The sequence below is a fragment of the Cupriavidus lacunae genome, from assembly GCF_003353055.1.
Classification (GTDB): Bacteria; Pseudomonadota; Gammaproteobacteria; order Burkholderiales; family Burkholderiaceae; genus Cupriavidus; species Cupriavidus lacunae.
Genome location: NZ_QKWJ01000039.1, coordinates 1 through 56610 on the forward strand (window position 1 = coordinate 1; position 56610 = coordinate 56610).

50 protein-coding genes and 2 pseudogenes (1 of these 52 only partly in view) are annotated in these 56610 nt (G+C 67.6%); 22 read left to right on the plus strand and 30 right to left on the minus strand.

The window, feature by feature from the left end; genetic code table 11:
• Positions 1-111 precede the first annotated feature (111 nt).
• A pseudogene (locus DN412_RS25300) lies at positions 112-723 on the minus strand (helix-turn-helix transcriptional regulator); the annotation flags it as partial.
• Between the two features lie 383 nt (positions 724-1106).
• Here DN412_RS25300 and DN412_RS25305 point away from each other — a divergent pair.
• The 7 genes from DN412_RS25305 (at position 1107) to DN412_RS25335 (ending at position 8937) form a co-directional block, all read left to right on the plus strand.
• The gene (locus tag DN412_RS25305; RefSeq protein WP_115214092.1) at positions 1107-2303 is read left to right on the plus strand and encodes a phosphoglycerate kinase; all 1197 of its coding nucleotides are present in this window, start codon (positions 1107-1109) and stop codon (positions 2301-2303) included.
• Positions 2304-2396: 93 nt separating this feature from the next.
• Positions 2397-3833, plus strand: coding sequence for a pyruvate kinase (pyk, locus tag DN412_RS25310; protein WP_115214093.1), 1437 nt, complete (start codon positions 2397-2399; stop codon positions 3831-3833).
• A 55-nt stretch (positions 3834-3888) separates the two neighbouring features.
• The gene (gene fba, locus DN412_RS25315) at positions 3889-4953 is read left to right on the plus strand and encodes a class II fructose-bisphosphate aldolase (protein ID WP_078195366.1); all 1065 of its coding nucleotides are present in this window, start codon (positions 3889-3891) and stop codon (positions 4951-4953) included.
• A 103-nt stretch (positions 4954-5056) separates the two neighbouring features.
• Positions 5057-5965: a phosphoribosylaminoimidazolesuccinocarboxamide synthase gene (locus tag DN412_RS25320; protein WP_115214094.1), complete on the plus strand. Its 909-nt coding sequence runs from the start codon at positions 5057-5059 to the stop codon at positions 5963-5965.
• Positions 5966-6140: 175 nt separating this feature from the next.
• A complete protein-coding gene (purE, locus tag DN412_RS25325; protein WP_115214095.1) occupies positions 6141-6638 on the plus strand; it encodes a 5-(carboxyamino)imidazole ribonucleotide mutase in 498 nt (165 codons plus the stop codon).
• Between the two features lie 42 nt (positions 6639-6680).
• Positions 6681-7925 (plus strand): 5-(carboxyamino)imidazole ribonucleotide synthase, encoded by a 1245-nt coding sequence (locus DN412_RS25330; protein WP_115214096.1) that lies wholly within the window; start codon positions 6681-6683, stop codon positions 7923-7925.
• Positions 7926-7947: 22 nt separating this feature from the next.
• Entirely contained in the window at positions 7948-8937 is a 990-nt protein-coding gene (locus DN412_RS25335; RefSeq protein ID WP_115214097.1) for an L-threonylcarbamoyladenylate synthase, read from the plus strand.
• An 818-nt stretch (positions 8938-9755) separates the two neighbouring features.
• Here DN412_RS25335 and DN412_RS25340 read toward each other — a convergent pair.
• From DN412_RS25340 to DN412_RS25370, 7 genes are all read right to left on the minus strand, one after another.
• Positions 9756-10082 (minus strand): AzlD domain-containing protein, encoded by a 327-nt coding sequence (locus tag DN412_RS25340; RefSeq protein WP_115214098.1) that lies wholly within the window; start codon positions 10080-10082, stop codon positions 9756-9758.
• Positions 10079-10906, minus strand: coding sequence for an AzlC family ABC transporter permease (locus DN412_RS25345; RefSeq protein ID WP_115214099.1), 828 nt, complete (start codon positions 10904-10906; stop codon positions 10079-10081). Before DN412_RS25345 ends, DN412_RS25340 begins: the two co-directional genes overlap by 4 nt.
• A 209-nt stretch (positions 10907-11115) precedes the next feature.
• On the minus strand, positions 11116-12720 hold the full coding sequence (gene dacB, locus DN412_RS25350) for a D-alanyl-D-alanine carboxypeptidase/D-alanyl-D-alanine endopeptidase (RefSeq protein WP_115214100.1): 1605 nt from the start codon (positions 12718-12720) through the stop codon (positions 11116-11118).
• 48 nt (positions 12721-12768) lie between these two features.
• Positions 12769-13344, minus strand: coding sequence for a MarR family winged helix-turn-helix transcriptional regulator (locus tag DN412_RS25355; RefSeq protein WP_115214101.1), 576 nt, complete (start codon positions 13342-13344; stop codon positions 12769-12771).
• Positions 13341-14492: an ABC transporter substrate-binding protein gene (locus tag DN412_RS25360; protein ID WP_115214102.1), complete on the minus strand. Its 1152-nt coding sequence runs from the start codon at positions 14490-14492 to the stop codon at positions 13341-13343. Before DN412_RS25360 ends, DN412_RS25355 begins: the two co-directional genes overlap by 4 nt.
• A gap of 39 nt (positions 14493-14531) precedes the next feature.
• Positions 14532-15785: a flavin-dependent oxidoreductase gene (locus DN412_RS25365; RefSeq protein WP_115214103.1), complete on the minus strand. Its 1254-nt coding sequence runs from the start codon at positions 15783-15785 to the stop codon at positions 14532-14534.
• Positions 15786-15936: 151 nt separating this feature from the next.
• The gene (locus tag DN412_RS25370) at positions 15937-16389 is read right to left on the minus strand and encodes a PACE efflux transporter (protein ID WP_115214104.1); all 453 of its coding nucleotides are present in this window, start codon (positions 16387-16389) and stop codon (positions 15937-15939) included.
• Between the two features lie 109 nt (positions 16390-16498).
• Here DN412_RS25370 and DN412_RS25375 point away from each other — a divergent pair, with 109 nt between their 5' ends.
• Complete coding sequence (locus DN412_RS25375) at positions 16499-17404, plus strand: LysR family transcriptional regulator (RefSeq protein WP_078195378.1); 906 nt, start codon at positions 16499-16501, stop codon at positions 17402-17404.
• On the opposite strand, the gene DN412_RS25380 is transcribed toward DN412_RS25375, so the two are convergent.
• Genes DN412_RS25380 through DN412_RS25395 form a run of 4 tightly spaced genes read right to left on the minus strand, consistent with a single transcriptional unit; the run spans position 17391 to position 26844 of the window.
• Positions 17391-18893 carry an efflux transporter outer membrane subunit gene (locus DN412_RS25380; protein WP_244222780.1) on the minus strand — a complete coding sequence of 501 codons (1503 nt, stop codon included), beginning with the start codon at positions 18891-18893 and terminating at the stop codon, positions 17391-17393. The genes DN412_RS25375 and DN412_RS25380 overlap by 14 nt on opposite strands.
• Before the next feature lie 17 nt (positions 18894-18910).
• Positions 18911-22210, minus strand: a complete 3300-nt coding sequence (locus tag DN412_RS25385; protein WP_115214105.1) for an efflux RND transporter permease subunit — start codon at positions 22208-22210, stop codon at positions 18911-18913.
• Positions 22207-25368, minus strand: coding sequence for an MdtB/MuxB family multidrug efflux RND transporter permease subunit (locus DN412_RS25390; RefSeq protein WP_115214106.1), 3162 nt, complete (start codon positions 25366-25368; stop codon positions 22207-22209). The genes DN412_RS25385 and DN412_RS25390 overlap by 4 nt, the downstream gene beginning before the upstream one ends.
• Positions 25369-25377: 9 nt before the next feature.
• Entirely contained in the window at positions 25378-26844 is a 1467-nt protein-coding gene (locus DN412_RS25395; RefSeq protein WP_115214107.1) for an MdtA/MuxA family multidrug efflux RND transporter periplasmic adaptor subunit, read from the minus strand.
• A gap of 340 nt (positions 26845-27184) precedes the next feature.
• Between DN412_RS25395 and DN412_RS25400 the strand changes: the two genes are divergently transcribed.
• Complete coding sequence (locus tag DN412_RS25400) at positions 27185-27928, plus strand: response regulator (RefSeq protein ID WP_078198465.1); 744 nt, start codon at positions 27185-27187, stop codon at positions 27926-27928.
• Positions 27929-27980: 52 nt separating this feature from the next.
• Complete coding sequence (locus DN412_RS25405; protein ID WP_115214108.1) at positions 27981-29252, plus strand: ATP-binding protein; 1272 nt, start codon at positions 27981-27983, stop codon at positions 29250-29252.
• 27 nt (positions 29253-29279) lie between these two features.
• Here DN412_RS25405 and plsY read toward each other — a convergent pair whose 3' ends face one another.
• From plsY to DN412_RS25435, 6 genes are all read right to left on the minus strand, one after another.
• Positions 29280-29888 carry a glycerol-3-phosphate 1-O-acyltransferase PlsY gene (gene plsY, locus DN412_RS25410; RefSeq protein WP_078195384.1) on the minus strand — a complete coding sequence of 203 codons (609 nt, stop codon included), beginning with the start codon at positions 29886-29888 and terminating at the stop codon, positions 29280-29282.
• 111 nt (positions 29889-29999) lie between these two features.
• Positions 30000-30491: an aminoacyl-tRNA deacylase gene (locus DN412_RS25415; protein ID WP_115214109.1), complete on the minus strand. Its 492-nt coding sequence runs from the start codon at positions 30489-30491 to the stop codon at positions 30000-30002.
• Positions 30492-30514: 23 nt separating this feature from the next.
• A complete protein-coding gene (gene xerD / locus DN412_RS25420) occupies positions 30515-31453 on the minus strand; it encodes a site-specific tyrosine recombinase XerD (protein ID WP_115214110.1) in 939 nt (312 codons plus the stop codon).
• Entirely contained in the window at positions 31450-31929 is a 480-nt protein-coding gene (locus tag DN412_RS25425; RefSeq protein ID WP_078195387.1) for a methylated-DNA--[protein]-cysteine S-methyltransferase, read from the minus strand. Before DN412_RS25425 ends, xerD begins: the two co-directional genes overlap by 4 nt.
• 107 nt (positions 31930-32036) lie before the next feature.
• On the minus strand, positions 32037-33005 hold the full coding sequence (locus tag DN412_RS25430; protein ID WP_115214111.1) for a tripartite tricarboxylate transporter substrate binding protein BugE: 969 nt from the start codon (positions 33003-33005) through the stop codon (positions 32037-32039).
• Between the two features lie 103 nt (positions 33006-33108).
• Entirely contained in the window at positions 33109-33792 is a 684-nt protein-coding gene (locus DN412_RS25435) for a chalcone isomerase family protein (RefSeq protein WP_244222781.1), read from the minus strand.
• Positions 33793-33947: 155 nt separating this feature from the next.
• On the opposite strand from DN412_RS25435, the gene DN412_RS25440 reads away from it, so the two are divergent.
• Positions 33948-34841, plus strand: coding sequence for an AEC family transporter (locus tag DN412_RS25440; RefSeq protein WP_078195389.1), 894 nt, complete (start codon positions 33948-33950; stop codon positions 34839-34841).
• 12 nt (positions 34842-34853) lie between these two features.
• Here the strand turns inward: DN412_RS25440 and queG are convergent, their stop codons facing one another.
• A complete protein-coding gene (queG, locus tag DN412_RS25445) occupies positions 34854-36074 on the minus strand; it encodes a tRNA epoxyqueuosine(34) reductase QueG (RefSeq protein ID WP_115214112.1) in 1221 nt (406 codons plus the stop codon).
• Positions 36075-36090: 16 nt separating this feature from the next.
• Here queG and tsaE point away from each other — a divergent pair, with 16 nt between their 5' ends.
• Both tsaE and DN412_RS25455 read left to right on the plus strand, forming a co-directional pair.
• The gene (gene tsaE / locus DN412_RS25450; protein ID WP_115214113.1) at positions 36091-36603 is read left to right on the plus strand and encodes a tRNA (adenosine(37)-N6)-threonylcarbamoyltransferase complex ATPase subunit type 1 TsaE; all 513 of its coding nucleotides are present in this window, start codon (positions 36091-36093) and stop codon (positions 36601-36603) included.
• Entirely contained in the window at positions 36597-38099 is a 1503-nt protein-coding gene (locus DN412_RS25455; protein ID WP_115214114.1) for an N-acetylmuramoyl-L-alanine amidase, read from the plus strand. The genes tsaE and DN412_RS25455 overlap by 7 nt, the downstream gene beginning before the upstream one ends.
• A gap of 58 nt (positions 38100-38157) precedes the next feature.
• Here the strand turns inward: DN412_RS25455 and DN412_RS25460 are convergent, their stop codons facing one another.
• Positions 38158-39183, minus strand: coding sequence for a bile acid:sodium symporter family protein (locus DN412_RS25460; RefSeq protein ID WP_115214115.1), 1026 nt, complete (start codon positions 39181-39183; stop codon positions 38158-38160).
• 103 nt (positions 39184-39286) lie between these two features.
• Between DN412_RS25460 and DN412_RS25465 the strand changes: the two genes are divergently transcribed.
• A complete protein-coding gene (locus tag DN412_RS25465) occupies positions 39287-40204 on the plus strand; it encodes a LysR family transcriptional regulator (RefSeq protein ID WP_115214116.1) in 918 nt (305 codons plus the stop codon).
• A 15-nt stretch (positions 40205-40219) separates the two neighbouring features.
• Here the strand turns inward: DN412_RS25465 and DN412_RS25470 are convergent, their stop codons facing one another.
• The gene (locus DN412_RS25470) at positions 40220-40999 is read right to left on the minus strand and encodes a class I SAM-dependent methyltransferase (protein WP_115214117.1); all 780 of its coding nucleotides are present in this window, start codon (positions 40997-40999) and stop codon (positions 40220-40222) included.
• Between the two features lie 152 nt (positions 41000-41151).
• Here DN412_RS25470 and DN412_RS25475 point away from each other — a divergent pair, with 152 nt between their 5' ends.
• Positions 41152-41964: an MmyB family transcriptional regulator gene (locus tag DN412_RS25475; protein WP_208647657.1), complete on the plus strand. Its 813-nt coding sequence runs from the start codon at positions 41152-41154 to the stop codon at positions 41962-41964.
• Between the two features lie 18 nt (positions 41965-41982).
• On the opposite strand, the gene DN412_RS25480 is transcribed toward DN412_RS25475, so the two are convergent.
• The 7 genes from DN412_RS25480 to DN412_RS25510 form a co-directional block, all read right to left on the minus strand.
• Positions 41983-42741 carry a 3-hydroxyacyl-CoA dehydrogenase gene (locus DN412_RS25480; RefSeq protein ID WP_115214118.1) on the minus strand — a complete coding sequence of 253 codons (759 nt, stop codon included), beginning with the start codon at positions 42739-42741 and terminating at the stop codon, positions 41983-41985.
• Between the two features lie 956 nt (positions 42742-43697).
• Positions 43698-44363 (minus strand): adenylate kinase, encoded by a 666-nt coding sequence (adk, locus tag DN412_RS25485; RefSeq protein ID WP_115214119.1) that lies wholly within the window; start codon positions 44361-44363, stop codon positions 43698-43700.
• A 371-nt stretch (positions 44364-44734) separates the two neighbouring features.
• Positions 44735-45544 carry a 3-deoxy-manno-octulosonate cytidylyltransferase gene (gene kdsB, locus DN412_RS25490; protein WP_115214120.1) on the minus strand — a complete coding sequence of 270 codons (810 nt, stop codon included), beginning with the start codon at positions 45542-45544 and terminating at the stop codon, positions 44735-44737.
• Between the two features lie 9 nt (positions 45545-45553).
• Entirely contained in the window at positions 45554-45769 is a 216-nt protein-coding gene (locus tag DN412_RS25495; RefSeq protein ID WP_115214121.1) for a Trm112 family protein, read from the minus strand.
• The gene (lpxK, locus tag DN412_RS25500; RefSeq protein ID WP_115214122.1) at positions 45750-46853 is read right to left on the minus strand and encodes a tetraacyldisaccharide 4'-kinase; all 1104 of its coding nucleotides are present in this window, start codon (positions 46851-46853) and stop codon (positions 45750-45752) included. Before lpxK ends, DN412_RS25495 begins: the two co-directional genes overlap by 20 nt.
• A 156-nt stretch (positions 46854-47009) precedes the next feature.
• Positions 47010-47441, minus strand: coding sequence for an ExbD/TolR family protein (locus tag DN412_RS25505; RefSeq protein WP_115214123.1), 432 nt, complete (start codon positions 47439-47441; stop codon positions 47010-47012).
• A gap of 22 nt (positions 47442-47463) precedes the next feature.
• On the minus strand, positions 47464-48084 hold the full coding sequence (locus DN412_RS25510; RefSeq protein ID WP_078198468.1) for a MotA/TolQ/ExbB proton channel family protein: 621 nt from the start codon (positions 48082-48084) through the stop codon (positions 47464-47466).
• 1073 nt (positions 48085-49157) lie between these two features.
• On the opposite strand from DN412_RS25510, the gene xseA reads away from it, so the two are divergent.
• From xseA to DN412_RS46235, 4 genes and pseudogenes are all read left to right on the plus strand, one after another.
• Positions 49158-50543 carry an exodeoxyribonuclease VII large subunit gene (gene xseA, locus DN412_RS25515; protein ID WP_208647658.1) on the plus strand — a complete coding sequence of 462 codons (1386 nt, stop codon included), beginning with the start codon at positions 49158-49160 and terminating at the stop codon, positions 50541-50543.
• Positions 50544-50731: 188 nt separating this feature from the next.
• On the plus strand, positions 50732-51313 hold the full coding sequence (gene sodB, locus DN412_RS25520) for a superoxide dismutase [Fe] (protein WP_115214125.1): 582 nt from the start codon (positions 50732-50734) through the stop codon (positions 51311-51313).
• Between the two features lie 287 nt (positions 51314-51600).
• Complete coding sequence (locus DN412_RS25525; protein WP_244222782.1) at positions 51601-52977, plus strand: alginate export family protein; 1377 nt, start codon at positions 51601-51603, stop codon at positions 52975-52977.
• Positions 52978-53027: 50 nt separating this feature from the next.
• Positions 53028-53123, plus strand: a pseudogene (locus tag DN412_RS46235) (dioxygenase family protein); the annotation flags it as partial.
• Positions 53124-53228: 105 nt separating this feature from the next.
• Here the strand turns inward: DN412_RS46235 and DN412_RS25535 are convergent.
• Complete coding sequence (locus DN412_RS25535; RefSeq protein ID WP_115214137.1) at positions 53229-53879, minus strand: recombinase family protein; 651 nt, start codon at positions 53877-53879, stop codon at positions 53229-53231.
• A gap of 343 nt (positions 53880-54222) precedes the next feature.
• On the opposite strand from DN412_RS25535, the gene DN412_RS25540 reads away from it, so the two are divergent.
• Positions 54223-54690 (plus strand): hemerythrin domain-containing protein, encoded by a 468-nt coding sequence (locus tag DN412_RS25540; protein WP_115214127.1) that lies wholly within the window; start codon positions 54223-54225, stop codon positions 54688-54690.
• Positions 54691-54824: 134 nt separating this feature from the next.
• Positions 54825-55154 carry a ferredoxin FdxA gene (gene fdxA, locus DN412_RS25545; protein WP_115214128.1) on the plus strand — a complete coding sequence of 110 codons (330 nt, stop codon included), beginning with the start codon at positions 54825-54827 and terminating at the stop codon, positions 55152-55154.
• Here fdxA and DN412_RS25550 read toward each other — a convergent pair.
• Positions 55151-56251 (minus strand): substrate-binding domain-containing protein, encoded by a 1101-nt coding sequence (locus DN412_RS25550; RefSeq protein WP_115214129.1) that lies wholly within the window; start codon positions 56249-56251, stop codon positions 55151-55153. The two genes, fdxA and DN412_RS25550, sit on opposite strands and share 4 nt — an antisense overlap.
• A gap of 149 nt (positions 56252-56400) precedes the next feature.
• On the opposite strand from DN412_RS25550, the gene DN412_RS25555 reads away from it, so the two are divergent.
• Positions 56401-56610: the 5' end (the start) of a formate dehydrogenase subunit gamma gene (locus DN412_RS25555; RefSeq protein WP_115214130.1), read on the plus strand. Its footprint extends 321 nt past the window's final position; the window shows 210 of its 531 coding nt (coding positions 1-210); the start codon lies at positions 56401-56403; its stop codon lies off the right edge, out of view.

Here is a 56610-nt window from a genome sequence, read left to right on the forward strand (position 1 = left end):
CAGCGCAGCATCGCCGCGCTACGGCGCCGCGCGACTGCCCTTGGCTTCCAGATCCATCCCGTGGGGACAGCTTCATGATAATGGCCCCCTCACGGTAGTCGTCTTCAATTCGTTTCTCTGGAGCACCTGGCGCTGCGGCGAGAACACCAGCAGGGCGAAGTTGAGCCGCTCCACCAGCTGCGTCGACAGCCGCGCCAGCACCGTCAGCCCCAGAGTGCGGTCGCGCATCGCCATGGCGCTGCGCATATGCGGGATGACCCAGTCCATGCCGCTGGTGTCGGCGGTCGAGAACAGCGGCTGCGTGCGCGCGCGCTGCATCGAAAAATAGACTTCGTAGTGCGGCTGGCGCTCGACCAGGCAGGCCACGTAGGAGCGCAGGTCGTAGCGGTGGAAGAAATCGCGGTAGAACGGGTGGCGGGCCATGGTGCCTTCGCCCAGTTCGCGCGCGTCGATATACCAGTCGCCCGGCTGCAAGCGCGGCGCGAACCGCTTGGCCGGATCGATGGCCTGGTAATCCGATTCGTACTCGCTGAACAGCTCCGCCACCGGATTGACGATCTCGTTGACGGTGATCTGGTCACGCACCGTGTCCCAGACCATCATCGAGGCATGTGCCGTGCCCGCCAGTTCCGTCAGGGCGCGCAGGCTGTTCTGCCAGGTTCCGGGATCGAGAATGCCCTCGTACAAGCCACGGATCGCTCCGTGCATATCGGCTTCTTTCATCTGACTTACCCCTTGCATTCGCGACAGATAATGCGCGGCGCCGGCCGTGCGTCCGCCCGCACACCGTCATCCTTTATTGTTCTGGCTGCTTGCTATTGGCCGCCCGTTGTCATGGCCGTTTCTGAGACCGGCTCTGGGGTTCCTGCGTGTCTGTTGTAGCAGACGTTACATACATTACCGCACTCGGGGGGTATGCGGGAAATGGGAGCGACCCTTCTTTCGTGGGGGTATGGACTCGTCGGGGCGAGGGCGCGCCGTGTGATTGTGATTTTCAGGGCGCATCACTGGTCCGCCACGGTCCGGAATCGGTAAAGCGTTGATCGTGATCAGGTAAAATGCCTGTTTCCCCGAATTTGCAGCGAAATCTCGCGCCATCCACCGTCATGACCTCTGTCCTGCGTCTTTCCGATCTGATTTCCCAAGGCAAAATCTCCGGCAAGCGGGTGTTCATCCGCGCCGACCTGAACGTGCCACAGGACGACGCCGGCAATATCACCGAGGACACCCGCATCCGCGCTTCCGTGCCCGCCATCGAGGCCTGCCTGGCCGCCGGCGCCGCGGTGATGGTCACGTCCCACCTGGGCCGCCCGACCGAGGGCGAGTTCAAGCCCGAGGACTCGCTGGCGCCGATCGCCACGCGCCTGTCGGAGTTGCTGGGCAAGCCGGTCAGGCTGGTGCAGAACTGGGTCGACGGCGTCGACGTGGCGCCGGGCCAGGTGGTGCTGCTGGAAAACTGCCGCGTGAACAAGGGTGAAAAGAAGAACAGCGACGAACTGGCCCAGAAGATGGCCAAGCTGTGTGACGTCTACGTGAACGACGCCTTCGGCACCGCCCACCGCGCCGAAGCCACCACCCACGGCATCGCCAAGTACGCCCCGATCGCCTGCGCCGGCCCGCTGCTGGCCGCCGAGATCGACGCGCTGGGCAAGGCGCTGGGCCAGCCCGCGCGCCCGCTGGTGGCGATCGTGGCCGGCTCCAAGGTCTCGACCAAGCTGACCATCCTGAAGTCGCTGGCCGACAAGGTCGACAACCTGATCGTCGGCGGCGGCATCGCCAATACCTTCATGCTGGCCGCCGGACTGAAGATCGGCAAGTCGCTGGCCGAAGCCGACCTGGTCGGCGACGCCAAGGCGATCATCGACATCATGGCCGCCCGTGGCGCCTCGGTGCCGATCCCGGTCGACGTGGTGTGCGCCAAGGAATTCAGCGCCAACGCCGCGGCCACGGTCAAGGACGTCAAGGACGTGACCGATGACGAAATGATCCTGGACATCGGTCCAAAGACCGCCGCCATGCTGGCCGAGCAACTGAAGGCCGCAGGCACCATCGTCTGGAACGGCCCGGTCGGCGTGTTCGAATTCGACCAGTTCGGCAATGGCACCAAGGTGCTGGCCCAGGCCATCGCTGAATCGAAGGCATTCTCGATCGCCGGCGGCGGCGACACGCTGGCCGCGATCGCCAAGTACGGCATTGCCGACCGCGTGGGTTATATCTCCACCGGCGGCGGCGCTTTCCTGGAATTCCTGGAGGGCAAGAAGCTGCCCGCATTCGAAGTGCTGGAGCAGCGCGCCGCAGGCTGACGCATCCGTCCCGGGCCTGGCGGTGCCCCAGCGGCCCGCCGGTCCGCGCTAGTGGGCCCCTGGGCCATTGGCCCTGAACCAGGAAATCCGCGCATGACTCGTTCCACCAAGATCGTCGCCACCATCGGCCCCGCCTCCAGCTCGCTGGAAATCCTGACCCGCATGATCGCGGCGGGGGTCGACGTGGTGCGGCTGAACTTTTCGCATGGCACCGCCCAGGACCACCTCGACCGCGCCCGGCTGGTGCGCGAGGCGGCGCAGGCATGCGGGCGCGAAGTCGCCATCATGGCCGACCTGCAGGGGCCCAAGATCCGCGTGGGCAAGTTCGAGCACGGCAAGATCACGCTCAAGCCGGGCGACCCGTTCATCCTCGATTCGAACTGCCAGCTCGGCAACGAGCAGCGCGCCGGCCTGGACTACCAGGACCTGCCGCGCGACGTCGGCCCGGGCGACCTGCTGCTGCTCAACGACGGCCTGATCGTGCTGGTGGTGGAGCGCGTGCTCGGCAGCGAGATCTTCACCACCGTGCGCGTGGGCGGCGAGCTGTCCAACAACAAGGGCATCAACCGCCAGGGCGGCGGGCTGTCGGCGCCGGCGCTGACCGCCAAGGACATGGACGACATCAAGACCGCCATGGCCCTGGGCGCGGACTACGTCGCCGTCAGCTTCCCCAAGAACGCCACCGACATGGAAATGGCGCGCCAGCTGGCCGCCGTGGCCGGCCAGCCGCACGGCCACCGGGCCCGCATGATCGCCAAGATCGAGCGCGCCGAGGCCATCCGTCCGGGCGTGCTGGAAGAAATCCTGCAAGCCTCCGACGGCATCATGGTGGCGCGCGGCGACCTGGCTGTGGAGGTGGGCAACGCAGCCGTGCCGGCGCTGCAGAAGCGCATGATCAAGCTGGCGCGCGAGGCCAACAAGCTGACCATCACCGCCACCCAGATGATGGAGAGCATGATCGTCAATCCGGTGCCCACGCGCGCCGAGGTCTCGGACGTGGCCAACGCCGTGCTGGACGGCACCGACGCGGTGATGCTGTCGGCCGAGACCGCCGCCGGGCGCTACCCGGTGGAGACCGTCGAGGCCATGGCCGCGGTCTGCGTCGAGGCCGAGAAGTCCGAGGTGGTGCAGCTCGACACCGATTTCCTGAACCAGACCTTTTCGCGCATCGACCAGTCGGTGGCGATGGGGGCGCTGTTCACGGCCTATCATTTGCAGGTGAAGGCGATTGCCGCGCTGACCGATTCCGGCGCCACGGCTTTGTGGATGAGCCGCCACCGCATCCATGTGCCGATCTATGCGATGACGCCCAACCTGGCCTCGCAGCGCAAGATGCAGCTGTACCGCAACGTGGTGCCGCTGCCGCTGCAGTCCAGCGCCGACCGCGACACCGCGCTGGAGCAGGCCGAGGAACTGCTGCTGGCGCAGGGCGTGGTGCAGCGCGGCGATTTCATCGTGCTGACCATTGGCGAGCCGATGGGCCAGCCGGGCGGCACCAATACCCTGAAGATCGTCAGGGTGGGCAGCTGAGGACGCCGACAAAAAAATAAGCGGAAGACACCCCATTTTTATTTAGGAGTTAGACATGCCACTCGTTTCGATGCGCCAGCTGCTGGATCACGCTGCCGAGAACAGCTACGGCCTGCCGGCCTTCAACGTCAACAACCTCGAGCAAGTGCAGGCCATCATGCAGGCCGCCGACGAGGTCAACGCCCCGGTGATCATGCAAGCCTCGGCAGGCGCGCGCAAATACGCCGGTGAGCATTTCCTGCGCCACCTGATCGAAGCCGCCGTAGAGGCTTATCCCCATATCCCGGTGGTGATGCACCAGGACCACGGCCAGTCGCCGGCGATCTGCCAGGGCGCGATCGACCTGGGCTTCTCGTCGGTGATGATGGACGGCTCTCTGCGCGAAGACGGCAAGACCCCGGCCGAGTACGAATACAACATCGACGTCACCCGCAAGGTGGTGGCGCTGGCCCACGCCGTCGGCGTGACCGTGGAAGGCGAACTGGGCTGCCTGGGCTCGCTGGAAACCGGTGAAGCCGGCGAAGAAGACGGCATCGGCGCCGTCGGCGTGCTGGATCACTCCATGCTGCTGACCGATCCCGAGCAGGCCGCCGACTTCGTCAAGGCCACCCAGCTGGACGCCCTGGCCATCGCCATCGGCACCTCGCACGGCGCCTACAAGTTCACCCGCAAGCCCACCGGCGACATCCTGGCGATCAGCCGCATCAAGGAAATCCACGCCCGCATCCCCAACACCCACCTGGTGATGCACGGCTCGTCGTCCGTTCCGCAGGAACTGCTGGAAGAGATTCGTCAGTTCGGCGGCGACATGAAGGAAACCTACGGCGTGCCGGTCGAGGAAATCCAGGAAGCGATCAAGTACGGCGTGCGCAAGATCAACATCGACACCGACATCCGCCTGGCCATGACCGGCGCGATCCGCCGCTTCCTTGCCGAGAACCCGGGCAAGTTCGACCCGCGCGAGTACCTGAAGCCGGCCCGCGAAGCCGCCAAGCTGGTGTGCAAGGCGCGCTACATCGCCTTTGGCTGCGAAGGCCAGGCCAGCAAGATCAAGCCGGTCGGCCTGACCGACGTCGCACAGCAGTACAAGTCGGGCAAGCTGGCGCAGGTCGTGCAGTAATGTCCCTTGTCCGCCTTCCGCGCAAGGGGAAGGCGGGTTGCAGTTCCGGCCGCCGCGGCACGCATCCAGCGCCCGGCGGCTTCGCCGTTTTATCGGAACCATCATGTCCAACGCTCTCTACCAGTCCTCCATCAATTCGCTGCCGCTGCTGGGCCACGGCAAGGTGCGCGACAACTATGCCGTCGGCGATGACAAGCTGCTGATCGTCACCACCGACCGCCTGTCGGCGTTCGACGTCATCATGGGCGAGCCGATCCCCGACAAGGGCCGCGTGCTGAACCAGATGGCCAACTTCTGGTTCAAGAAGCTCGCGCACATCGTGCCGAACCACGAGACCGGCATCGCGCCCGAGACCGTGGTAGCGGCCGGGGAAGTGGAGCAGGTCAAGGGCCGCGCCGTGGTGGTCAAGCGCCTGAAGCCGATCCTGGTCGAGGCCGTGGTACGCGGCTACCTTGCCGGCAGTGGCTGGAAGGATTACCAGGCTACCGGCAAGGTGTGCGGCATCGAACTGCCGCCGGGCCTGCAGAACGCGCAGAAGCTGCCCGAGCCGATCTTCACGCCGGCGGCCAAGGCCGAGATGGGCGAGCACGACGAGAACATCTCATTCACCGAGGTCGAGGCCCGCATCGGCATCGCGCTGGCGCGCCAGATGCGCGAGATCTCGATCCGCCTGTACAAGGAAGCGGCCGAGTTCGCGGCCACGCGCGGCATTATCATCGCCGACACCAAGTTCGAGTTCGGCCTGGACGACAACGGCGTGCTGACGCTGATGGACGAGGTGCTGACCGCCGATTCGTCGCGCTTCTGGCCGGCCGATTCGTACCAGGTGGGCACCAACCCGCCGTCGTTCGACAAGCAGTTCGTGCGCGACTGGCTGGAAGCCGTGCGCATCGACGGCAAGCCCTGGCCCAAGACCGCGCCGGCGCCGCAACTGCCCGACGACGTGATCGAGAAGACCGCCGCCAAGTACCGTGAAGCGCTGACGCGCCTGACGGGCGAAGAACTGAATTAAAGTTTCGTTGCCACCGGCTTTCCAAAAGCCAACGGTGTTCTCCCTCTCCCCTCAGCGGGAGAGGGCCGGGGAGAGGGGTGGTTTAGCAAGGTGCCACGCGTCGAGAAGCGCTGGCCCTCTCCCCCGGCCCCTCTCCCGCAAGCGGGAGAGGGGAGCAAACAAGAAGGATCTTGAAGTGAGCAATACTCAAAAGCCGCTGGTCGGCGTAGTGATGGGCAGCAGTTCCGACTGGGACGTGATGCAGCACGCGGTGGCCATGCTGAAGGATTTCGGCGTGCCGTTCGAGGCCCAGGTGGTATCCGCGCACCGCATGGCGGACGATATGTTCCGCTATGCCGAGAGCGCGCGCAGCCGCGGCATCCGCGCCATCATCGCCGGCGCCGGCGGGGCCGCGCACCTGCCCGGCATGATCGCCGCCAAGACCATCGTGCCGGTGTTCGGCGTGCCGGTGCCGTCCAAGTACCTGCGCGGCGAGGATTCGCTGCTGTCGATCGTGCAGATGCCCAAGGGCGTGCCGGTGGCCACCTTCGCCATCGGCGAGGCGGGTGCCGCCAATGCCGCGCTGCACGCGATCGCCACGCTGGCCACCACCGACGAGGCGCTGGCCGCCGCGCTGGAAGCGTTCCGCGCCAGGCAGACCGAAGCCGCGCGCGCGATGACTTTGCCGCTGTAATGCTGCCGCTGTAACCATCCGGACCTCCCACGGAACCGAGCAATGCCTACCGATATCCATCCCTACCTCTCCGAAGCCCACACGCCGGAATCGCGCGCCGAGTTCGGCGTCGACCGCCCCGACGCGCCCATCCTGCCCGGTGCGTGGCTCGGCATGCTGGGCGGCGGCCAGCTTGGCCGCATGTTCACGCATGCGGCGCAGGCGATGGGATATCGCGTGTGCGTGCTCGACCCGGACCAGGACAGCCCGGCGGGCTCGGTGGCGGACAAGCATATCTGTGCGCATTACACCGACGAGGCCGCGCTCGCCGAGATGGGCAAGCTGTGCCAGGCGGTGAGCACCGAGTTCGAGAACGTGCCGTCGCTGTCGCTGGACCGGCTGGAGCAGCTGGGCGCCTTTGTCGCGCCGCGCGGCTACTGCGTGTCGATCGCGCAGAACCGCATCGGCGAGAAGAAGTTCTTTGCCGCGTGCGCCGAGCGCACCGGCGTGTCGCCGGCTCCGCACTGGGTGATCCAGCACGATGCCGATATCGACCAGCTGCCCGACCACGTGCTGCCCGGCATCCTCAAGACCGCGCGCATGGGCTACGACGGCAAGGGCCAGGCGCGCGTGAAGACGCGCGACGATGTGCGCGCCGCGTGGAACGCTATGCAGCACGTGCCATGCGTGCTGGAGCAGATGCTGCCGCTGGCCTATGAGGTGTCGGTGCTGGCCGCGCGTGCCGCGGACGGCTCCACCGCCACCTGGCCGCTGGCCGAGAACGTGCATCGCGACGGCATCCTGTTCTCGACGGAAATGCCGTCGACCAGCGTTTCGCCCGACATTGCCGACTGCGCGCGCGCCGCGGCCGCCGCCATTGCCACCGAGATGGGCTACGTGGGCGTGCTGTGCATCGAGTTCTTCGTGCTGACCGATGGCTCGCTGGTCGCCAACGAGATGGCACCGCGCCCGCACAACTCCGGCCATATCACCATGGACGCGTGCGAAACCAGCCAGTTCGAGCAGCAGGTGCGTGCCATGGCGCGGCTGCCGCTGGGCAGCACGCGCCAGCACTCGGCCGGCAAGATGCTGAATCTGCTGGGCGACGTGTGGTTCGAGTTCGGCCTGGAGCGCACCCCTGCCTGGGACGAAGTGGTGGGGCAGCCCGGCGCCAAGCTGCACCTGTACGGCAAGAGCGATGCGCGCCCGTCGCGCAAGATGGGGCACGTCAACTGCGTCGGCGAACATGCCGAAGCGGCCGACGCCGCCTTTGCCGCCGCCGCGCAGGCGCTGCACATTCCGCTCTGAAGCTATAGCTCCAAGGATCACGATGTCGCAGCGCATGCCCACGGCCGCTGAACTGGACGAAGCCGTCCGCCTGCTCGAGGCCGGGCAACTGGTCGCCTTTCCCACTGAAACCGTCTACGGGCTCGGCGCCGACGCCGAGAACCCCGAGGCGGTCGCCCGCATCTTCGCGCTCAAGGGCCGGCCGTCGAACCATCCGGTGATCGTCCACGTGGTGGACGGCGCCGATATCGGCTACTGGACCGACGAGGTCCCCGAGGCCGCGCGGCAGCTGATCGACGCCTTCTGGCCCGGCCCGCTGACGCTGATTCTCAAGCGCGCCGCGCATATCCACCCGGCCGTTGCCGGCGGCCAGGACAGCATCGGCGTGCGGTGCCCCTCGCACCCGGTGGCGCAGGCGCTGCTGGCGCGCTTCAAGCGCGGCCGCGGCGGCATTGCCGCGCCATCGGCCAACAAATTCGGCCAGGTCAGTCCGACCACCGCGCAGCATGTGCGCGATGAATTCGGCGATGCGGTCTATGTGCTGGAAGGCGATGGCGTGGAGGTGGGGATCGAATCGACCATCGTCGACCTGTCGCGGCTGGACCAGGGCATCGGCCCGGTGCTGCTGCGTCCGGGAGCGATCACCGCGGCGATGATGGCGCAGGTACTGGGTGCGCCGCCGCTGCCGCCCGATGCCGCGGCACCGCGGGCTTCCGGGACGCTCAAGGCCCACTACGCACCGCATACGCCGCTGCTGATGGCCGATGCGCAAGCCGCTTCGGCGCAGTTGGCCTCGCTGCCGGACGATGCACGCGTGGCGTGGGTCGGGCGGGCGCCGCTGGTGGACCAGCGTTGTACCTGGGTGCAGGCGCCGAATGATGCGGTTGCCTATGCGCGGGAGCTGTACCGGCTGCTGCGCAAGCTGGACAAGCAGGGCTATACGCAGTTGATGTTCGAGGTGTTACCGGAGGGGCAGGACTGGGCTGGGGTGCGGGATCGGTTGGAGCGGGCGGCGGCGGCGTTTGGGGGGTGAGGTGGGCTTTCTGCTCGTTGGTCTGGGTAGGTAGGTCGGATTCGATGTTGTCGTAGGATTAAGCGCCTGGTTCCGCCCTGCTGGGCGGGTCACTTTTTGTCCGAGCGACAAAAAGTAACCAAAAAGCGCGTCGCCTCTGGCGGCTGGCCATCCATTTCACGGTGTTGGTGGTTCGAGCGGTGGTGATTTCCGTTCGATGTGGTCGGTGGTTCGAGCCTGCTACGCACCCTGTCCGGTGCCTACGTCGACGGACTATTGGACGAACCCGACTTTAGGCTATTGGCAGCCTGCTAACGAGGTTATCGGTAGGACGCCTTCGGCTGCGCTGCGCGCACTCAGTATCGTAGGTCGGGTGCTCGGGCACGGAGTGCGTTGCTGCGCTCGCACGGGGCTGTCGTATTGCCGGGCAAAAAGCGCAAATCGGGACGTGGTCGTCCGCCTGCCACGTTAGGGCCGGCGCGAAGCGCAGCCGAAGGCGTCCCACCGACGCGGTACTTAGTAGGCTGCCAACCGCCTAAAGTCGGGTTCGTCCAATAGTCCGTCGATGTGGGCACCGGACAGGGTGCGTAGCAGGCCCGAACCACCAGCCACGCCAAACGGCAAGCACCGGCGCCCGAACCACCCCCACCACCAAATTGGTGGCCAGCCGCCTGAGGCGACGCGTTTTTTGGTTACTTTTTGTCGCTCGGACAAAAAGTGACCCGCCCAGCAGGGCGGAACCAGGCGGTCAAACCTACGACAACATCGAACCCGACCTACCTACCCAAGCAAGCCAACGAGCAAGGAGCCCCACCACCTACGCCGACGAAACAGCCCCCTTACCCCCCCAGCAACCTCAGCGCCGTATAAACCGCCATCCCCACCAGAATCATCCCCACCATCTTCCGGGTCAGCACGTAGAACAACGTCGCAGCAATCCCCGCCATCAGCTTGTAGTTGGTAAGCGCCAGCGTGAAATGCCCCTGCCAGGTCATCAGGTCCGGCAGGATGATCGCCGCCAACGCGGCCGCCGGCGCATAGCGCAAAGCCCGCGCGATGCGGTCGGGCACGGTGACATGCTCGCCGGCCATCAGGAACAGCGCGCGCGTGACGATGGTGACGACCGCCATGCCGAGGATGGCGATCCAGATCTCGAGATGGCTCATGCGCGGTCTCCCGGCTGTGCGTCCGATGCGCAAGCGTTGGTGACTTCGGTGGCCTTGGTCTTGCGCCGGCGGATGCCGCGCAGCGCGGCGCGTGCGGCCAGGTCGTCGCTGGCCATGCCGGCCGCGATCGCGCCCACCACCGCGACCACCAGGCTGAGCCGGTACGGCAAGTCAAAGCACAGCAGCGCCAGCACCGCCGACACCACCACCGCCAGCAGCGTCGAGCGCGAGTTGATGGTGGCGATCATCACCGGGATCAGCGCCATGGTGCCGGCCAGCCCCAGTCCCCAGCTGTCCGGGAACAGGCTGGCCAGCACGATGCCGATGATCGACGACACCTGCCACATGCAGAAGTTGGTCAGCGCCATGCCCCAGAAATAGCCTTCCTTGCCGGGCTCGTAGCCGGGGGTGCTGTACTTCTGCAGGAAGTAGACGAAATGCAGGTCGCCGTTGAACGAGCCCAGGATTGTGCGCCGCCACAGCGGCAGGTAGCTGAAGTGCGGCTGCATGCCGGCGCTGAAGATCACGAAGCGCAGGTTGACCACGGCCGCGGTCAGCCAGATCGTCCATAGCGGCAGGCCCGCGGCGAACAGCGGCAGCACCGCCAGCTGCGCCGAGCCGGCATAGACCAGCAGCGACATGCCGATGGCTTCGGGCACGGTCATCACGGATTTGCTCATCGCCACGCCGGTCACCAGGCCCCAGGAGAACACCGCGGGCAGGGAAGGGGCAAAGAAGCGCGCGCCGTCGATAAAGCCGGCGCGTTCGGCGGGTGCGAAGCGATGCCAGAGGCGCAACCACACCGCGGGTTGTCGGGAAGTCATGTCAGCGGAAGAGGGGGCAATGCAGGCCCGGGGCCGAGGGCCGGCCCGGAAGGCTGCCGCCGCAGGACGCGGCCGGCACCCTGGCATTATAGGGTGGGATCGCGCGCTGGTAAGTGGCTGCTTAACAAAATGCGGCCGCAGCGTTGGCGGCAGGCCACGGCGCGGCGCCGTGGCCTGCCGCCAGGTGCTTCAGGGAGCCTTGAGAACCCTCAAGGTGCGCCGCGGTACACCCACTGCAGCAGCGCGTCGTGGGCTTCCTGCGCCTGTGCGGCGTTGGGATGGTTGATCATGCTCACCACCACGTAGCGGCCGCCGTCGGCGGCATCCACATAGCCGGCCAGCGCACGCACATCGGCCAGCGTGCCGGTCTTCAGGTAGCCGTTGCCGGCCGCATTGGCGCGCGTCAGGCGGTTGCGCAGCGTGCCGTCGACGCCCAGCACCGGCAGCGAATCGATCAGCGCGGGGCCGACGTTGCTGGCCGCTGCCTGCTGCAGCAGGCGTGCCATGTCGTAGGCGCTGATACGTTCCGCGCGCGACAGGCCCGAGCCGTTGTCCAGCACCAGGCCGGGCATGTCCAGCCCCTGGCGCGCCAGCCAGCGCTGCACCACGCGGCTCGAGCGCGCCGTGCTGGCCGGGCCGCCGCGGTCGATCTCGGCGCCGATGGTCAGGAACAGCTGGCGTGCCATCACGTTGTTGGAGTACTTGTTGATGTCGCGCACGATATCCGCCAGCGGCAGGCCGTAGTGGCGCGCCAGCAGCACCGCGCCGCGCGGCACCTTGCCGCTGCGCAGCCCGGGCAAGTGGGCAAAGCGCCCGCCGGCGCGCTGCCACTCGGCGACAAAGCCGCCCCAGGTGAATTCCGCGTGCGACAGCGTTGCGATATTGAGCACGTGCTCGCCGCAGTCGCTGGCGTAGGCGCCCGAGAACGAGGCCAGCACGGTGCCGTCGGCTTGCGGCAGCACGGCCGGGTTGGCGCTGCTCTGCCAGTCGCCGCAGCGGCCGTTGGTCAGTGTCAGCCGGTTGTCCAGCTTGAGCTGGGCCAGCTCAGGCGTGACGCTGACCGCCACGGTCCGGGTGGCCGGGTCCGGCGTCAGCGTGAACGACAGCGTCTTGAACGCATAGAGCAGCGCGTCCGGGCCGACGTTGTAGGCACGCTGCGCCTCGCCGTCGATGGTGCCGTTGCCGTCCAGGCCATCGGCAAAGTAGCTGCGGTCCAGCACCAGGTCGCCATTGATGGCGGTGGCGCCCGCGGCGCGCGCCTTGGCCACCAGCTTGGCCATTTCCTCGGGTACCAGCTTGGGATCCCCGTGGCCGCGCAGGTAGACGTTGCCATCGATGGTGCCGTCGAAGCCAGGCTGGGCGTCGGCGTAAAGCGAGGTCTGCCAGCGGTAGTCGGGCCCCAGCAACTGCAGCCCGGCGAAGGTGGTGACCAGCTTCATGGTCGAGGCCGGGTTCATCGGCTGCTGCGCGTTCCAGCTGGCGCGGGCAGTGCCGGCGCCCAGCCTGATCACGTAGAAGCTGGCCGCCGAAGCCGGCACGCCGGCCCGGCGCAACGCCGCGGCCACTGGCGCCGGCACGCCGGCGCTTACCAGCGCCGCATCGGCCGCCGCCTTCGGAGCTTTTGCGGATTTGGCGGCCTTAGCCGCCTTGGCGGGCGGCCTGGCTTGCGCCGGGGTGAGTGCCGGACCGCCGGCCAGCAGCACGGCGGCAAGGATGGGCGAGAGCAGTGGCGACAGGCGGCGCAGCAGGGCGCCGGGTCGCGATGCATGAGGCGATGGGCTAGGCGCGGCGATTGTTCTTGGCATGGCGGCCATGTTAACGCATGGCCGCCGGCAAGCGGATGACAGGTTTCCGGATTACCCTCAGTCCGCGCGCGGCGGCGCCAGCCGTGCCAGCAGCGACTTCAGCGTGGCCTGCTCGGCCTCGGTCAGCGCCGAGCCAGCGTGAGCGTCGTGCGCCACCACCGCCTGCGTGGCGGCTTCCAGCGTGCGGCGCCCGGCCGTGGTCAACACCAGGCTGTAGGCGCGCCGGTCGCCCGGTGCCGGGCGGCGCGCCACCAGGTTCATCTCTTCCAGCGCATCGACCAGCAGCACCGCGCCCGAGCGCGCGATGCCCAGGATCTGCGCCAGCTCGGTCAGCTTCAGGTGCGGGTTGCGCGAGATGATCACCAGCGCCGAGAAGCGCGGCGGCGTGATCTGCCATTGCGCCAGCGAATGGACGAAGTCTTCGTAGATGCGGATCTGCGCGCGGCGGATGGCGTAGCCGATCAGGTTGTCGAGCACGCCATAGTCGACGTTCGGCACATGCGGATCGAAGCCGGCATCGGCACCGCCGCTGGCGGCCGGGTCCGGCGCGAGCGGGTCCCGCGCCTTGCGCCGCGCGGGCGCGGCGGTGGTGCCGGGGGCGGCGGGCGGTGTGCCGGATGCGTCAGGGCTCATTTGAGCAGTTTCCAGTTGCCGTTCTCGATAGTCAGCATAACGCGCCCGCGCTGGTCGAAGCCATAGTGGTCTTGCCCACTGTAATTCAGCACGCCGTGTGAAACCACGATGTCGCGCTCGGTCTCCAGGGCCTGGCGCAGCGCCTGGCGGAAGGCCGGCGTCCCCGGCCTGGCGTGCCTGAGCGCCACCGGCACGATGCGTTCCAGCACCAGCCCGGCATCGTAGGCGTGGGCGCCGAACTGGGTGCGGCTGTCGGCCCCGTATTGCTTTTCATACCGGGTGACGTAGTCGAGCCCCGGCTTGCGCACCGGGTCGCCCGCGGGCAACTGCTCCGGCACGATCACCGGCCCGGCCGGCAGGATCGCGCCATTGACCAGGCGCCCGCCGATGCGGATCAGGTCCTTGGTGGCCGCGCCGTGGGTCTGGTAGATGGTGCCGCCGTAGCCGCGCTCGCGCAGCGCGGTGTGCGGCAGCGCGGCGCCGGTGCCGGCGCCGGCGATCAGGATGGCATCGGGTTTGGCGGCAATCAGCTTGATGGCCAGCGCGGTCACGCTGGTATCGGCGCGGCCGTAGCGCTCGGTGGCGATCAGGCGGATGCCGTTGGCCGTGGCGGCTTCGGTGAAGTCCTTCAGCCAGGTCTCGCCATAGGCGTCGGCAAAGCCGATAAAGCCGATGGTCTTGACGCCGTTGGTCTTGGCGGTGGCAGCCACGGCATTGGCCATCAGCCGCACCGGCTGCGCCAGCCGGAAGGTCCAGGCGCCGCGCCCGGGCTTCAGTTCAATCGGCGAGAACGCCAGCTGCACGGTCTGGGCTTCATCGGCCACCTCGGCAATGGCGATCGATGGCGCCACCGCGGACGAGCCCAGGATGATGTCGACCTTGTCCTCGGAGACAAAGCGGCGCGCCACCTTGGCGCCCTGCGTGGGGTCCGAGGCATCGTCCAGCACGATGTAGCGCACGGCCTCGCCGACGATCTTCTGCGGCAGGTAGGCCAGCGAATTCTTCTGCGGGATGCCCAGCGACGCCGACGGGCCGGTGGTGGACAGGCTGACGCCGACGGTGATGTCGGCGAGCGCGCTGCCGGCGCTGAGGGCGAGGGCCGCGGCCAGTGCAAGGCGGGCCAGCTTGGTGGTGGTCAGGGGCGCCATGGTGTCTCCTCTCCCGATGGTCTTGTTGTAGTTCATGCCTTACCGGCTGCCCTGCATCGACTGCCGGTCGAATCCCGCCAGCTGCTTGTAGCGCAGCGAAATCGCCTCCAGTTCCGCGCGCGGGATCACCTGTTCGATATCGGCAAAGCCCTGCGGCGCGCGCGCCTCGGCCAGCTGCATCACCTGCTCGGGCCCGTTCATGCGGTTGCGCAGCACGATGCCGGCGGTGCGCGGCAGGCGCTCGGCCTCGTATTCGCGCAGCGCGTAGGCGGTGTCGGGCGTGCCCAGCAGGCTGTCGACCAGGTAGCGGGCATCCAGGATGGCCTGCGCGCTGCCGTTCGAGCCGATCGGGTACATCGGGTGCGCGGCGTCGCCCAGCAGCGTGACGCGGTCGAAGGTCCAGCGCGGCAGCGGGTCTTTGTCGACCATCGGGAACTCATAGATGGCGTCGGCGCCATCGATCAGCGCGGGGATGTCGATCCAGTCCCACTGCCAGTCGGCAAAGGCGGCGCGGAACACCGATTTGTCGACCTGCTTGTTCCAGTCGCTGCGCGGCGGGGTATCGGGCACGCTGTCGGGCACGCGCAGCTCGGCAATCCAGTTGACCAGCGAGCGGCCCTGGCGGCGCAGCGGTTCCGAGATGGGATAGGCCACGAACTTCTGGTCCTGGTGCCCGGCCATGAACATCGAGCGGCCGTCCAGGTAGGGCGGCGCCTCGGTGACCGCGCGCCACAGCAGGCGGCGCGAGAAGCGCGGCAGGTCGCCGGTGGGATAGAAGTGGCGGCGCACCGCCGAGTGGATGCCGTCCGCGCCGACCAGCACATCGGCGCTGGCCTCTACCTCGGCATTGTCGCTGCGCCGGCGCAGCGCGAAGCGCGCCTGGCCACGCGCGCCGGTGTCCAGCACGGTCTCGAAGCCATGGCCGGTATGTACGGCACTGGCGCCCAGGCGCTCGACCACGGTGCGGTGCAGCAGCATCTGGAATTCGCCGCGATGGCTCGAGAACTGAGGCCAGTCATAGCCGGCCGCGAGCCCGCGCGGTTCATGCCAGATGCGCTGGCCCAGCTTGTTGTAGTAGGAGAGGGACGAGGTCTCGATGGCGATGTCGGCCAGTGCGTCGCGCAGTCCCAGCTCCGACAGGATGCGCACCGCGTGTGGCAGCAGGTTGATACCCACGCCCAGCGGCCGCAGCGTTTCGCTGGCCTCCCAGACCTCGGCCTCGATGCCGTGGTGGTGGCACAGCAGCGCCAGCGTCAGTCCGCCGATACCGCCACCGGCGATTGCGATCTTCATGGTGTCTCCCCGCGTGCAGGTTGCGCCAGATACGCAAACGCAGGCGCGTTGCATCCGGTCTGATTGTTACGGAGTATAACAATTCGACCAGTCGCGACAAGACGGAAAAGACCCCCGGAGTGATGCCTCCGGGGTCGGGAAAAACCCGCGCTCAGCCGATCGCGGCGCCTTCCGGCTTGGCTTGTGCCTTCAGCGAAGGCACCGGGAAGACAATGTCGTACAGCCAGTTGTACACCAGCGCGTAGACCATGTAGAAGCCGGCCACGGCGATGTCCATGATGAGCGCGTCGACCAGGCTGATGCCCAAGTACCAGGCCACCGACGGCAGGAACACGATCAGCAGGCCCAGTTCGAACAGCACGGCGTGCAGCACGCGCACCGGCACCGACTTGCGCAGCTGGCCGGTGTAACGCAGCATGCCCTTGTCGAACAGCACGTTGTACAGGTAGTTCCAGCCAGTGGCGATCAGCGAGGCGACCGCGCCGATCACGCCCATCTCGTGCAGTTCGTAGCCGAAGGCCCAGCTGGCCAGCGGGGCAAAAATCAACAGGCCGACCACCTCGAAGCCGACGGCATGGCGGATCCGGTCCCAGGTATTGCGCATGATTGCTCCTTGCGGGTAAAACGCGATGGAGCCTAGTCTATCTGCTGGGCAGGGATTGCCAAGTTGGATACTATCGGTCTAACAGATAGACGCATCGATAAAGATCCTTATGAGCCTCTCCATCGAGCAATTGCAGGCTTTCGTCGCGGCGGCCGATACCGGCTCGTTCTCGGCCGCCGCGCGCCGGCTGGGCAAGGCGCAGTCGGTGGTCAGCGCGGCGGTGTCCAACCTAGAGATCGACGCCGGCAACGCGCTGTTCGACCGCTCCGGCCGTTATCCGGTACTGACCCCGGCAGGCGAGCGGCTGCTGGCCGAGGCGCGCGTGATCCTGGAGCGCTGCGAGCATTTCCGCGGGGTGGCCAAGAGCCTGGGCGAGGGCGTGGAGACGCGGCTGGTGCTGGCGGTCGATGAGCTGTATCCCGAAGAGACCCTGGGCATGCTGCTCGAAGAGTTCTCCAGCCGCTTCCCGGCGGTGGAGCTGGAGCTGCTGTTTCCGCTGATGGAGGACGTCAGCCGGCTGGTGCTCGAAGGCGGTGCCGACCTCGGCATCATGTGGCGGCAGGAGGTGCTGCCGCCGGCGCTGGGCTTCCATGCGCTGGGCTGGGTGCCAATGCAGATCCTGTGCGCGCCCGAGCATCCGCTGGCCGGCCAGCGCGTGGACTGGGAGGAACTCAAGCGCTACCGCCAGCTGATGGTCGCGACCCGCACCGACAGCGAAGAGAAGATGCGCCTGCGCGTGGCCGCCGACGTGTGGTGGGTGGAAAGCCAGTGGGTGATCGTGGAACTGGTCAAGCGCGGGCTGGGCTGGGCCTTCGTGCCGTGGCACGTGGTGGCCAATTCGCCGGCCGCGGCGCAGCTGGTGTCGCCGCCGCTGGCGTTCCAGCAGCAGGACTGGCCGGTGGCGATGGAACTGGTCTGGCACAAGCAGCGGCCGCTGGGCAAGGCCGCCACCTGGCTGCGCGAGCGCATCTGCCGGCAGCCGCTGCCGCGCGCGCCGGCGGCTAGCGCTGGCTGATGGGCTGACTGGCGGGCTGACTGGCGGGCTGCTCCATGCCGCCCTGTGCCGATCCGGCCTGCGCGCCGGGCGCGTGCCAGCCGCCACCCAGGGCCTTGATCAGCACCACTGCCGCCGTGTACTGGCGGCCGGTGATCGACAGCGCGGTGCGCTCGGCGGTGTAGGCGCTGGTCTGCGCCGTCAGCACGTCGAGCAGGCCCGCGGTGCCGGCGCGGTAGCGGTTGTTCACCAGCGCCAGCGCCTCGCGCGCCGAGCGCAGCGCGTCGTTCTGCACCACCGCTTCCTGTTCCAGCAGCCGCTGCGCGGCGAGGTTGTCCTCGACTTCCTGGAACGCGCCCAGCACGGTCTGGCGGTAGTTGGCCACGGTCTGGTCGTAGGCGGCCACCGCCTGCGCCTTGGCTGCGCTGCGCAGGCCGCCGTCGAACAGCGTGCCGGCCAGCCCGCCGCCGATCGACCAGATCCGGTCCGGCAGCGACATCCAGCGCGCCAGCGTGCTGGCGGTGAGGCCGCCGCTGGCCGACAGCGACAGGGTCGGGTAGTAGGCCGCCTGCGCCACGCCGATCTGCGCATTGGCCGAGGCCATGCGGCGCTCGGCCGCGCCGATGTCGGGGCGGCGCTCCAGCAACTGCGACGGCACCGCGGCCGGCACGCGCGGCGGCGCGTCGCCGAAGTCGCCGGCTGCCAGCGTCAGGGCCGCCGGCGGCTTGCCGACCAGGACAGCGATGGCGTGCTCCAGTTGCGCGCGCGTGATCTGGATGTCGATCTGCTGCGCCTGCGCGCTCTTGAGCTGCGTTTCGGACTGCAGCACGTCCGAGCGCTGCGCGGTGCCGGCGGCGTACTGGTTCTGCACCAGCTGCAGCGACTTCTGGTAATCCGCCACGGTGCGCTCCAGCAGCGCCTTCTGCGCATCGGCCACGCGCAGCAGGAAGTAGCTCTGCGCCAGCGTCGCCTGCGTCGACAAGAGCGTCGAGGCCAGGTCGGCCTGGCTGGCCTTCGCGCTGGCCTCGCTGCTTTCCACCTGGCGCCGCACGCGGCCCCAGACGTCGATTTCCCAGGTCGCGCCCAGGGTCACGTTCTGCCCGTTGAGCGTATTGCCGCTGGCGCCGCGCGCGCGCGAGGCGCCGGCCTGCGCGTCGACGGTCGGGAAGAAGCCCGCGCGCGCGGCCTGCAGCGATGCCACTGCCTGCCGGTACTGCGCTTCGGCGGCCTTGATGTTCTGGTTCGAGACCTGTACCTGCGACATCAGCGCGTCGAGCTGCGCATCGCCGAACACCGTCCACCAGTCGGCGCGCGCCAGTGCATCCTGCGGCTCGGCGGGCTTCCAGTCGCCGGTCCAGGCGGGGGTGCCGGCATCGGCCTCCTTGAACGATTCGGACACCGGTGCGTCAGGGCGCTTGTAGTCGGGGCCGACGGCGCAGCCGGCCAGCAGCAGCGCGCAGGCCAGCGGCAGCGGGAGGGCGTGGGTCAGGAGGCGGGAAAAAACTTTCATGTCGAGTCTTCGCAAATCTAGACGGCGGCCGGCTGGTCCGGTGTACGGGTACCGCGGCGGCGCTGGCGCCATGCCTTTACCTTCAGGCGCCAGCGGTCCAGCGTCAGGTAGACCACCGGCGTGGTGTACAGGGTCAGCAGCTGGCTTACCGCCAGGCCGCCGACGATCGAGATGCCCAGCGGCGCGCGCAGCTCTGCGCCGTCGCCGTGGCCGATCGCCAGCGGCACCGCGCCCAGCAGCGCGGCCATGGTGGTCATCAGGATCGGCCGGAAGCGCAGCAGGCAGGCGCGATGGATCGCGTCACGCGGCGACAGCCCCTCGCGCCGCTCGGCGTCGATGGCAAAGTCGATCATCATGATCGCGTTCTTCTTGACGATGCCGATCAGCAGGATCACGCCGATCAGCGCAATGATGCTGAACTCGGTCTTCGAGGCCAGCAATGCCAGCAGCGCGCCGACGCCGGCCGAGGGCAGCGTCGACAGGATCGTCAGCGGGTGTACGTAGCTTTCATACAGCACGCCCAGCACGATATAGATCGTGATCAGCGCGGCCAGGATCAGGATCGGCTGGCTCTTGAGCGAATCCTGGAACGCCTTGGCGCCGCCCTGGAAGTTGGCCTGCAGGGTTTCGGGCACGCCGATGCGGGCCATCTCGGCCTTGACGGCATCGGTGGCCTGCGACAGCGAGTAGCCTTCGGCCAGGTTGAACGAGATGGTCGATGCCGCGAACTGGCCCTGGTGGTTCACGCCCAACGGCGTGCTGGTCGGCTCCACCTTCGCGAAGGCCGACAGCGGCACGCGGCGCCCGTTGCCGGTGACCACATAGACGTCCTGCAGCGCGTGCGGCCCCTGCAGGTATTCCGGGCTCAGCTCCATCACCACGCGATACTGGTTGAGCGGGTGGTAGATGGTGGACACCAGCCGCTGGCCGAAGGCGTCGTTGAGCACCGCGTCGATCTGCTGCGCCGTCACGCCAAGCTTGGATGCCGTATCGCGATCGATGATGACCGAGGTCTGCAGCCCCTTGTCGTTGGTGTCGGTATCGACGTCCTCGAGCCCCTTCAGGTTCGATATTGCCGCCCGCACCTTGGGCTCCCACTCGCGCAACACATTCAGGTCATCGGACTGCAACGTGAACTGATACTGCGAACTGCTTTGCCGGCCGCCGATGCGGATGTCCTGCACCGATTGCAGGAACAAGCTTGCACCGGGCTCCTTGGCCAGCTTGATGCGCAGCCGCGCGATGACGGCATCGGCGGTTTCCTCGCGCTCCGTGAGTGGCTTGAGCGTGACGAACATCTGCCCGGTATTGCGTTGCGAGCCGCCGGTGAAGCCGGTCACGTTGACCACGGCCGGATCGGACTGGACGATCTTGATAAAGCTGTCGAGCTTGCCGCGCATGGCCTGGAACGAGGTGGCCTGGTCGGCGCGGATAAAGCCGATCAGCCGTCCGGTGTCCTGCTGCGGGAAGAAGCCCTTGGGCACGATCACGTACAGCCACACATTGAGCGCGATGGTGGCCAGCAGCACCAGCCACACGATGGCGCTGTAGCGCAGCGCTACCCCCAGCGTGCGCGCGTAGCCGTCGTGCATCCACTTGAAGACGCGCTCGCTGGCGCGGAAGAAGCGGCCCTCTTTTTCGGGCTCGATGGGGCGCAGCAGGCGCGCGCACATCATCGGCGTGGTTGTCAGCGATACCACCAGCGAAACCAGGATGGCCACCGACAGCGTGATGGCGAATTCCTGGAACAGGCGCCCGACAATGCCGCCCATCATCAGCAGCGGGATAAACACCGCGATCAGCGACAGGCTCATCGACAGCACCGTAAAGCCCACTTCGCGCGCGCCGCGCAGCGCGGCCGCGAGCGGCTTCATGCCTTCCTCGATATGGCGCGAGATATTCTCCAGCACCACGATGGCGTCATCGACCACGAAGCCGGTGGCAATGGTCAGCGCCATCAACGACAGGTTGTTCAGCGAGAACCCTGCCAGGTACATCACCGAGAACGTGCCGATCAGCGAAACCGGCACCGCCACGCTGGGAATGAGGGTGGCGCGTACATTGCGCAGGAACAGGAACACCACCATGATCACCAGCGCCACCGAGATCATCAGCGTGTGCTCGACTTCACGCAGCGAGGCCCGGATGGTGGGCGTGCGGTCCATCATCACATCCATCGAGATGGTGGCCGGGATCATCTTCTGCAGCTGCGGCAGCATCTCGTTGACGCGGTCGACCGTCTCGATGATGTTGGCGCCCGGCGAGCGGTTGAGCACCAGCAGCACCGATGGCTTGCCGTTGGCGGAGCCGGCGTTGCGGATGTCCTGCACCGAGTCGACCACATTGGCTACGTCCGACAGGCGCACCGGCACGGCAAAGGCGTTGGGGCCACTGGTGGCGCTCTTGCCGCCGGTCGCGCCGCTGGTGATGGTGGTGGTGCCGCTGCTGGTGGTGAGCGTGGTCACCGTCACGCCGTTGACGACCTTGGTGCTGACGCCGCCGCTGGCCGTCGCGCTGGCCGTGCTCGCGATCAGCGCGCCGGCCGAGGCCGACGAGAATGTGCCTGGTGTGGCGTAGCGGATGATCAGCGGCATGTAGTCCTCCGCCTTCATCGCCTGGTCGTTGGCGTAGACCTGCCAGTTATTGGTGTTGTTCTCCAGCGTGCCCAGCGGCCGGTTGGCATTGGTCGCGCTGATGGTGTTGCGCACGTCTTCCAGCGAGACGCCGTACTTGTTGAGCGCGGTGGGGTTCAGTTCCACCCGCACCGCCGGCAGCGAAGCGCCGCCGATGGTGACCTGGCCCACGCCTTCCACCTGCGACAGCTTCTGCGCGAGGATGGTCGAGGCCGCGTCGTAGAGCTGGCCGCGCGTCATGGTCGGCGAGGTCAGCCCGATGATCATGATCGGCGCGTCGGCCGGATTGACCTTGCGGTAGGTCGGATTGCTGGGCAGGCTGGTGGGCAGCGTGGCGCGCGAGGCGTTGATGGCCGCCTGCACATCGCGCGCCGCGCCGTCGATATTGCGCGACAGGTCGAACTGCAGCGTGACGCGCGTCGAGCCCAGCGAGCTGCTGGAGGTGATTTCCGTCACGCCGGCGATCGTGCCCAGCGCCCGTTCCAGCGGCGTGGCCACGGTGGCGGCCATGGTCTCCGGACTGGCGCCGGGCAGCGAGGCCGACACCGAGATGGTCGGGAAGTCCACCTGCGGCAGCGGCGACACCGGCAGCAGGCGCAGCGCGGCCAGGCCCGCCAGCAGGATGCCGATGGTCAGCAGCGCGGTCGCGACCGGCCGGTGGATGAAGGCGGCGGACAGGTTCATCGCGCCCCCGGCCCCTGCGGCAGCGTGGGTGGCGCCGAAGGGGGCTCGTCGCCTGTGCCGCCTTCTTCCGGATCACCGAAGCGGCGCTTGCGCCAGGCCTTCATGCGGTAAGCGATACGGTCGAACGCCAGGTAGATGACCGGCGTGGTGAACAGCGTCAGCACCTGGCTGACCAGCAGGCCGCCCACCATTGTCACGCCCAGCGGGTGGCGCAGCTCGGAGCCGATGCCGGTGCCCAGCATCAGCGGCAGCGCCGCCAGCAGGGCCGCCATGGTGGTCATCAGGATCGGGCGGAAGCGCAGCAGGCAGGCCTGGAAGATCGCATCGCGCGGCGCCATGCCGCCTTCGCGCTCGGCCTCGAGCGCGAAGTCGATCATCATGATGGCGTTCTTCTTGACGATACCGATCAGCAGGATGATGCCGATGATCGCGATAATGCCCAGGTCCTGCCGCGCCACCAGCAGCGCCAGCAGCGCGCCGACGCCGGCCGACGGCAGCGTGGACAGGATGGTCACCGGGTGGATGGTGCTCTCATACAGCACGCCCAGCACGATATACATCGTCACCACCGCCGCCAGGATCAGCCACAGCGTGTTGGACAGCGAGGCGCGGAACGCCAGCGCCGCGCCCTGGAATTCGGTCTGCATCGAGATCGGCAGCCCAAGCTCCTGTTCCACCTTGGTGATCTTGTCTACCGCCGCGCCCAGCGATTCGCCGGGCGCCAGGTTGAACGAGATGGTCGCGGCCGGGAACTGGCCCTGGTGGTTGATCACCAGCGGGCCGGTGCGCTCGGTGATGCGGGCGAACGCGCCCAGCGGCACCTGTCCGCCTGACGACGACGGCAGCCGCAGTTCCGACAGCGACTGCGGGCCGGTGCGGAAGCCGGGCATGGTTTCCAGCACCACGCGGTACTGGCTGGACTGCGTGAAGATGGTGGACACCAGCCGCTGGCCGAAGGCGCTGTAGAGCGCGCTGTCGATCACCGCGGTGGTGATGCCGAAGCGCGCGGCGGCGTCGCGGTCGATCTCCACGTAGGCGCGCAGGCCGTTGTTCTGCTGGTCGCTGGCCACGTCGCGCAGTTCGGGCTCCTGCTTCAGGCGCTCTACCAGCCGGGGCACCCAGGTCGCCAGCGTGACGGGGTCGGGGTCCTCGACGGTGAACTGGTATTGCGTGCGCGAGACGCGGTCTTCAATAGTCAGGTCCTGCACTGGCTGCATGTACAGCGATACGCCGCCGAGCTTTTCCACCGACTGTTGCAGCCGCTGCGTGACCACGCTGATCGAATCGCGCTCGCCCTTGGGCTTGAGGTTGATCAGCATGCGCCCGGTGTTGAGCGTGGTGTTGGTGCCGTCGACGCCGATAAAGGACGAAAGGCTGTCCACCGCCGGGTCTTCCAGCACCACCTTGGCCACGGCTTCCTGCTTGCGGCCCATGGCCGCGAACGAGGTGGTCTGCGACGCCTCGGTGATGCCCTGGATCACGCCGGTGTCCTGCACCGGGAAAAAGCCCTTGGGCACCAGCAGGTAGAGCAGCACGGTCAGCACGAGCGTGGCAACCGCCACGATCAGCGTCGACTTCTGGCGGTCCAGCACCCATTCGAGCGCAACGCCGTAGCGGTGGATCACGTTGTCGAAGAAGTGGCCGGCGGCGCGGTGGAAGCGCGACTGCTCGGCTTCCGGCACGTGCCTGAGCAGGCGCGCGCACATCATCGGCGTAAGCGTCAGCGAGACCACCGCCGAGATCAGGATCGACACCGCCAGCGTGATGGCGAATTCGCGGAACAGGCGCCCGACCACATCGCCCATGAACAGCAGCGGGATCAGCACGGCCACCAGCGAAAACGTCAGCGAGATGATGGTGAAGCCGATCTGCTTCGAGCCCTTGAGCGCGGCTTCCATCGGGGGATCGCCGTCCTCGATGTAGCGCATGATGTTCTCGATCATGACGATGGCGTCGTCCACCACGAAGCCGGTGGCGATGGTCAGCGCCATCAGCGTCAGGTTGTTGATCGAGAATCCCGCCAGGTACATCACGCCGAAGGTGCCGACCAGCGACAGCGGCACCGCCACGCCCGGGATGATGGTGGCGGACACATTGCGCAGGAAGACGAAGATCACCATCACCACCAGCGCGATCGCCAGCAGCAGTTCGAACTCCACGTCATGCACCGACGCGCGGATGGTGGTGGTGCGGTCGGTCAGCAGCTGCACGTGCACCGACGCCGGCAGCGCATTCTGCAGCTGGGGCAGCATCGCCTTGATGCGGTCCACCACCTCGATCACGTTGGCGCCGGGTTGGCGCTGGATGTTCAGCACGATGGCCGGGTCGGTGTTGGCCCATGCCGCCAGGCGGCTGTTCTCGGCGCCGTCGACGATATCGGCCACGTCGGTGATGCGGATGGGCGCGCCGTTCTGGTAGGCGATGATGATCTGCCGGTACTCGTCGGCCGACTTGAGCTGGTCGTTGGCGTCAATGGTGGAGGCGCGCGCCGGCCCGTCGAAGCTGCCCTTGGCACCGTTGACGTTGGCCGCGCCGATGGCGGTGCGCAGGTCGTCGATCGACAGGCCCAGCGCCGCCAGCGCGGTCGGGTTGGCCTGGATGCGCACGGCCGGCCGCTGGCCGCCGCTGATGGTCACCAGGCCTACGCCCTGGATCTGCGAGATCTTCTGCGCCACGCGCGTATCGACCATGTCCTGCAGCTTGGGCAGCGGCATGGTGTCCGAGGTCATGGCAATGGTCATGATCGGCGCGTCGGCCGGATTGACCTTGCTGTAGACCGGCGGCATCGGCAGGTCGGCCGGCAGCAGGTTGCCGCCGGCATTGATGGCGGCCTGCACTTCCTGCTCGGCCACGTCGAGCGAGAGCGTCAGCTCGAACTGCAGCGTGATTACCGACGCGCCGCCCGACGAGGACGACGACATCTGCTTGAGCCCCGGCATCTGGCCGAACTGCCGCTCCAGCGGCGCCGTGATCGACGAGGTCATCACATCGGGGCTCGCGCCCGGATAGAGCGTGGTGACCTGGATGGTCGGGTAGTCCACCTCGGGCAGCGCCGACAGCGGCAGCAGGCGGTAGGCCACCAGCCCGGACAGCAGGATGGCCAGCATCAGCAGCGCCGTGGCGACCGGGCGCTCGATGAAGAGGCGAGAGGGGTTCATGCGCGGTCCTTACTGCGGCTGGCGGCCGGGGCCGTCGGCGCCCGGTGCGCTGGCGGCCGCGTCGCGATGGCGGCGATGCTCGCCGGCCGCGCCGGAAGCACCGGACGCCGCGGCCCCGCTGGCGTCGGCGTGCGCGCCGCTGGCAGCGCCGTCCCGGTTGCGCCGGCCGCGCCCGCGCGGCTGGCTGGCCGGCACCAGCGCGGCGGCGCGCGCGGCCGGATCGACGGCTTCGACGGTCATGCCTTCCTTGAGGCGGTCGGCGCCGTCCACCACCACGCGCTGGCCGGGTTCCAGGCCCTTGAGCACCGCGTTGCGGCTGCCGTCGCCCGGGCCGAGCGTGACCACCTGCACCTTGACCTTGCTGGCATCGTCCACGGTGTAGACAAAGGTGCCCTGCTGGCCGCGCTGGATCGCGGCCACCGGGATCACGGTGGCGTCCCTGAGCGTATCGACGCGCGTGCGCACGTTGACGAACTGGTTGGGGAACAGCATGCCGTCTTCATTGGGGAAGACCGCCTTGAGCTTGACCGTGCCGGTGGTGGTGTCGATCTGGTTGTCGGTGGTCAGCAGCGTGCCTTCGCCCAGCTGGTTGCGCACCTGGCGGTCCCAGGCCTGTACCGGCAGCTTCTCGCCGGCATTGAGCTTCTTCAGCACCGAGGGCAGGTTGTCCTCGGGGATGGTGTACATCACCGCGATGGGCTGGATCTGCGTGATCAGCGCGATGCCGTTGGTGTCGCTGGTATTGACGATATTGCCCGGGTCCACCTGGCGCAGGCCGATGCGGCCCGACACCGGCGCCACGATCCTGGTGTAGCCCAGCTGCAGGCGCGCGTTGGCGACATTGCCCTGGTCGGTCTTGACCACGCCCTCGTACTGGCGCACCAGCGCGTCCTGGGTATCGACCTGCTGCTTGGAGATCGAGTCCTGGCCCAGCAGGGTGCGATAGCGCTGCTGGTCCAGCCTGGCGTTCTGCAGCAGCGCCTGGTCGCGCGCCAGCTGGCCCGCGGCCTGGTCCAGCGCCGCCTGGAACGGGCGCGGGTCGATCTCGGCCAGCACGTCGCCGCCCTTGACCATCTGGCCTTCCTTGAACAGCACACTCAGCAGCGGCCCGGACACCTGCGCGCGCACGGTGACGTTGGACACGGGGGTGACATTGCCCAGGCCGTTGAGCACCACGTCCATATCGCGCCTGGCCACGGTGGCGACCACCACCGGCGAGCGCGGCGCGCCAGCACCACCGGGGCCACCGCGGGCGCCCGGGCCGCTGGCGCCACGCTGCGCGCCGGCTGTCCCGGCCGCCCCGGCCGGCGCCTGGTCACGGTGGGCATGCCAGTACCAGGCGCCCCCGGCGAGCAGCAGCACCAGCACGCCGGCGATCAGCGGGCGCCGGCCGGTGCGGCGCGGCGGGGTGCCCTCGGGCGGACGCGAAGACGGGGTCGGGGAGGGAGTAGGTTGGCCTTGTTCGGGGTTGGACATGTCCGCAATCCTGGGGCCGGCGCGCGCGGCGCGCCGGCAATGTTCGGTCTGGCAAGTGACGATGCATGCAGTATGCCGCAACGCCAGGTGTGCCGGCCACGTCGCGTGGGAGGGCACGCCGCGGGGTGGCCGGCAGGCCGGAAGGCGCCGTGTGGCGCGCAATGCCGCGGCGCCGGTGGCAGGTCATGCCGCAAGGATAATGTGCGGGCCCGGACGCCCGTGTTTCGTGGCCCGGGGCTTTTATTACAGCGGATTACCAGCGCCCCGGGTGTAACCTCCGGAAACAAAACCGCCCGGCCAAACCGGCATGTGTGGCGCCGCGGCTGACTATCATGTGCCTATGCGAACGAACCAGCCTACCCAGATCCTCGTCGTCGACGACGATCCCGAACTTCGCGACCTGCTGCGCGAGTACCTGACCCAGCAGGGCTTTGCGGTCTCGGTGATGCATGACGGCGACGGCCTGCAGGCGCGCCTGGAGCGCGAACGGCCGGCGCTGATCGTGCTGGACCTGATGATGCCCAAGGTCGACGGCCTGACCGCGCTGCGCAACCTGCGCGCCAAGAACGACGATATCCCGGTGATCCTGCTGACCGCACGCAGCGACGAGATCGACCGCATCGTCGGGCTGGAGATCGGCGCCGACGACTACCTCGGCAAGCCGTTCTCGCCGCGCGAGCTGCTGGCGCGCATCAATGCCGTGCTGCGCCGCAAGTTGGCGCGCCCGGCGGCGGCGCCCGAAGACCGCGAGTCGGTCGCCTTCGGCCCGTTCCGCGTCAACTTCCGCCAGCGCATGCTGACCCGCGCCGGCCAGACGCTGTCGATCAGCGATACCGAGTTCGCGCTGCTCAAGCTGCTGCTGATGCATCCGCTGGAAGTGCTGTCGCGCGAGCGCATCGTCGAGCTGATGTACGGCAGCGCCAGCGGCATCAGCGACCGCGGCATCGACGTGCAGATCTGGCGCCTGCGCCGCCTGCTGGATGAGGACGCACAGCGCCCGCGCTATATCCAGACCGTGCGCGGGCGCGGCTACACCTTCGTGCCCGACGAAGCGGAAGAGATTCCCGCGGGGCTCCCCGAATAATGGCTGCGGCGGCCACTAGCCGGCGCCGCTTGCCACCAGATACTGCTTTCCAATGAAGTTGCGACGTATCGATACCCTGTTCGGCCGCATTGCGCTGCTGATTGCGGCCGTGCTGGTGATCAGCCATTTCTCCTGGCTGGCCATCCTGCGCATGGACCGCCGCCAGCAGCAGGTGGACTATTCGGTGGAGCAGATGCTGTTCCAGCTCGACAGCATCGAGCGCGCCCTGGATGCACGCCCGCCGGCCAGGCTGCCCAGCCTGGTGGAGACCGCCAGCACCACCGCTGCCGACGAGCACGCCACCGCGCCCAAGGGCGGGCGCTCGCGCCGGCTGGTGGAGCAGTTCATCAGGAGGCTGCCGCAAGGCACGGAGATCCGCCTGGAAGACGAGACCACGCCGCGCATCTGGATCAAGCTGCCCAGCCGCGCCGACTGGATCGCCATGCCGATCCTGTGGGTCCACAACCCGCCGCCCGACAACCGGCTGGTGCCCGGCGTGATGCTGGTGGTGGGCGTGGCGATCGTCTTCGCCGTGCTGATCGCGTGGCAGATCCAGCGCCCGGTGCGCGACATGGCCAACGCGGCCGAGCAGCTGTCGCGCCAGCACGCCGTGCCGCCGCTGCGCGAGCGCGGCCCGCATGAGCTGCGCCAGCTGATCGAGCGCTTCAACCGCATGGTGGGCGACCTGGCGCGCATCGAGCAGGAGCGCAACACCATGCTGGCCGGCATCGCCCATGACCTGAAGACGCCGCTGGCACGGCTGCGGCTGCGCGCCGAGATGCTGGCCGATCCCAAAGCGGCAGCGGGGGTCACGCGCGACGTGGATTCCATGGCGGCCATCGTCGAACAGTTCCTGAGCTTCGCGCAGACCAGCGAGCCGACCGCGCGGCCGGTGCCGGTGGACCGGCGCGTCAATGAGCTGGCCGCTTCGCTGGCCGAGCAGGAGCGCCAGGTGGTGCTGTCGCTGGGCGCGGGCGAGGGCTTCCGCATGATCGCCACGCAGCTGGACCGCATCGTCGGCAACCTGGTCGACAATGCCTACGCCTACGGCAAGCCGCCGGTGTGCATTGCGACCTCGCGCACGCCGGAGGGCTACCTGCTGGTGGTGGAGGACCAGGGCGCGGGCATTCCCGATGGCGACAAGGATCGCGCCACGCTGCCCTTTGTGCGGCTGGACCCGGCGCGCGGCGGCAATGCGCATTCCGGGCTGGGGCTGGCGATCGTGGACCGGCTGGTGCGGCAGGCCGGGGGGAAGCTGAACCTGGTGAATGCCGATGGTGGCGGGTTCAGGGTGGAGATGCTGTTCGGGGCAGCCGCGGCCTGAGTCGGCATCAGGGCTGCCTCAGGCCCTTCAGACTTTCTTCTTCTCGCCGATCCGGCTTTCCTTCCCGGCGAGCAGCTTGGCAATATTCTGGCGGTGCCGCGCGATCAGCAGCACGCTGATCGCGAAGATCGCTCCCGTCATCACATCCACGCCGTTCATCAGCACATGGAAGAACGGCGCGAAGATCGCCGCCACCAGCGCCGCCAGCGATGAATAGCGGAAGAAGAACGCGATGATCAGCCAGGTGGCCAGCGTGCCCAGGCCCAGGATCGGGTCGATCGCCAGCAGGATGCCGGCCGCGGTGGCCACGCCCTTGCCGCCGGCAAAGCGGTGATACACCGGGAACAGGTGCCCCAGGAAGACCGCCAGCGCCACCATGGCCAGGCCGGTCTCGTTCAGCCCGTAGGCCGGCCCGAAGCGCGCGGCCAGCCACACCGCCAGCCAGCCCTTGAGGGCATCGCCGATCAGCGTCAGGATCGCGGCCTTCTTGTTGCCGGTGCGCAGCACGTTGGTGGCGCCGGGATTGCCGGAGCCATAGGAATGCGGGTCCGGCAGGCCCATCAGCTTGCTGACGACCACAGCGAAGGAAACGGAGCCGATCAGGTAGGCGGCGAGGGCGAAAAGCAGATTGGCCATGTGCAGTGGGGTGTTTTCAGGCTGGCGCGATTGTAGCGCGGCAGGGACCTCGTTACGTCCGTGACTTCCCGGATTGGCATGGAGACTTCACTCGATATGGCTGCCGGCAACTCAGTCAGGCAGCGCGCACTGCACCGGCTGGGCGTCCACCAGCCCCGGCAGCAGCTTCGGGTCCAGGCTAACCAGGTAGCCCCGCCGCCCGCCGTTGATATAGATGCGCGCCAGTTCCAGCACGGTCGCTTCCACATAGACCGGCATGCGCTTGCGCGTGCCAAAGGGCGAGGTGCCGCCCACCATGTAGCCGCTGTGGCGCTGGGCCACGTCGGGCTTGCACGGCTGCACGCTCTTGCGCCCGGTCTGGCGCGCCAGGTTCTTGGTCGAGACCGAGCAGTCGCCGTGCATCAGCACCACCAGCGGCTGGGCGCGCTCGTCCTCCATGATCAGCGTCTTGATGACATCGTGCTCGGGCACACCCAGCTGGCGCGCCGATTCGCCGGTGCCGCCGTGCTCGACGTAGTCATACGGATGCTCGCCGAAGGCGACGCCGTGCTTGCGCAGATATTGCGTGGCGGGGGTTTCCGAAACGTGCTTGGTCTTGCTCATGACAGTGGAGGGTGCCCGCCCGCTCAGCCGCGCGGATGATGCTGCTGGTGCAGCTCGCGCAGGCGTTCGCGGGCGACGTGCGTATAGATCTGGGTGGTGGAGATATCGGCGTGGCCCAGCAGCAGCTGCACCACGCGCAGGTCGGCACCGTGGTTCAGCAGGTGCGTGGCAAAGGCGTGCCGCAGCGTGTGCGGCGACAGCGGCGCATGCACGCCGGCATCGCGCGCATGGCGCTTGATCAGGTGCCAGAACGCCTGCCGCGTCATGCCTTCGCCGCGCTGCGTGACGAAAAGCGCGTCGCAGGCGCGGCCGGCCAGCAGCGCGGGGCGCGCGCTGGCCAGGTAGCGGCGCAGCCAGTCGCCGGCCTGCTGGCCGAACGGCACCAGCCGCTCCTTGTCGCCCTTGCCGCCGACCACGCGTGCCACGCCTTCGTTCAGGCCGATCTCGATGGTCTTCATCTGCGTCAGCTCCGACACGCGCAGCCCGCTGGCGTACATCAGCTCAAGCATGGTGCGGTCGCGCATGCCGAGCGGCGTGTCGGTGTCGGGCGCTTCGAGCAGCGCGTCGACCTGGGCCTCGCTCAGGGTCTTGGGGTAGCGCGGCGGCTGCTTGGCCGGGCGCAGCAGCAGGCAGGGATCGCCCTCGATCAGGTGTTCGCGCAGCGCCCACTGGTAGAAGCGGCGAAATACCGCCAGGCGCCGGTTGGCCGACGAGGCGCGGGATTGCGTGTGGCGCGCGTTGAAGTAGGCCGACAGCGCGCCGTCGTCCGCGCCCAGCAACTCGCCGCGGTGTTCGTGCTGCAGCCAGCGCGCCAGCAGCGTCAGGTCGCGCCGGTAGGCGTCGATGGTGTTGCGCGAGAGACCGTCTTCCAGCCACAGCGCGTCGCAGAAGCGGCTGACCAGCGTCACGTCTGCATCGCTGGGGGCGGCGGCGATCTCGGGTGCCTGCGCGGCGCCGCTCATATCAGCATGGCGCCCTCATGGCGCAGCAGCCAGCGTTTGACGTCGAGGTAGAAGCCGTCTTCGGCATGGTGCGAGAAGCCGCCGATGCCGCGCGCCGAGACCACGCGATGGCAGGGGATCACGATCGGGAAAGGGTTCTGCCCGCAGGCCTGGCCGACCGCGCGCGGCATTGCGCCGATGGCCTCGGCGATGGTGCCGTAGGTGGTCACCGCGCCGCGCGGCACCGCGCTGATGGCCTGCCACACGCGCTGCTGGAAATCGCTGCCGGCCGGGGCCAGCGGCAGGTCGAAGGTGGCGTCCGGGTTGGCGTAGTAGGCCTCCAGCTGCACCGCGAGCTGTTGCGTCAGCGCGTCCGCGGGGGCGCGTGCCTCGACGTGCTCGGGAAGGTACACGATGGCCCGGATGTGCGCGCCGTCCGTGCGCACCCCGATCTTGCCGAACGGGGCGGGGAGGATGGCGTCATAGGTGGCGGGCATGGCGGTCAGGCTGGGGCGAATGCTGGATTTTAGTGCTTTTTGGCGGGGGCAAGAAAAAAAGGGCCGCCTCGCGGCGGCCCTTCGCGGGTGGCGTCACACTGGCCGGATCACTGCTCCAGCTTGATGTTCTGCACCTTCACAAGATTCTTCATCTTGTCGAATTCCTGCTTGATTTCCGCCGCATGCTGCGCCGGCGTGTTGCCCGACGGCTCGGCGCCGGCGGTGCGCAGGCGCTGCTGGAAGTCCTTGTCCTGCAGGGCCTTGACGGCGGCTTCGTTGAGCTTCTTGATAACGTCGTCAGGCGTGCCTGCCGGTGCCACCAGGCCGTACCAGGCCGGGTCGTTCGGCTCCTTCAGGCCCATTTCGCCAAAGGTCGGCACGTTCGGCATCGATTCCAGGCGCTTGTTCCAGGCCACCACGATGGGACGCAGCTTGCCGGCCTTGATGTATGGAATCGATGAGGGCAGGTTGTCCACCATGATCGGCACCTGGCCGGCCAGCACGTCGTTCAGTGCCGGGCCTGCGCCGCGGTAGGGGATATGGACCATGAAGGTCTTGGTCGAGACCTTGAACTGCTCGCCCAGCATGTGGCCGAAGCCGCAGGTGCCCGACGAGGCGTAGGAATACTTGCCCGGGTGGGCCTTCAGCACGGCCAGGAACTCCTTGTAGTCCTTGGCCGGGAAGTTCGGGTTCACGGCGATCACGTTGGCCACGTTGGCCAGGTTGGTGATGGGCTTGAAGTCCTTGATCGGGTCGTACGACAGCTTGGGGTTGCAGGCCGGGTTCACGGCCATGGTCGAGACCGTGGAGATGCCGATGGTGTAGCCGTCCGGCGCGGCCTTGGCAATCGCGTCCGCGCCGATCGAACCACCCCCGCCGGCGCGGTTCTCCACCACCACCGGCTGGCCCAGGATGCGGCTCATCTGGTCCGCAGCGCCGCGGCCGACGATGTCGGTGGTGCCGCCGGGTGCGAACGGAATGATCAGTCGGATCGGCTTGGTCGGGTAGCTCTGGGCTTGCGCCGCGGTGGCGGCGGCCGCCAGGGCCAGGGTCAGTGCGAGTTTGCCAGCTTGCATGAGATCTTGTCTCCCGTCAGAAGTCCGGGCAGGGTGCCGCCCGGCAGCAAAGAAACCGGCGCAGTGCCACAGGTGGGGCAGCGCGTCGGCAGCGTAATTTGTGTCAGCCGCCCAGCAGCCCGCGCTTGACGTCGGCGTCGACCGGGCGCTCGCCCAGGAACACGCGCAGCACGGCCTGGTAGAAGTCTTCGCCGGGAATCGGCCGGCCGCGCGGCGTGCCATTGATGGCGACCACGGTTCCCGTCTGCGGGGAGAAATCCAGGTTGATCACGTCGCCCTTGTGTGCGGTGCCGACCTCACCCAGGGTGCGCTCGAACTGTTCCAGCCGCGTGGCGAGCCCCAGCATCTGCTGCTCGCTGTGGTTGTTGCGCAGGCCCTGGCGGATGGCGCGCATGAAGGCCGGCGGCTCGCTCTCGCGCAGCATGCGCAACTGCAGGCGCTTGGCGCCGGGTGTGCCCAGCACGACGGCCGCATTGCGGGCCCGTTCCTGCAGGTACAGGGCGGCGACATAGCCCTTGGCCAGAAAGCCCGCGCGCAGGGCGGTGCCGTTAAGCTGCAGTTCCTTGCCACCCACGCGCGCCGCATCGTCAAAACGTACCCCTTCGATCTCCACCGAGCGCGCCGGCAGGGGTACGGCGCCCGTAGCCGTGGCGGCGCAAAGCGCCACCAGCACGGCGGCCAGGCGCAGCCAGCGGCCCGGGTGCAGACCAGGGCGGGAACCGGGGCAAAAACCGGGGCGGAGGAGGGTGTCCGGGCGCGGTGGCGCGGACCGGGTGCGGAACAACATGGCGGCAGGCGTACAACTTGGCATGCCATGCTGGCCCAAATCTGGAAAAATACCTATCCGTATCGGCCCTAGTCTGCACATTCCGGTTTTTCCGCCGTTATCTGCCCCCGCCGTCGCTGCCGCCGCGTCATGCCACCGCCACACAACAACGATAAATGTCTTCTGCCCTCCTGCTGGTCCCAGACTTCAGCCTGATCCTCATCGGCTGGCTGCTGGTGCGCTACTCCCCCTTCGACCGTGCCTTCTGGGGCGGCGTGGAGCGCCTGGTCTACTTCGTACTGTTCCCGGCGCTGCTGCTGCAGTCGACCAATACCGCGGTGCTGGACTTTTCCTCGACCTCGGCCATGCTGGGGCTGGCGCTGCTGGTGATGGCCACCGGCATGGCCGGCGGCTACGCCGTCAAATGGGTCTTGCGGCCGGACGCGCTGAGCTTTGCCTCAGGCCTGCAGACCGCGTTCCGCTTCAATTCCTATATCGGGCTGGCGCTGGCGTCGCGCCTGGGCGGCTCCGAGGGGCTGGCGCTGATGGCGGTGATCGTCGGCTGCACGGTGCCGCTGTGCAATGTGGCGGCGGTGTGGGCGCTGGCGCGGCACGGCCAGACCGCGCTGTGGAAGGAGCTGGCGCGCAACCCGCTGATACTGGCCACCGCCGGTGGCCTCGCGACCAACCTGCTGGGGCTGCACGCGCCCGAGGTGCTGGGCATGACGCTGAACCGGCTCGGTTCGGCCTCGACCGCGCTGGGGCTGATGACCGTGGGGGCCGGGCTGCAGATGAGCGGCGCCACCGGCACCGCCGGGCCGGTGGCATGGTGGACCGGGGTCAAGCTGCTGGCGATGCCGTGTGTAGCCTGGCTGGTGGGACGGCACCTGCCGCTGACCGCGCTGCAGTACCAGATCGTGGTGCTGTATGCCTCGCTGCCCACCGCGTCCAGTGCCTATATCCTGGCCGTGCGCATGGGCGGCAACGGGCCGATGGTGGCGGCGACGATTTCGCTGATGACGGTGGCGGCGATCGTGACCACGCCGCTGTGGCTGGCGCTGGTCAGCTGACCTCTGTGGATCTCAGCTGACCCGTTCCGGCGGCGGACCGCCTTGCGCCAGGGCCCAGTCGATATGCTCGCGCACCAGCGGCGAGGCTGTCTCGCGCCGCGCCAGCAGCGCCGCGCGGATGCGCGCGGCCAGTGCCGCATCTTGCGCGCGCGTGCCCGACAAGGCCGCGCGCAGGCTGTTGCCCAGCCCCACCGCCAGGTTGCGCAGCCAGCGCTCATGGCCGATGCGGCGGATCGGGCTGCCTTCGAGCCGCTGGTTGAAGTCCGCTTCGGTCCACTGGAACAGCGCCACCATGTCGGGCGCGTCCAGCCCGTTGCGCACGTCGAAGTCCGGCACCGAGGCCACATGCGCGAACTTGTTCCAGGGGCAGGCCAGCTGGCAATCGTCGCAGCCGTAGACGCGGTTGCCCATGGGCGCGCGGAACTCGACCGGGATCGGGCCCTTGTGCTCGATGGTGAGGTAGGAGATGCAGCGGCGCGCATCCAGCCGGTAGGGCGCGATGATGGCGCGCGTGGGGCAGATGTCGATGCAGCGGTGGCAGTTGCCGCAGTGGCCGGACTCGGGCGGGTCGGCCGGCAGCGGGATGTCGACCAGGATCTCGCCCAGGAAGAACATCGAGCCGCCGTCGCGGTCCAGCAGCAGCGTATGCTTGCCGCGCCAGCCGAGACCGCCCTGGCTGGCCAGCGCCACTTCCATGACGGGTGCGGAATCGGTAAAGACGCGGTAGCCGAATTTTCCGATTTCGGCCTCGATCCGGCTGGCCAGTTGCTGCAGGCGGCTGCGCAGGACCTTGTGATAGTCGCGGCCGCGCGCGTACAGCGACACCACCGCGGTGGCCGGATCGTCCAGCCGCGCCAGCTCGTGCCGGCGCCAGTCGGCGGCACCGGCCTGAGCGCCGGCAGCGGGAATGTACGGCATGCGAGCCACGATCGCGCGTACCGTGCCGGGCACGAGTTCGGCCGGGCGGGCGCGCCGCAGACCGTGGTTCGCCATATAATCCATGTCGCCGTGGTAGCCCTGCGCCAGCCACGCCATCAGCCCGGGCTCGGCATGGCTGAGGTCGACATCCGCGATGCGCACCGAGGCAAAGCCCAGCTCCGCGCCCCATGCGCGGATCGATGCGGCCAGCGCCGCAAGTTCCCCGGGGCCCGCGGCCCGATGGCCGGTGGTGTCCGAAACTGAAACGGGGGCGGGCGGCGCATCTGCCTGCCCTGAGGCTACACGGTCGATCATTCCTGAATTGTACGCAATGCCCTTGCTCGAAGAACGCACCCTGACGCTGCCCGACGAAGCCGCCACCGCGCGCCTGGGCGCCGCGCTGGCCGCCGCCGTGCAGGCCATGCCGCGGCGCACGGTGCATGTGCAGTTGTCCGGCGACCTGGGCGCCGGCAAGACCACGCTGTCGCGCGCGATCCTGCGCGCGCTGGGCCATGCGGGCAAGGTCCGCAGCCCCACCTACACGCTGTGCGAGCCCTATGAGGTGGCCCGCGCCGACGGCTCGCCGCTGACCGTCTACCACTTCGACCTGTACCGCTTTGCCGATCCCGAAGAATGGATCGACGCGGGTTTTCGCGACTGCTTCGCCGAACCGGCCTTCAACCTGGTCGAATGGCCGGAAAAGGCCGGCCGCCTGCTCGGGGAACCGGATCTCCATGTGTTGCTCCAATCGGACATGGCCGGGGCCGATGATGCCGGCGAACGGCGGAGCGCGACGATGCGCGCCTATACTCCCACTGGACTTACCTTGCTGAACGCATGCTGATCAAGCGACTTGCCACTGACCGCCCCGATGGACCCGACGGCCTGCTGCAGGCGCGCCGCAAATGGATGGCGCAGGCACTGAAGCTGGGCGCAGGCACGGCCGTGCTGACCCTCGCCGGCCCGCAGATCGCATTTGGCGCCGGCATTGTCGCGGTGCGTGTGTGGCCCGCCGAGGACTACACCCGCGTCACCATCGAATCCGATTCGCCGCTGGCCGCGGTGCACCAGATGATCCACGACCCCGACCGGCTGGTGGTGGACATCGACGGCCTGGACCTGTCGCCCACGCTGCGCGAGCTGGTGGCCAAGATCACCCCGAACGACCCGTATATCCAGACCGTGCGCGTGGGCCAGAACCGCCCGCGCGTGGTCCGCATGGTGTTCGACCTGAAGGAAAACGTGGCGCCGCAGGTGTTCACGCTGGCGCCCATCGGCAGCTACCGCAACCGGCTGGTGTTCGATCTGTACCCGGTCAATCCGCCCGATCCGCTCTGGAAGCTGGTGCGGGACACCGAGGAAAAGCAGCGCCGCTTCGCCACCTCGGACCCGGCGCCGGGCTCGGAAGGCATCGCCGGCGCCCCGGCCGGTGCCGAGGAAGACGCGATCGGCGCGCTGGTGCGCCGCTTCGACGAGAAGGGCGACGTGCCGCCCACCACCGCGCCGCTGCCGCCACCGGTGGCCTCGGCCCGGCCCAGGCCGTCGGCACCGCCGGTGCCGACCCCCAATGCCCCGGTGGTGCCCCCGGTCGCGCGCGACAATCCCACTGCCGAGCGGCCCTTCAAGATGCGCCGCCTGCTGACCGTGGCGATCGATCCCGGCCACGGCGGCGAAGACCCGGGCGCGATCGGTGCAGCGGGCTCGCGCGAGAAGGACGTGGTGCTTCAGATCGCACACCGGCTGCGCGCCAAGATCGACGCCCAGCCCAATATGCGCGCAATGATGACGCGCGACGCCGACTTCTTCGTGCCGCTGAACGTGCGCGTGCAGAAGGCGCGCCGGGTGCAGGCCGACCTGTTCGTGTCGATCCACGCCGATGCCTTCCTGTCGCCCGAGGCGCGTGGCGCATCGGTGTTCGCGCTGTCCGAGCGCGGCGCGTCCAGTACCGCGGCGCGCTGGCTGGCCAACAAGGAAAACGCCGCCGACCTGATCGGCGGCGCCAACATGGGCAACAAGGATGCGCAGGTCGCGCGCGTGCTGCTGGACCTGTCCACCACGGCGCAGATCAACGACAGCCTGCAGGTCGGCAAAGCCGTGCTGGGCGAAATCGGTGGCATCAACAAGCTGCACAAGGGCAGCGTCGAGCAGGCCGGGTTTGCGGTGCTGAAGGCGCCGGATATCCCGTCGATCCTGATCGAGACAGCCTTCATCAGCAATCCGGAAGAAGAGCGCAAGCTCAATGACAACGCGCACCAGGAGCAGCTGGCCAATGCGATCCTGAACGGGATCCGGTCGTACTTCGCGCGTAATCCGCCGCTGTCGAAGAATCCGTCGGTGTGAATCTGGCGGGCGCAAAAAAACCGGGGCACGCCCCGGTTTTTTTTTATGGCTGCGTGCCTCAGGCCCGCGCCGCGGCCTGGTCTTCCAGCAAGGCATCGCGGTTGGCATAGCGCGACGCGATCACCGAGCAGACGATCAGCTGCAGCTGGTGATAGACCATCAGCGGCAGCACCAGCAGGCCCAGCGCCGGATGGCCGGCAAACAGGATCTTGGCCATCGGGATGCCGTTGGCCAGGCTCTTCTTCGAGCCGCAGAATACCGCGGTGATTTCATCCTCGACGGAAAAGCCCAGGCGGCGCGCGGTCAGCGTGGTAAAGCCCAGCACCACGAACAGCAACACCGCCGCGATCAGCATCACCGCACCGATGGTCTGCCACTGGTACTGGTGCCACAGGCCTTCGGCGGTGGCGTCGCAGAACGACGAATAGACGATCAGCACGATCACGCCGCGGTCGATCTTGTTGGTGATGTGCTTCTTCTTCGCCAGCCAGCTGCCGATCAGCGGGCGCAGCAGCTGCCCCAGCGCGAACGGCAGCAGCAGTTGCAGCGCCACGCCGGTGAGGGCCTTGCCCAGCGGCATCGAGGCGCCGCTGGCGCTGATCACCAGTCCCATCAGCAGCGGCGTCACCAGCATGCCGATCAGGCCCGAGATGGTGGCGTTGAAGATCGCGCCGGAGACATTGCCGCGCGCCATCGAGGTCATCGCCACCGACGACGACACCGTCGACGGCAGCGCGCACAGGAAGAACACGCCCAGCAGCAGGTCGGGCGGCAGCGTATGGCGCAGCGACAGCATCAGCAGCGCGCCCACGGCCGGGAACACCACATAGGTGAAGACCTGCACGAAGACATGCAGGCGCCAGTGCCTGGCGCCCGCCACCAGCTTGTCACGCGACAGCGCAGCACCGTGCAGGAAGAACACCAGCGCCACGCCGAAACTGGTCACCACGCCCAGGTGCAGCGGGCCTTTGCCGGAGCCGATTCCGGGGGCGACCAGCGCGATCGCGATGGCGGTCAGCATGACGAGGACAAAGCCGTCGATCAGGTCATAGAGCTTCTTGAGGTTGCGGACAATACGAGACATGACTGCGGGTGGATCCTGCAAGGCTAGGGTTTTGCCTAGTATTGGACGATAGCCGGGTCTAGAATGCAAATTCATTTATAGAATCTATTTATCCAATCGTTGCATGAATTACACACTGCGCCAGCTGCGCGTCTTCCTGGCCGTCGCCAATACCGGCGGCTTCAGCCGGGCCGCGGATGTGGTCGGCCTGACCCAGCCCGCGGTCAGCCGCGGCGTGGCAGAGCTGGAAGAAGCACTTGGCGTGCGCCTGCTGGACCGCACCACGCGCGAGGTGGTGCTGACCGAGGCCGGCCATGCGCTGGCTCCGGCGCTGGAGCGCCTGCTCGGTCAGCTTGACGACACTCTCGAAGAAACGCGGCAGCTTGGTGAACGCTATCGCGGCCGAGTGGTGATAGCTGGTGCGCCGACCATCTCGGCCCGGCTGATGCCGCTGTACGTTGCCGCTTGCGCTGCCCAATACCCGGAGATCCGCCTGACCGTGCGCGACAACGTCCAGGCCGACGGCCTGGAGCAGGTGCGCGCCGGCGCGGTGGACTTTGGCGTGCTGATCGATCCGCTGGTGCGCGAGGGCCTGCTGGTGGAGCCGGTGGCGACCGACCCGTTCTGCTTCGTGTGCCGGCGCGACCATCCGCTGGCGCAGTCCACATCGGTGCCATGGGCGGCGCTGCATGGCATGCGGCTGGTGCTGCTGGACTTTGCCTCGGGCAGCCGGCCGCTGATCGACCGCGTATTCGGCCGCCATGGCGTGGTGCCGCAGGTGGTGCAGGAGCTGGGCCATTCGGCCAGCGTGTTCGGTATGGTCGAGGCCGGCATCGGCGCCTCGGTGCTGCCGTCGTTCTCGCTGCCGCTGCCAGCGGCGTCGCCGCTGGTGTGGCGCCCGCTGGTGCCGCGCGAGGAGCGCAGCATCGTCATGGTCCGGCGCGAGGACCGCTCACTGTCGCCGGCCGCGGCGGCGGTGTGGGATCTCGTGCGCCGCCTGACCGTGCGGGCCGAGGCGCCCGCGCTGGGTGCCGCGGCCTGATCCGGACACGTTCCGTCAACGCGCGGTGACCATCACCGCCTCCAGTTCAAAGCTGCCGTCGGCCTGCACGCGATAGTGCTCGCGCACTTCCGCGGGCGCCACCTGCCACAGGTGGCGGATTGCCTCCACCGCCACCGGCGCCGTGAGCATGCGCTTGACCCAGCTGTCGAACTCGATGCCGATGCGCCAGATGTCCGATGTGGCGATCGCATCGGCGCCAAATCCCGCCGCTTCGAACATCGCCCGCCAGCCCGCCGGCGTGTAGTCGCGCACGTGCGAGGGGTCGCGCAGCAGCTCGACCGACTGCAGCCAGGTATCGCGCAGCGGGTCCGGCGCGCCGGCAATATCGATCAGCACCACCTTGCCGCCCGGCTTCAACACGCGGCGGATCTCGGCCAGGGCCGCCGGCACGTCGCGCCAGTGGTGCGCGCTCATGCGCGAGACCACCGCGCAGAAGCTGGCGTCGTCGAACGGCAGCTGCTCGGCCGCGCCCTGGCGCGTGCGGATATTGGCAAGCCCGCGCTCGCGCGCCGCGGCATCGACCACGGCCAGCATTCCCGCCGACAGATCATAAGCCGTCACTTCCCCTGCAACCGCCGCTGCGGCGAAGCTGGCATGGCCGGCGCCGCAGCCCAGGTCGAGCACGCGGCTGCGCGGACGGTTGGCTTCAGGGATCAGCGCGGCCAGTTCGTCCTTCAGTTGCTGCAGGTCCGCGCCGCTGGCGTGGACGGCGCTGGTGAGGTAGGCGCTGGCGGTGGCGCCGAACTGGGCGGCGACGAGTTCCTGTTGTTGCATGGTGCTGGGCTCCTTGGGCCACGCCCGGGTCGGCGGGCGGCCTTCTTGTTGGGGAGGGACTTGCCCGCGAGGCGGGTTCGGCATACTGTAGGCGGGCCATATTCCCGGTACAAGTTACCGATTTATCCTGGTATAAACGCCACCAGCCTGTTATGTCCTTGCCTGTCGAGCTTGCCGATCCACCCCCCGCATCGCCATCGTCGCGCGAATCCGTGCTGGGGGTTTTCCTGCGCGCACACCGCGAACGGCTGACGCCAGCCGACGTGGGCCTCGCGCCTGGGCGGCGCCGCCGCACGCCCGGCCTGCGCCGCGAGGAAGTCGCGCAACTGGCGGGCCTGAGCACGACCTGGGTGACATGGCTGGAGCAGGGCCGGCCGGTATCGCTGTCGGCCCGCGCGCTGGCCAGCCTGGCCGCCGCGCTGCGGCTGTCGCGCGCGGAGCGCGCCTACCTGTTCGAACTGGCGGGCCGCCGTGACCCGCAGCAAGCCGCGGGCGAGGCCGTGCCGCTGGCAGTGCTGGCCAGCGTGCATGCCATCGGCGGCCCGGCCTACCTGCTCGACCGGCAATGGACCGCGCTGGCGTGGAACGACGCGGCCGCAGACCTGTTCATCGGCTGGCTCGACGCCGCCAGCGCCGAGCGCAACCTGCTGCGCGCGATGTTCCTGTCGCCGGGGCTGCAGGCGCTGGTGGAAGACTGGCCGCACCGCGCGGCACGGCTGGTGGCGGAATTCCGCGCGCACAGCATCCGCCGCGCCGACGAGGCGCCGACGCGCGCGTTGATCGAGGGGCTGCTGGCAGAGAGCGCGGCCTTCCGCGATGCCTGGCTGTCGCAGGACGTGGAAGACCGCGAGGGCGGGCGACGCGGCTTTCGCCATCCGCGGCAGGGCGCGCTGCAGTTTGAGCAGCTGACGCTGGTGCCCGCGGCGGCACCGGGGCTGCTGCTGGTGATGCTGCTGCCTGGCTGAACAGGCAGCTCCAGTCAATTACTTCGGCTGCATCCGGATCGCGCCGTCCAGGCGGATCACCTCGCCGTTGAGCATGGTGTTCTCGATGATCGAGCGCGCCAGCTTGGCGTACTCGGCGGGGCGCCCCAGCCGCGGCGGGAACGGCACCATCTTGCCGAGCGCGTCCTGTACTTCCTGCGGCATGCCCAGCAGCATCGGCGTCTCGAAGATGCCCGGGGCGATGGTCATGCAGCGCACGCCGTCGCGCGACAGGTCGCGTGCGATCGCCAGCGTCATCGCCACCACGCCGCCCTTGGATGCGGCATAGGCCGCCTGGCCGATCTGGCCGTCAAAGGCCGCCACCGACGCGGTATTGATGATCACGCCGCGCTCGCCTTCGCTGTCGGGGGTGTTCTGCACCATGGCCGCGGCGGCCAGGCGGATCATGTTGAAGGTGCCGACCAGGTTGATACGGATGGTTTTGTCGAAGGCGTCCAGCGGGTGCGGGCCGTTTTTGCCGACGGTCTTGTTGGCGGTGGCGATGCCGGCGCAGTTGATGATGCCTGAGAGGCGGCCCAGTGCCTGGGCGGCGGCCACCACGGCCTGGCCATCGGCCTCGGAGGTGACGTCGCAGCGGACGAACTGGCCGCCCAGTTCAGTCGCCAGTGCCTGGCCGGTGGACTCGTTCAGGTCGGCGATCACGACCTTGGCGCCGGCTTCGGACAGCATGCGGGCGGTGCCTGCACCCAGGCCCGAGGCGCCGCCGGTGATGATGAATACGTTGCCCTGGATTTGCATTTTGGGGGTGTCTCCTTTGGGGTTGTTGCCGTTTACGTAAACGTCAATTGGTTGGCGGTATTTTACGGGGTGGTGGGGGATGTGCAAGAGGGGGGTTGGGTAGGTAGGTCGGGTTCGATGTTGTCGTAGGTTTAAGCGCCTGGTTCCGCCCTGCTGGGCGGGTCACTTTTTGTCCGAGCGACAAAAAGTAACCAAAAAACGCGTCGCCTCTGGCGGCTGGCCATCCATTCCACGGTGTTGGTGATTCGGGCGGTGGTGATTTCCATTTGACGTGTTGGGTGGTTCGGGCCTGCTACGCACCCTGTCTGTGCCCACATCAACGGACTATTGGACGAACCCGACTTTAGGCGGTTGGCAGCCTGCTAAGTACCGCGTCGGTGGGACGCCTACGGCTGCGCTTCGCGCGGGCCCTAACGTGGCAGGCGGACGCCCACGTTCTGATTGCGCTCTTTTTTTGGGCCCAGCATCCCGACAGCCCAATGCGAGCGCAGCGACGCACTCCGTGCCCGGGCACCCGACCTACGATACTGAGTGCGCGCAGCGCAGCCGCAGGCGTCCCACCGATAACGTGCTTAGCAGGCTGCCAATAGCCTAAAGTCGGGTTCGTCCAATAGTCCGTCGACGCAAGGCACCGGACAGGGTGCGTAGCTGGGTCGAACCACCAACCCCATCGAACGGAAATCACCACCGCCCGAACGACCAACACCGTGGAATGGATGGCCAGCCGCCAGAGGCGACGCGTTTTTTGGTTACTTTTTGTCGCTCGGACAAAAAGTGACCCGCCCAGCAGGGCGGAACCAGGCGCTTAAACCTACGACAACATCGAACCCGACCCACATCCCCAAGCCAACAACCAGTAACCCCCACCCACCAACACCAATCCCAAATCCAATCGCCAAAAAAATAAAAGCGACCCAAAGGCCGCTTTCATAAAACCAAACAGAGCAGGCGAAAAGTTACTTCAACGCCTCAAACACCCGCCCAGTAATCTCATCCACATTCCCCACCCCCAGAATCTTCCGATACTTAGGCGGCGCCACCTTGGCCGAAGCATCGCCCTTGGCAGCCCAGTCCGAGTAGTAATCCACCAATGGACGCGTCTGCTGCGAATAGACATCGAGACGCTTCTTGACGGTCTCTTCCTTGTCATCATCGCGCTGGATCAGCGCCTCGCCGGTCACGTCGTCGACGCCCTCGGCCTTGGGCGGGTTGTACTTGACGTGGTAGGTGCGGCCCGAGGCCACGTGCACGCGGCGGCCGCTCATGCGTTCGATGATCGCGTCGAACGGCACGTCGATTTCCAGCACGTAGTCGATCGCCACGCCCGCTTCCTTCATCGCCTCGGCTTGCGGAATGGTGCGCGGGAAGCCGTCGAACAGGTAGCCGTTCTTGCAGTCGTCTTCCTTCAGGCGGTCCTTCACCAGGCCGATGATGATGTCGTCCGACACCAGTCCGCCCGCATCCATGACCTTCTTGGCTTCCACGCCCAGCGGGGTGCCAGCCTTTACCGCGGCGCGCAGCATGTCGCCCGTGGAGATTTGCGGAATGCCGAACTTCTCGCAGATGAACTTGGCTTGCGTGCCTTTGCCGGCGCCAGGCGCGCCCAACAGGATCAAACGCATTTACGGGTCCTCAGAGTTTTTAATCTGGTATGGCGGGAGATCAGAAGGAGGGTAACGCCGTAACTTGACGCAGGACTTACTGCGGTCCTGTTGCGTTCTGACTGCGTTCAGCGTGGGCACTGCTCAGGCGCGCCCACGCGTACGGCCGGCTGCGGCTGCCAGGGGGATGGCGGCGCGGCGACCGGACGGGCTCTATCTTTATCTCCCCACCGAGCCTTGGCCGGCGGTGCGATTGCTCGTACCAGCCGGGCGGCCCTGTATCGGCAAGCATTATGCCATGAGGCGGCGCGAAATCGGCCCGAAATCCGCCCCCCGGTTCAGGTTGCAGCAGTATGAACCTGAGCGGGTAGGCGCCCGCGTGGGCATTTTTATCAGGGTCCTTCCTGGGCCATCGACCGCGCCCACAGCGCGCGCACCCGTTCCAGATCGGCCGGGGTGTCGACGCCGGGGGCTGGCGCGGCGCTGGTCTGCAGCACCGCAATGCGCTCGCCATGCCACATGGCGCGCAGTTGCTCGAGCGCCTCGGTCTGCTCCAGCGGCGCCGCCGCCAGGGTCGGGAAGCGGCGCAGGAAGCCGGCGCGATAGGCGTACAGGCCAATATGGCGCAGCACCGGCATGGCGGGCAGTGGTACCTGGGCCAGCGCGGCGGGCACGGCCGGCACGCCCGACCAGGCATCGCGGGCCCACGGGATCGGCGCGCGCGAGAAATACAGCGCCCGGCCGGCGGCGTCGCACACCACCTTGACCACGTTGGGATTGAAGACTTCGGCGATGTCCTGCAGCGGATGCGCAGCGGTGGCGATGGCGCAGTCGGCGTGATGCGCCAAGTGCAGCGCCACCTCGTCGATCAGCGACGGTTCGATCAGCGGCTCGTCGCCCTGCACGTTGACCACGATGGCGTCGTCGGCCAGGCCCAGCCGGGCCGCGACTTCCGACAAGCGGTCGGTGCCGGAAGGGTGGTCGGCGCGGGTCAGCACGGCTTCGATGCCATGCGCGGCGCAGGCCTGCGCCACCGCGGGTGCATCGGTGGCGACCACGGTGCGCTGTGCCGACGACGCATGCGCGCGTTCGGCCACGCGCACGATCATCGGGCGTCCGCCGATATCGGCCAGGGGCTTGTCAGGCAAGCGCGTCGAGGCGAGCCGCGCGGGAATGACGACGGTGAACGCCGGGACAGTCATGGCGCGCGCTCAGTTGCCGGTGGCAGGGGCGTCCGGATTGACCGGGTTGACAACCCGGCCCGGCACCGACTGGCGGGCCTCGTCGGCCAGCATCACGGGGATGCCGTCGCGGATCGGGTACGCCAGCTTGTCGGCGTGGCAGATCAGTTCCTGCGCGGCGCGGTCGTATTCCAGCTTGCCCTTGCACAGCGGGCAGACCAGGATTTCAAGCAGCCGGTTGTCCATCTCGGTGTTCCTCATTGCGCCCGGCGGCGCCGGGCGTGGCAGCCGGCACGGTCGGCGCGGGTTTGATTCGCGCCTGCACGGCGCGGCGGATTTTGTCGATCAGGCCGGCATCGATCACGGGCCTGGTGGGGACGACCCAGATGCGCGGGTCGTCGAAGCGCTCGCATTTTACGGCATCCTTCTCGGTGATCAGGATCACGTCGGCATCGAGCGCGTCGGGATGGTCGACGAACGGATCGGCGACAAAGTCATAGTGGTCCGGCAGCGGCAGTGTCCTGGGCGTCAGGCCCGCGCCGCGCAGGCTGGCGAAGAAGCGCTCGGGGTTGCCGATGCCGGCCGCGGCCAGCACGCGCCGGCCGGCAAAGGCGCTGACCGGCCGGGCCATGGTGGGATCGGCGAGCTGCCAGGCGTCGTCCAGCTCCAGCCGCATGCCGTACACGCCGGGACGGTCGGGCGCGGCGCGGAAGTTGGGGTCGTTGATCAGGGTGGCATCGCGCGGGCGCGAAAGCGGCTCGCGCAGCGGACCGGCCGGCAGCAGCAGGCCGTTGCCGCCCATGCGCGTGTCGAACATCACGATCTCGAAGTCGCGCTGCAGCTTGTAGTGCTGCAGGCCGTCGTCGAGCAGCAGCACGTTGACGCCAGGATGCGAGACCAGCATGGCCTGCGCGCATAGCGCGCGGTCGGGGAAGACCCAGACCGGCACGTCGGTGGCGCGCGCGATCAGCAGCGGCTCATCGCCGACGTCGGACGCTTTCGAGGTCGGCTTCACCCGGCGTGGATGCTTCAGTTGCACGCCGTAGCCGCGCGATACCACGCCGGGCCGCAGCCCCGCCTCGGCCAGCGCATGCGCCAGCGCGATCACCGCCGGGGTCTTGCCGGTGCCGCCCACGGTCACGTTGCCGACCACCACCACCGGCATCGGCAGCCGCGTCGACTTGAACCAGCCGCGCTGGTAGCCATGGCGGCGCACCCGCGCGATCAGTCCGAACAGCAACGAGAACGGCAGCATCACCCACGCGAACCAGCCGCGGCGTTGCCACTGAGCGGTCACGAAGTCGGCAAGGGCATGTCGGGGAACGGGCATGGGCGCGGCGGGCGGTGGGTCCGAGGTGGAAGGCGGTGATTGGGAAGCGATTGTAGAGCGCTCGCGGCTTCGCCCCTCGGGGCGGCCCAACCATTATGGGCATTGCACAGCGCATGCGGCAAGCCCGCGGGCCGCATGCGCCTGTGCGGCAGGGGATCAGCGCGGCTGCGCGCTCTGCGTGGCGAAGGTCAGGCGCGACAGCCCGGCCAGCCGCGCGGCTTCCATTACATTGATCACGGCCTGGTGGCTGGCCTGCGCGTCGGCGTTGACGATCACCACCGGCGGCTTGCCGCCGGCGCTGGTGCCCGCAGCGGCGCGCAGCTGGTCGGCCAGGCTGGTGACGTCCTTCTGCTCCATCACCTGCTTGTTCACGGAGTAGACCCCGCGCGAGGACACCGACACCACGATCTCCTGCGGCCGCTGCTGGGCGCGCTCGGCTTCGGCGGTGGGCAGCTGGATCTGCAGCTCGGTAAAGCGCGAGTACGTGGTCGTGATCATCAGGAAGATCAGGATCACGAGCAGCACGTCGATCAGCGGGATCAGGTTGATCTCCGGCTCTTCGCGCCGCTGGCGGGAACGGAAGTGCATGGTGTTCGGTTCCGGGCGGCGATCAGGCGCGGCGTTGCGGCAGGATCGCGTCGAGGAACGACGTGGCGCGGAATTCCAGCTCGGCCACGTAGTCGTCCACGCGGCGGCGGAAGTAGCGCCAGAAGACCAGCGCCGGGATCGCCACGATCAGGCCGAAGGCGGTGTTGTACAGCGCCACCGAGATGCCGTGCGCGAGCTGCTCCGGGCTGGCGCCGGTGCCGCCCTGGCTGCCGAAGATCTCGATCATGCCGATTACCGTGCCCAGCAGCCCCATCAGCGGAGCTACCGACGCAATCGTGCCGAGCGCATTCAGGTAGCGCTCCAGTTCATGCGCGACCACCCGGCCGGCTTCCTCGACCACGTCCTTGGCGGCATCGCGCGACGTATGCGGCTGCAGCACCACGTGGCGCAGGCCGGCGGCCAGCACCCGGCCCAGTGGCGAATTCTGTTCCAGCGTGTTGACCACTTCCGGCGTGGCGCGGCGTTGCTGCGCGGCCGCCAGTGCTTCTTCATAAAGCTTGGCGGGCAGGACCTTGCTGCGCTTGAGGGTAAGAAAACGTTCGACGATCAGCGCCAGCGCGAGGATCGAGGCGAGCAACAGCGGCCAGATCGGCCAGCCGGCCGCTTGAATGATGGAAAACAATTGGACCCCCGGGATCGACAACCGAATAACAAAACCCCAAACCACCTGTCGGCATGCCTTGAGGCGCGTCTGCATGATGCCTTGCTGCGCGCTCCGGCATTGCTCTGAAAAAGCAGGCGCCACTCTAACCTGCGGCCTGTCGCGCGGCAAGGGACGGCATGCTCGGCTGTCTCGGGCGCGCATCGCGCGGGCAGGACTTTCCACAGCGCGGAGGGACAGTGCTGTGGATCGATTGTGGAAAGCTGCCTGACAAGCCTGCTAACACATTGATTTGTAAAGATAAAGATGGCGCTGCTTAAATTTTGTGCAAAAGCCTGCCAGCGGCCCTGCGGCGCATCGTCCACGTTGAAAACCATGTCCTTCCACAGACGTGCGGCGTGCGTCAGTTTGCTGGCGCACATCCTGGTGCAGCTTTCCACACAGCAGCGGGACAGTGCTGTGGAGGGCTTGTGGAAAGCTGCCTGAGAGATCACCTAAGCCATTGATTTTAAAGGCAGTGCATGGGGGTGCTTAAAAAACAGGCAAACGGGTGTATCAGCCCGCCTGGAGCGCGGTCCAGGCGCTGGCGCGGCAGAAGCCGGGTTTTTCCACAGACTGCAGGGAGAGGATTGTGGAAGGCCTGTGGACAAATCCGGGAGAAGATATCCAAGTCATTGATTTTTATGACTTCCTCCAAACCTGCCCGGAAAATGTGCAAACGCAGCATAACGCTTCCGATCCGGCCTGGAACTTTGCTCGTCGCCTACAACGCTCCGGGTGCGACGCTTTCCGGCGGCGCGCAAGCGGGGTAGGGGCCACTCGCGCCAGAAAAGTGGGTCTTGCGGCGCCTCTTATCCAGAGAAGCTGTGGATAACTTTGTGAACAAGCCTGCCGGGCGCCCTGTAAGTAGTTGATGCAAAAGAGAATTGGTTATATTGCCTAATTTTTGTTTCGCTTCTAAATCGCATAAGAATCAAAGGGTTGCACGAGTTCATGCGGCTTTCGGGGCAGGCAGCCGGCATCAGCAGTACCCCCTTGACATAGCGGTTATGCTGTGGACATGTCCCATTCACGCCGCCCGCCGCCGGTGCCCCATGTCTGACTTGCCGAACTTTTCGCGTGACCCTTCCTCCACCGCGCCGCGCAGCGGCCGCGATGTCATCCCTGTCGGTGAGTTGAACCACAGCATCGCCAGGGTGCTTGAACGCAGCTTTCCGCTCGCCTGGGTACGGGGCGAGATCTCAAACTTCACGCGTGCGGCGAGCGGGCACTGGTATTTCTCGCTGAAGGATGCGCGGGCGCAGATCCGCTGCGTGATGTTCCGGGGGCGCAATCAGCATGTCGACTTCCAGCCGCGCGAGGGCGAGGCGGTGGAAGTGCGCGCCGTGGTCACCATGTACGAGGCGCGCGGCGAACTGCAGCTGGGCGTGGAGGCGATGCGCCGTGCGGGGCTGGGCAACCTGTACGAGGCTTTCCTGCGGCTGAAGGAAAAGCTGGCGCAGGCGGGACTGTTCGCGCCGGAGCGCAAGCGCCCGGTGCCGGCGCACCCGCGCACCATCGGCGTGGTCACGTCGCTGCAGGCAGCGGCGCTGCGCGATGTGCTGACCACGCTGCGCCGGCGCGCGCCGCATGTGCCGGTGGTGGTCTATCCGGTACCGGTGCAGGGCGCGGGCGCGGCGCAGAAGATTGCCGACATGATCGACGCGGCCGGCGCGCGGCGCGAATGCGATGTGCTGATCCTGTGCCGCGGCGGGGGCAGCATCGAAGACCTGTGGTCGTTCAATGAAGAGGTGGTGGCGCAGGCGATTGCACGCTGCGTGCTGCCAGTCATCTCCGGCGTGGGCCACGAAACCGATTTCACCATCGCCGACTTTGTCGCCGACGTGCGCGCGCCCACGCCGACGGGCGCGGCCGAACTGGTCAGCCCCGATCGCGCGCACCTGCTGGCGCAGGCCATGCGCGCGCGCGACGCGCTCACGCAAAGCATGCGGCGTGGAATGGACCTGCGCGCGCAGCACCTGGACTGGCTGGCGCGGCGCGTGCGCAGCCCGCAGGCCCAATTGCAGGAGCGGCGTGCACGCGTCGACAATCTGGCGCGACACTTGCGGTCGGCATTGCGTGACACCGTGGTGTCGCAACGCCACCGGCAACAACTGCTGGCGATGCGCTGGAGTGCATGCCGCCCCGATGCGAGCGCGGCCCATGCCGACGTGACACGCCTGTGGCAACGGCTGCAAACCGCCGCCGCGCGCCAGCACGAACGCGCCGGCCAGCGCCTGGCGCGCAGCGCCGGCGCGCTGGAATTGCTGGCGCCGCAGCGCACGCTGGAACGCGGCTATGCGGTGTTGCTCGACCAGCGCGGACGCGCGCTGCGTTCGCCCGCCGAGATCCGTGCCGGCAGTGTGGTTGAGGCGCATCTGGCCGAGGGCGTGGCCGACCTGGCGATTGCCGGCGTGCAGGCCAAGCTGCCGGAATTCTGAGCGCTCGCGCGGCGCCGGGAACGCCTCCCATTCGCGTCAGACAGGCCGGTCGGAAATCTCCCGGAAACCCCCGCGCGGACAAACTAACATCGGAGCAGGGGGCTTTGTCCCGTGGTTTGCGCGGGTCTTGCAAGTCCCCTACAATCGGCAGTTCCGGACCCACAACCCCAACCCACAGAGACAGAACAATGGAACACAAGCTCCCCCCGCTCCCGTACGCGCATGATGCCCTGGCTCCGCACATCTCCAAGGAGACCCTGGAGTTCCATCATGACAAGCACCACCAGACCTACGTCACCAACCTGAACAACCTCATCAAGGGCACCGAGTTCGAGAACTCGAGCCTGGAAGAGATCGTCAAGAAGTCGTCGGGCGGCATCTTCAACAACGCCGCCCAGGTGTGGAACCACACCTTCTACTGGGATTCGATGAAGCCCAACGGCGGTGGCCAGCCGACCGGTGCCCTGGCCGATGCCATCAACGCCAAGTGGGGCTCGTTCGACAAGTTCAAGGAAGAGTTCACCAAGACCGCCGTCGGCACCTTCGGTTCGGGCTGGGCCTGGCTGGTCAAGAAGGCCGACGGCTCGCTGGACCTGGTGTCCACCTCCAACGCCGCCACGCCGCTGACCACCGACGCCAAGCCGCTGCTGACCTGCGACGTGTGGGAACACGCCTACTACATCGACTATCGCAATGCCCGTCCGAAGTACGTCGAGGCATTCTGGAATGTCGTGAACTGGGACTTCGCCGGCAAGAACTTCGCTGGCTGATCCACGGATCGTCCTCACAGCAGAAAAGGGCCGTCGGGCCCTTTTTTGTTTTTGAGTGCGGACCGGCTGGGGTTTGAATCCGTCGGCGCGATCGTCCATATTTATCCGTATCCGGCCGCGGTTTCCGGGGCGTTCTCCAGCGCTCCGTGCTCCTCGTGTACTTTGCATGCCGGCCATTCCCCACAGCCAGGTGACCGATGGCCAGATGGAAGGCATGTTCTCCTTGCAGCGCCGCCGGTGCATGTCTTGCGCGTCATGCATGGGCTTGTCTGCATGGCATCGCCTTGATGCTGCTTGCCGCCGCAGGCTGCGCCATGGCGCAGCCGCTGCCGCCCGTGCCGGGCGTGCCGCCCCCGTTCAAGCTGCTGCGCTATGACGAGGACTACCGCTATCTGCGTGATCCGGCCATGCGCGCGGATTTCTGGGACCCGGTCAAGTATGTGCCGCTGGGCAGCGCTGGCTGGTTCCTCAGCTTCGGTGGAGAGGTCCGCGAGCGTTTCGAGGACTACTCCGCCAGCAATTTCGGCGTGCCCGGTCCGCGTGGCGACGGGTACCTGTTGCATCGTGCGCTGCTGCATGCCGACCTGCATGCCGGTGAATCCCTGCGGGCGTTCGTGCAGCTGGGCAACCAGGTGGCCATGGGCAAGGACGTCACCACTCCGCCTTACGTGGACCAGCTCGACTTGCAGCAGGCATTCGTCGACCTGCGCGTGCCGCTGCCCGCGCCCGCGCAGGACCCGGTGCTGGTGCGCGTGGGGCGCCAGGAAATGGCGTTCGGCGCGCAGCGCCTGGTCTCGATCCGCGATGCCCCGAACGTGCGCCGCGCTTTCGATGGCGTGAGGCTTGGTACAAGCCTGGGCGGCGTGCGCATGGATGCCTTTGCCACGCGTCCCGTGCTGCTCAAGGACGGCAGCTTCGACGACCGGCCCAACCAGGCACAGGGCTTCTGGGGCATCTATGGGACCTTGCCGGCCACCTTCCTGCCGGCGACTTCCGCCGATCTCTACTACCTCGGCTTCGAGAATGACCGTGCGCTGTTCAGCGATGGCAGCGGTGCGGAGCGGCGGCATTCGGTCGGGGGCCGCCTGTTCGGCCGCCGCGGCCGCTGGGACTGGGACTGGGAGGCGCTGTTCCAGTTCGGCAGCCTGGCCGCGCAACAGATCCGCGCCTGGGGCTTTTCGACCGATACCGGCTACACCTTCGCTGCGTCCGCGTGGCGGCCGCGCGCAGGCATCAAGGCCACCATGGGCAGTGGTGACCGCAATCCGCACGACGGCACCATCGGCACCTACAACGGCCTGTTTCCCAAACTGGCCTACTTCAACCAGGCCGGCCTGATCGGCGCCTCCAACGTGCTGGATCTGCAGCCGTCGCTGATGCTGGTTACTGTGGCTGGCGTCAAGGTGACCTTCGCCTGCGACCTGATCTGGCGGGCCACCACGCACGATGCGGTTTATACCTCGGTAGGCATTCCCGTTCCCGGCACCGCGGGCCGCTCCGGCCAGTACAGCAGCAGCCAGTTCTCCGTGGATCTCGCATGGCTGGCGAGCCGGCACGTGCTGGTCAATGGTGGCGCGGTGTACGTCGACGAGAGCCGCACGCTGAGGGCCGTCGGCGGCCACAACACCCTCTTCCTCTATCTGGCGCTCGGCTATACGTTCTGACGCGGCGCGGTGCTTTCTGGTTCGACAGCGTCAAGCCGTCCGGCTACGGCATACCCACCGACGGGCCATGCGGTGAACGGCTCAGGCTGCACGGACGCCACCATATGCGGCCGGCGCACCTGCACTTCATCGTGATCGCGCCGGGGCACAAGGTGCTGGCCACGCAGATCTTCGATGCACTGGATCTCTATGCCTGCAGCGATGCGGCCTTTGGCGCGGTGTTGGCACGGCGCGCCGCGCTGCTGTCGGCCTCATTCTGTGGCCGCTTCGGTCGCGGATTCTTCAGCGTCGGTCAAGTAGGCGGAGGCCGCATGAGGCTCGGCGACCGGCTCGGCGGCGCGGATGCGCAGCACGGTTTGGCGCGACGTGTTGAAGCGCCTTGCGGTCTCGCTCACCGAATAGCCTGCGGCCAGCGCGCTCAGGATGGCATTGCGCTGTTCGGGCGTGTGCTTGGGCGGTCGGCCCACCTGGCGCCCCATGGCCTTGGCCGCAGCGAGGCTCTCGCGCACGCGCACGCTGCGGGTGGCGCCCTCCAGCGCGGCGACCGCGCGCAGCACCTCGAACGCCTCAGGCGGCGTCGGGCCGGCCAGGTCGTCACGAGACAGCTGCTCGCAATACAGCGCCACGCCCAGCAGGCGGAAACGCCGGATAGTGGCCAACACCTCGGGCACGCTCCAGCCCAGGCTGCACAGCCGCAGCGACACGACCGCGTCGCCCGGCTGCACCTGCTGCTGCAGCGCGCGCAGGCGCGGGCGCTGCAGCGCGGGCACCGACGCGGGCTCTTCTTCGCAGAAGGCATGGCGCAAGTCCACGCCGAAACCGGCCTTGTTTGCGGTCTGCAGTTCGTCGATCACAGCCGGGTGGCCATCGGCACAATTGGAGTAGAGGAATGTGGTCGTCATGGTAGTCATTGACGACGCGCGTGCGCCGTACGGTATCGGTTGCTTTTCAGACAGGGATCTCTCTGTCCGTCTTACTGCGCCAGCCCGCAACTTTCGTGCCGCGCCTGCCCGCAGCACGGCGTGGCTGGGGAAGGCCGCAGATGCGCGGTATGCAGGCGATAGCCACCGTGGCCGGCCGACGCGGCGCCGCGGGCACAATTACAAGGCTTCGCGCAGGAATTGCAATGACTGGCAGGGTTCGCAGCCAGCGCTGGCGCCGCCGCGCTGGCGCGGCGCGGGCACGGAATCTGCCTCCTCTGCGGGGCAAAGCCGGAGTGCCGGCTGATTCCACCAGGAGGAAACCGTGGACAAGTCGAAGATCCCCGCAGACCAGGCCGAGGCCCTCGGTGCCTTGATGGACGACCATCGCGCAGTCAAGAAGCAGTTCAAGGCGTTCAAGGACACCGAGGATCGGGACGAGAAGGAAGCGATCGCGCTGGACGTGTGCCACCAGCTCACGGTGCATGCCACCATCGAGGAAGAGATCTTCTATCCGGCGCTGCGCGGCGTCAGCGACGAGATCGACGACATGCTGGATGAGGCCCAGGTCGAGCACCAGGTGGCGAAGGACCTGATCGCGACGATCGAGGACGATCCGGCTGGCGACATGCTCGAGGCCAACTACACGGTGCTGTCGGAGTACGTCTCCCACCATATCGAGGAGGAGGAAGGCGAGCTGTTCAAGAACGTGATCAAGGAAAAGGTCAATCTGCGCGACGTGGCGCAGACCATGGCAGCGCGCAAGGAAGAACTGATGCGCGAAATGGCCTGACGCGGCGCCGCGCGGGCCGGGCCAGGCGTCGGCCCTTCAGCGGATTTGACGGAGTCGCACAACGCGGCGCGTCCCGCGCTCACGAACGGGGCGTTACGATGACGGGTCATTACCTGCCGTACCGCAACTGCCCCATGACCTTTGTCGTGACGGATGCCTGCATCCAGTGCCGCCATACCGATTGCGTTGAAGTCTGCCCGATGTCGTGCTTCCACGAAGGGCCCAACTTCCTCGCCATCGATCCTGACCAGTGCATCGACTGCTCGATGTGCGTACCGCTATGCCCCGTCGGTGCCATCTACTCGGAGCAAGACCTGCCGGAGGATAAGCGCCACTTCATCGCGCTCAATGCCGAACTGGCGCGGCGCTCGGACTGGCTGCCGCTGTTGAAAGCGAAGGGGCCGATCCCCGGCCACGAGCAGTGGGCCTACCATCCTGACCGCTTGTCATTGCTCAAGCGCTAGCGCTGTGGCGTGGCGCCGTAGTCCGGGAAGGCTTCCTTCAAGGTCAGCACGGTGCCGGTCAGCGTGCCGTCATAGCCGGGCAGCGCATTGACGCGCTGGCGGAAGGCCTCGCTGGTGAGCGCGTCCACCGCGCCGGCCAGTGCCGCGCTGCGCAGCTTCGCCCGCTCGATCGCAAAGAAATAGCGCTCCTTGATCACGGGCACGAACTCCAGCCCGAATCGCCGCGCTGCCGTTTCCACACCAAGGCCCACGTCGGCCATGCCGCTGCCGATATACGCGGCCACCGCGGCGTGGGTGAACTCGCCGTTGCTGTAGCCCTCGATGCGCGCCGTGTCGATGCCGCGCGCGGCCAGCATCAGGTCCAGCAGCAGCCGCGTGCCCGAGCCCACCTGCCGGTTGACGAAGCGCACCTCGCGCCGCGTCAGGTCCTCCAGCGTGCGGATGCCGAGCGGGTTGCCCGGCCGCACGAACAGGCCCTGGCTGCGCACCGCCAGATGCACCAGGCAGTGGGTGTCGGGCTTGAGCCAGGTGGTGAAGTGCCGCCACATGCCGTGCTCGAACTCGCCCACCGGCACATGGAAGCCGGCGATATCGCACGCGCCTTCGGCCAGTGCCGCCACCGCCTCGACGCTGCCGCAGTACTTCATGTCATGGCGCACCTGGTGCTCGTCCAGGTAGTCGCGCAGCGCCGCCACCGCGAAGCCATGGCTGGCATGCAGGCGCGCCGTGGCTTCGGGCTGCTCCATCAGCTTCTTCAGCTCGATCTCCAGCTCGGACGCCAGGCTGTCCAGCGTCGGCGACAGCCGCGCGCCGATGCGCTTGCTGGCCCACACCAGCTGCTGCGCCAGCGGCGTCAGCGCGCTGCCGCGCCCGCGCGTCTTGTCGATCAGCGGGCCGCCGAACAGGGCCTCGGCATCGCGCAGGATGCCCCAGGCGTAGCGGTAGGACAGCGATACCGCCTGTGCCGACTGGCTGATGCTGCCGGATTCCTCGATATGGCCAAGCAGGGCCACCAGCCGGGACACGTCCAGCGCTTCCCCTCCGGGGCTGGCGTCGTCCCGGATCTGCAGGTGCGGGTGGATCGAAATGCGGATCATATGTAGAAAATAGCTTATTGAAGGGGCGCTGTCACTCTCATATAGTCCTTCAAACGGGAAAAGCGGCGACGTCAATGCCCGTAAATAGGAAAAAAATAGCATATAAGAGGCCGCACTGCCGGTCTGTGCGACGCCTCACAGGAGACGCTATGCCAGAACTTGCCCCCCACGCGCCGCCGGCATCCGCCGATGCCACGCGCATCGCCGCCATCGTGGCGGCACGCCAGGATATGCCGGGAGCTTTGCTGCCGATCCTGCATGAGATCCAGGACACACAGGGCTATATCCCCGACGCCGCCGTGCCCGTGATCGCCCGCGCGCTGAACCTGTCGCGCGCCGAGGTGCATGGCGTGATCACC

Bases quoted from the DNA above. Each gene is read 5' to 3' on its own strand.
- DN412_RS25495 (WP_115214121.1), bottom strand. From the start codon at position 45,769: ATGGACAACCGGCTGCTTGAAATCCTGGTCTGCCCGCTGTGCAAGGGC.
- plsY (WP_078195384.1), bottom strand. From the start codon at position 29,888: ATGGCCAATCTGCTTTTCGCCCTCGCCGCCTACCTGATCGGCTCCGTT.
- queG (WP_115214112.1), bottom strand. From the start codon at position 36,074: ATGATCGACCGTGTAGCCTCAGGGCAGGCAGATGCGCCGCCCGCCCCC.
- DN412_RS25435 (WP_244222781.1), bottom strand. From the start codon at position 33,792: ATGTTGTTCCGCACCCGGTCCGCGCCACCGCGCCCGGACACCCTCCTC.
- DN412_RS25335 (WP_115214097.1), top strand. From the start codon at position 7,948: ATGTCGCAGCGCATGCCCACGGCCGCTGAACTGGACGAAGCCGTCCGC.
- DN412_RS25375 (WP_078195378.1), top strand. From the start codon at position 16,499: ATGAGCCTCTCCATCGAGCAATTGCAGGCTTTCGTCGCGGCGGCCGAT.
- DN412_RS25385 (WP_115214105.1), bottom strand. From the start codon at position 22,210: ATGAACCTGTCCGCCGCCTTCATCCACCGGCCGGTCGCGACCGCGCTG.
- dacB (WP_115214100.1), bottom strand. From the start codon at position 12,720: ATGGCCGCCATGCCAAGAACAATCGCCGCGCCTAGCCCATCGCCTCAT.
- DN412_RS25535 (WP_115214137.1), bottom strand. From the start codon at position 53,879: ATGACGACCACATTCCTCTACTCCAATTGTGCCGATGGCCACCCGGCT.
- DN412_RS25380 (WP_244222780.1), bottom strand. From the start codon at position 18,893: ATGAAAGTTTTTTCCCGCCTCCTGACCCACGCCCTCCCGCTGCCGCTG.
- xseA (WP_208647658.1), top strand. From the start codon at position 49,158: ATGTCTGACTTGCCGAACTTTTCGCGTGACCCTTCCTCCACCGCGCCG.
- DN412_RS25340 (WP_115214098.1), bottom strand. From the start codon at position 10,082: ATGAGCCATCTCGAGATCTGGATCGCCATCCTCGGCATGGCGGTCGTC.
- kdsB (WP_115214120.1), bottom strand. From the start codon at position 45,544: ATGACTGTCCCGGCGTTCACCGTCGTCATTCCCGCGCGGCTCGCCTCG.
- DN412_RS25405 (WP_115214108.1), top strand. From the start codon at position 27,981: ATGAAGTTGCGACGTATCGATACCCTGTTCGGCCGCATTGCGCTGCTG.
- DN412_RS25475 (WP_208647657.1), top strand. From the start codon at position 41,152: ATGTCCTTGCCTGTCGAGCTTGCCGATCCACCCCCCGCATCGCCATCG.
- DN412_RS25550 (WP_115214129.1), bottom strand. From the start codon at position 56,251: ATGATCCGCATTTCGATCCACCCGCACCTGCAGATCCGGGACGACGCC.
- fba (WP_078195366.1), top strand. From the start codon at position 3,889: ATGCCACTCGTTTCGATGCGCCAGCTGCTGGATCACGCTGCCGAGAAC.
- DN412_RS25470 (WP_115214117.1), bottom strand. From the start codon at position 40,999: ATGCAACAACAGGAACTCGTCGCCGCCCAGTTCGGCGCCACCGCCAGC.
- DN412_RS25440 (WP_078195389.1), top strand. From the start codon at position 33,948: ATGTCTTCTGCCCTCCTGCTGGTCCCAGACTTCAGCCTGATCCTCATC.
- tsaE (WP_115214113.1), top strand. From the start codon at position 36,091: ATGCCCTTGCTCGAAGAACGCACCCTGACGCTGCCCGACGAAGCCGCC.
- fdxA (WP_115214128.1), top strand. From the start codon at position 54,825: ATGACCTTTGTCGTGACGGATGCCTGCATCCAGTGCCGCCATACCGAT.
- adk (WP_115214119.1), bottom strand. From the start codon at position 44,363: ATGCGTTTGATCCTGTTGGGCGCGCCTGGCGCCGGCAAAGGCACGCAA.
- DN412_RS25305 (WP_115214092.1), top strand. From the start codon at position 1,107: ATGACCTCTGTCCTGCGTCTTTCCGATCTGATTTCCCAAGGCAAAATC.
- DN412_RS25465 (WP_115214116.1), top strand. From the start codon at position 39,287: ATGAATTACACACTGCGCCAGCTGCGCGTCTTCCTGGCCGTCGCCAAT.
- xerD (WP_115214110.1), bottom strand. From the start codon at position 31,453: ATGAGCGGCGCCGCGCAGGCACCCGAGATCGCCGCCGCCCCCAGCGAT.
- DN412_RS25505 (WP_115214123.1), bottom strand. From the start codon at position 47,441: ATGCACTTCCGTTCCCGCCAGCGGCGCGAAGAGCCGGAGATCAACCTG.
- DN412_RS25415 (WP_115214109.1), bottom strand. From the start codon at position 30,491: ATGAGCAAGACCAAGCACGTTTCGGAAACCCCCGCCACGCAATATCTG.
- sodB (WP_115214125.1), top strand. From the start codon at position 50,732: ATGGAACACAAGCTCCCCCCGCTCCCGTACGCGCATGATGCCCTGGCT.
- DN412_RS25370 (WP_115214104.1), bottom strand. From the start codon at position 16,389: ATGCGCAATACCTGGGACCGGATCCGCCATGCCGTCGGCTTCGAGGTG.
- DN412_RS25360 (WP_115214102.1), bottom strand. From the start codon at position 14,492: ATGGCGCCCCTGACCACCACCAAGCTGGCCCGCCTTGCACTGGCCGCG.
- DN412_RS25390 (WP_115214106.1), bottom strand. From the start codon at position 25,368: ATGAACCCCTCTCGCCTCTTCATCGAGCGCCCGGTCGCCACGGCGCTG.
- DN412_RS25330 (WP_115214096.1), top strand. From the start codon at position 6,681: ATGCCTACCGATATCCATCCCTACCTCTCCGAAGCCCACACGCCGGAA.
- DN412_RS25400 (WP_078198465.1), top strand. From the start codon at position 27,185: ATGCGAACGAACCAGCCTACCCAGATCCTCGTCGTCGACGACGATCCC.
- DN412_RS25455 (WP_115214114.1), top strand. From the start codon at position 36,597: ATGCTGATCAAGCGACTTGCCACTGACCGCCCCGATGGACCCGACGGC.
- DN412_RS25345 (WP_115214099.1), bottom strand. From the start codon at position 10,906: ATGACTTCCCGACAACCCGCGGTGTGGTTGCGCCTCTGGCATCGCTTC.
- DN412_RS25525 (WP_244222782.1), top strand. From the start codon at position 51,601: ATGCTGCTTGCCGCCGCAGGCTGCGCCATGGCGCAGCCGCTGCCGCCC.
- lpxK (WP_115214122.1), bottom strand. From the start codon at position 46,853: ATGCCCGTTCCCCGACATGCCCTTGCCGACTTCGTGACCGCTCAGTGG.
- DN412_RS25425 (WP_078195387.1), bottom strand. From the start codon at position 31,929: ATGCCCGCCACCTATGACGCCATCCTCCCCGCCCCGTTCGGCAAGATC.
- DN412_RS25395 (WP_115214107.1), bottom strand. From the start codon at position 26,844: ATGTCCAACCCCGAACAAGGCCAACCTACTCCCTCCCCGACCCCGTCT.
- DN412_RS25460 (WP_115214115.1), bottom strand. From the start codon at position 39,183: ATGTCTCGTATTGTCCGCAACCTCAAGAAGCTCTATGACCTGATCGAC.
- DN412_RS25355 (WP_115214101.1), bottom strand. From the start codon at position 13,344: ATGAGCCCTGACGCATCCGGCACACCGCCCGCCGCCCCCGGCACCACC.
- pyk (WP_115214093.1), top strand. From the start codon at position 2,397: ATGACTCGTTCCACCAAGATCGTCGCCACCATCGGCCCCGCCTCCAGC.
- DN412_RS25320 (WP_115214094.1), top strand. From the start codon at position 5,057: ATGTCCAACGCTCTCTACCAGTCCTCCATCAATTCGCTGCCGCTGCTG.
- DN412_RS25430 (WP_115214111.1), bottom strand. From the start codon at position 33,005: ATGCAAGCTGGCAAACTCGCACTGACCCTGGCCCTGGCGGCCGCCGCC.
- DN412_RS25365 (WP_115214103.1), bottom strand. From the start codon at position 15,785: ATGAAGATCGCAATCGCCGGTGGCGGTATCGGCGGACTGACGCTGGCG.
- DN412_RS25480 (WP_115214118.1), bottom strand. From the start codon at position 42,741: ATGCAAATCCAGGGCAACGTATTCATCATCACCGGCGGCGCCTCGGGC.